General features: G+C 68.7%; 50 protein-coding genes (2 of these 50 cut by a window edge). 23 read left to right on the top strand and 27 right to left on the bottom strand.

Going from position 1 to position 56822, the window contains the following annotated elements; genetic code table 11:
• Together AAID08_RS02630 and glpK are read left to right on the top strand one after the other, a co-directional pair.
• Positions 1-615, top strand: partial view of a DHA2 family efflux MFS transporter permease subunit gene (locus tag AAID08_RS02630; protein ID WP_049071001.1) — the 3' end only. The gene continues 840 nt to the left of window position 1, outside the view; only the last 615 of its 1455 coding nucleotides appear in the window; its start codon lies off the left edge, out of view; the stop codon is at positions 613-615.
• Entirely contained in the window at positions 602-2125 is a 1524-nt protein-coding gene (gene glpK, locus AAID08_RS02625) for a glycerol kinase GlpK (protein WP_064526619.1), read from the top strand. Before AAID08_RS02630 ends, glpK begins: the two co-directional genes overlap by 14 nt.
• Before the next feature lie 117 nt (positions 2126-2242).
• Here the strand turns inward: glpK and AAID08_RS02620 are convergent, their stop codons facing one another.
• Positions 2243-2800, bottom strand: coding sequence for a hypothetical protein (locus tag AAID08_RS02620; RefSeq protein WP_064526622.1), 558 nt, complete (start codon positions 2798-2800; stop codon positions 2243-2245).
• Positions 2800-3735: a LysR family transcriptional regulator gene (locus AAID08_RS02615; RefSeq protein WP_241116325.1), complete on the bottom strand. Its 936-nt coding sequence runs from the start codon at positions 3733-3735 to the stop codon at positions 2800-2802. Before AAID08_RS02615 ends, AAID08_RS02620 begins: the two co-directional genes overlap by 1 nt.
• Before the next feature lie 169 nt (positions 3736-3904).
• On the opposite strand from AAID08_RS02615, the gene gtdA reads away from it, so the two are divergent.
• From gtdA to AAID08_RS02575, 8 genes are all read left to right on the top strand, one after another.
• A complete protein-coding gene (gtdA, locus tag AAID08_RS02610; RefSeq protein WP_054503361.1) occupies positions 3905-4957 on the top strand; it encodes a gentisate 1,2-dioxygenase in 1053 nt (350 codons plus the stop codon).
• 77 nt (positions 4958-5034) lie between these two features.
• Positions 5035-5733 carry a fumarylacetoacetate hydrolase family protein gene (locus AAID08_RS02605; RefSeq protein ID WP_054503360.1) on the top strand — a complete coding sequence of 233 codons (699 nt, stop codon included), beginning with the start codon at positions 5035-5037 and terminating at the stop codon, positions 5731-5733.
• A gap of 12 nt (positions 5734-5745) precedes the next feature.
• On the top strand, positions 5746-6384 hold the full coding sequence (gene maiA, locus AAID08_RS02600) for a maleylacetoacetate isomerase (protein ID WP_395757326.1): 639 nt from the start codon (positions 5746-5748) through the stop codon (positions 6382-6384).
• Positions 6381-6779: a chorismate mutase gene (locus tag AAID08_RS02595; protein WP_054446332.1), complete on the top strand. Its 399-nt coding sequence runs from the start codon at positions 6381-6383 to the stop codon at positions 6777-6779. Before maiA ends, AAID08_RS02595 begins: the two co-directional genes overlap by 4 nt.
• Positions 6772-7776 (top strand): tripartite tricarboxylate transporter substrate binding protein, encoded by a 1005-nt coding sequence (locus AAID08_RS02590; RefSeq protein ID WP_064526630.1) that lies wholly within the window; start codon positions 6772-6774, stop codon positions 7774-7776. The genes AAID08_RS02595 and AAID08_RS02590 overlap by 8 nt, the downstream gene beginning before the upstream one ends.
• An 86-nt stretch (positions 7777-7862) precedes the next feature.
• Positions 7863-9215: an FAD-dependent oxidoreductase gene (locus AAID08_RS02585; protein WP_395757325.1), complete on the top strand. Its 1353-nt coding sequence runs from the start codon at positions 7863-7865 to the stop codon at positions 9213-9215.
• A 19-nt stretch (positions 9216-9234) separates the two neighbouring features.
• Positions 9235-10455: a 3-hydroxybenzoate 6-monooxygenase gene (locus AAID08_RS02580; protein ID WP_395757324.1), complete on the top strand. Its 1221-nt coding sequence runs from the start codon at positions 9235-9237 to the stop codon at positions 10453-10455.
• Between the two features lie 27 nt (positions 10456-10482).
• Positions 10483-11658: an ABC transporter substrate-binding protein gene (locus AAID08_RS02575; RefSeq protein ID WP_395757323.1), complete on the top strand. Its 1176-nt coding sequence runs from the start codon at positions 10483-10485 to the stop codon at positions 11656-11658.
• A 100-nt stretch (positions 11659-11758) separates the two neighbouring features.
• Here the strand turns inward: AAID08_RS02575 and AAID08_RS02570 are convergent, their stop codons facing one another.
• Complete coding sequence (locus AAID08_RS02570; protein ID WP_054503354.1) at positions 11759-12121, bottom strand: glyoxalase superfamily protein; 363 nt, start codon at positions 12119-12121, stop codon at positions 11759-11761.
• A gap of 84 nt (positions 12122-12205) precedes the next feature.
• On the opposite strand from AAID08_RS02570, the gene AAID08_RS02565 reads away from it, so the two are divergent.
• Positions 12206-12565 carry a hypothetical protein gene (locus tag AAID08_RS02565; protein ID WP_175168381.1) on the top strand — a complete coding sequence of 120 codons (360 nt, stop codon included), beginning with the start codon at positions 12206-12208 and terminating at the stop codon, positions 12563-12565.
• A gap of 140 nt (positions 12566-12705) precedes the next feature.
• Here the strand turns inward: AAID08_RS02565 and AAID08_RS02560 are convergent, their stop codons facing one another.
• The 5 genes from AAID08_RS02560 to AAID08_RS02540 form a co-directional block, all read right to left on the bottom strand.
• Positions 12706-13722: a tripartite tricarboxylate transporter substrate binding protein gene (locus AAID08_RS02560; protein ID WP_049070977.1), complete on the bottom strand. Its 1017-nt coding sequence runs from the start codon at positions 13720-13722 to the stop codon at positions 12706-12708.
• Positions 13723-13988: 266 nt separating this feature from the next.
• Positions 13989-14729, bottom strand: coding sequence for an amino acid ABC transporter ATP-binding protein (locus tag AAID08_RS02555; RefSeq protein ID WP_049070976.1), 741 nt, complete (start codon positions 14727-14729; stop codon positions 13989-13991).
• A 60-nt stretch (positions 14730-14789) separates the two neighbouring features.
• Complete coding sequence (locus AAID08_RS02550) at positions 14790-15893, bottom strand: amino acid ABC transporter permease (protein ID WP_175144231.1); 1104 nt, start codon at positions 15891-15893, stop codon at positions 14790-14792.
• A gap of 1 nt (position 15894) precedes the next feature.
• Positions 15895-17085 carry an amino acid ABC transporter permease gene (locus AAID08_RS02545; RefSeq protein ID WP_054419126.1) on the bottom strand — a complete coding sequence of 397 codons (1191 nt, stop codon included), beginning with the start codon at positions 17083-17085 and terminating at the stop codon, positions 15895-15897.
• Between the two features lie 127 nt (positions 17086-17212).
• Positions 17213-18229: an amino acid ABC transporter substrate-binding protein gene (locus tag AAID08_RS02540; RefSeq protein ID WP_006386905.1), complete on the bottom strand. Its 1017-nt coding sequence runs from the start codon at positions 18227-18229 to the stop codon at positions 17213-17215.
• A 315-nt stretch (positions 18230-18544) separates the two neighbouring features.
• On the opposite strand from AAID08_RS02540, the gene AAID08_RS02535 reads away from it, so the two are divergent.
• The 3 genes from AAID08_RS02535 to cheD all read left to right on the top strand — a co-directional run bounded on the left by AAID08_RS02535 (position 18545) and on the right by cheD (position 21344).
• On the top strand, positions 18545-19258 hold the full coding sequence (locus AAID08_RS02535; RefSeq protein WP_006392660.1) for a cell division ATP-binding protein FtsE: 714 nt from the start codon (positions 18545-18547) through the stop codon (positions 19256-19258).
• On the top strand, positions 19255-20163 hold the full coding sequence (locus AAID08_RS02530) for a permease-like cell division protein FtsX (RefSeq protein ID WP_336236314.1): 909 nt from the start codon (positions 19255-19257) through the stop codon (positions 20161-20163). Before AAID08_RS02535 ends, AAID08_RS02530 begins: the two co-directional genes overlap by 4 nt.
• A gap of 404 nt (positions 20164-20567) precedes the next feature.
• Positions 20568-21344 carry a chemoreceptor glutamine deamidase CheD gene (cheD, locus tag AAID08_RS02525; RefSeq protein WP_395757322.1) on the top strand — a complete coding sequence of 259 codons (777 nt, stop codon included), beginning with the start codon at positions 20568-20570 and terminating at the stop codon, positions 21342-21344.
• 14 nt (positions 21345-21358) lie between these two features.
• Here cheD and AAID08_RS02520 read toward each other — a convergent pair whose 3' ends face one another.
• Complete coding sequence (locus AAID08_RS02520) at positions 21359-22315, bottom strand: GlxA family transcriptional regulator (protein WP_054503348.1); 957 nt, start codon at positions 22313-22315, stop codon at positions 21359-21361.
• Between the two features lie 291 nt (positions 22316-22606).
• On the opposite strand from AAID08_RS02520, the gene AAID08_RS02515 reads away from it, so the two are divergent.
• Positions 22607-23296 (top strand): M24 family metallopeptidase, encoded by a 690-nt coding sequence (locus tag AAID08_RS02515; protein ID WP_054503347.1) that lies wholly within the window; start codon positions 22607-22609, stop codon positions 23294-23296.
• Positions 23297-23387: 91 nt separating this feature from the next.
• On the opposite strand, the gene AAID08_RS02510 is transcribed toward AAID08_RS02515, so the two are convergent.
• A complete protein-coding gene (locus AAID08_RS02510) occupies positions 23388-26999 on the bottom strand; it encodes an indolepyruvate ferredoxin oxidoreductase family protein (protein WP_395757321.1) in 3612 nt (1203 codons plus the stop codon).
• 170 nt (positions 27000-27169) lie between these two features.
• Here AAID08_RS02510 and mutY point away from each other — a divergent pair, with 170 nt between their 5' ends.
• Complete coding sequence (gene mutY, locus AAID08_RS02505; protein ID WP_167517683.1) at positions 27170-28246, top strand: A/G-specific adenine glycosylase; 1077 nt, start codon at positions 27170-27172, stop codon at positions 28244-28246.
• Positions 28247-28611: 365 nt separating this feature from the next.
• On the opposite strand, the gene AAID08_RS02500 is transcribed toward mutY, so the two are convergent.
• Complete coding sequence (locus tag AAID08_RS02500) at positions 28612-29430, bottom strand: helix-turn-helix transcriptional regulator (protein WP_054495765.1); 819 nt, start codon at positions 29428-29430, stop codon at positions 28612-28614.
• A 205-nt stretch (positions 29431-29635) separates the two neighbouring features.
• On the opposite strand from AAID08_RS02500, the gene iaaH reads away from it, so the two are divergent.
• Positions 29636-31081 carry an indoleacetamide hydrolase gene (gene iaaH, locus AAID08_RS02495; RefSeq protein WP_343719331.1) on the top strand — a complete coding sequence of 482 codons (1446 nt, stop codon included), beginning with the start codon at positions 29636-29638 and terminating at the stop codon, positions 31079-31081.
• Positions 31082-31112: 31 nt separating this feature from the next.
• Here iaaH and AAID08_RS02490 read toward each other — a convergent pair whose 3' ends face one another.
• The 10 genes from AAID08_RS02490 to metH form a co-directional block, all read right to left on the bottom strand.
• Positions 31113-32675 carry a mannitol dehydrogenase family protein gene (locus AAID08_RS02490; RefSeq protein ID WP_343719332.1) on the bottom strand — a complete coding sequence of 521 codons (1563 nt, stop codon included), beginning with the start codon at positions 32673-32675 and terminating at the stop codon, positions 31113-31115.
• Complete coding sequence (gene manD, locus AAID08_RS02485) at positions 32663-33874, bottom strand: D-mannonate dehydratase ManD (RefSeq protein ID WP_054503341.1); 1212 nt, start codon at positions 33872-33874, stop codon at positions 32663-32665. The genes AAID08_RS02490 and manD overlap by 13 nt, the downstream gene beginning before the upstream one ends.
• A gap of 27 nt (positions 33875-33901) precedes the next feature.
• Positions 33902-34633 (bottom strand): amino acid ABC transporter ATP-binding protein, encoded by a 732-nt coding sequence (locus tag AAID08_RS02480; RefSeq protein ID WP_049077414.1) that lies wholly within the window; start codon positions 34631-34633, stop codon positions 33902-33904.
• 137 nt (positions 34634-34770) lie between these two features.
• The gene (locus tag AAID08_RS02475) at positions 34771-35430 is read right to left on the bottom strand and encodes an amino acid ABC transporter permease (RefSeq protein WP_049070959.1); all 660 of its coding nucleotides are present in this window, start codon (positions 35428-35430) and stop codon (positions 34771-34773) included.
• Positions 35427-36092 carry an amino acid ABC transporter permease gene (locus AAID08_RS02470; protein WP_006392647.1) on the bottom strand — a complete coding sequence of 222 codons (666 nt, stop codon included), beginning with the start codon at positions 36090-36092 and terminating at the stop codon, positions 35427-35429. The genes AAID08_RS02475 and AAID08_RS02470 overlap by 4 nt, the downstream gene beginning before the upstream one ends.
• Before the next feature lie 31 nt (positions 36093-36123).
• The gene (locus tag AAID08_RS02465; RefSeq protein WP_054483548.1) at positions 36124-37161 is read right to left on the bottom strand and encodes an L-idonate 5-dehydrogenase; all 1038 of its coding nucleotides are present in this window, start codon (positions 37159-37161) and stop codon (positions 36124-36126) included.
• Between the two features lie 12 nt (positions 37162-37173).
• Positions 37174-38007 (bottom strand): ABC transporter substrate-binding protein, encoded by an 834-nt coding sequence (locus AAID08_RS02460; protein ID WP_024067608.1) that lies wholly within the window; start codon positions 38005-38007, stop codon positions 37174-37176.
• 131 nt (positions 38008-38138) lie between these two features.
• Positions 38139-39005 (bottom strand): ABC transporter substrate-binding protein, encoded by an 867-nt coding sequence (locus tag AAID08_RS02455; RefSeq protein WP_054503339.1) that lies wholly within the window; start codon positions 39003-39005, stop codon positions 38139-38141.
• Positions 39006-39088: 83 nt separating this feature from the next.
• A complete protein-coding gene (locus AAID08_RS02450) occupies positions 39089-39817 on the bottom strand; it encodes a FadR/GntR family transcriptional regulator (RefSeq protein WP_006386875.1) in 729 nt (242 codons plus the stop codon).
• A gap of 178 nt (positions 39818-39995) precedes the next feature.
• The gene (metH, locus tag AAID08_RS02445; RefSeq protein WP_054503338.1) at positions 39996-43769 is read right to left on the bottom strand and encodes a methionine synthase; all 3774 of its coding nucleotides are present in this window, start codon (positions 43767-43769) and stop codon (positions 39996-39998) included.
• Between the two features lie 447 nt (positions 43770-44216).
• Between metH and AAID08_RS02440 the strand changes: the two genes are divergently transcribed.
• The 6 genes from AAID08_RS02440 (at position 44217) to AAID08_RS02415 (ending at position 51470) form a co-directional block, all read left to right on the top strand.
• Entirely contained in the window at positions 44217-46253 is a 2037-nt protein-coding gene (locus AAID08_RS02440) for a TonB-dependent receptor (RefSeq protein ID WP_020925368.1), read from the top strand.
• 54 nt (positions 46254-46307) lie between these two features.
• On the top strand, positions 46308-47216 hold the full coding sequence (locus AAID08_RS02435) for a cobalamin-binding protein (RefSeq protein WP_054503335.1): 909 nt from the start codon (positions 46308-46310) through the stop codon (positions 47214-47216).
• A gap of 247 nt (positions 47217-47463) precedes the next feature.
• Positions 47464-48273, top strand: coding sequence for a thiazole synthase (locus tag AAID08_RS02430; protein WP_006386872.1), 810 nt, complete (start codon positions 47464-47466; stop codon positions 48271-48273).
• Complete coding sequence (gene thiD, locus AAID08_RS02425; protein WP_054419002.1) at positions 48270-49112, top strand: bifunctional hydroxymethylpyrimidine kinase/phosphomethylpyrimidine kinase; 843 nt, start codon at positions 48270-48272, stop codon at positions 49110-49112. Before AAID08_RS02430 ends, thiD begins: the two co-directional genes overlap by 4 nt.
• Positions 49113-49356: 244 nt before the next feature.
• Positions 49357-50037 carry a protein-L-isoaspartate O-methyltransferase gene (locus tag AAID08_RS02420; RefSeq protein WP_054483542.1) on the top strand — a complete coding sequence of 227 codons (681 nt, stop codon included), beginning with the start codon at positions 49357-49359 and terminating at the stop codon, positions 50035-50037.
• Positions 50038-50138: 101 nt separating this feature from the next.
• Complete coding sequence (locus tag AAID08_RS02415) at positions 50139-51470, top strand: TolC family outer membrane protein (protein WP_064524885.1); 1332 nt, start codon at positions 50139-50141, stop codon at positions 51468-51470.
• A gap of 16 nt (positions 51471-51486) precedes the next feature.
• Here the strand turns inward: AAID08_RS02415 and AAID08_RS02410 are convergent, their stop codons facing one another.
• The 6 genes from AAID08_RS02410 to ubiE all read right to left on the bottom strand — a co-directional run.
• Positions 51487-51975 carry an adenylyltransferase/cytidyltransferase family protein gene (locus AAID08_RS02410; protein ID WP_054503333.1) on the bottom strand — a complete coding sequence of 163 codons (489 nt, stop codon included), beginning with the start codon at positions 51973-51975 and terminating at the stop codon, positions 51487-51489.
• 25 nt (positions 51976-52000) lie between these two features.
• The gene (locus AAID08_RS02405) at positions 52001-52879 is read right to left on the bottom strand and encodes a ferritin (protein WP_006386867.1); all 879 of its coding nucleotides are present in this window, start codon (positions 52877-52879) and stop codon (positions 52001-52003) included.
• A 181-nt stretch (positions 52880-53060) separates the two neighbouring features.
• Complete coding sequence (gene ubiB / locus AAID08_RS02400; RefSeq protein ID WP_054503332.1) at positions 53061-54614, bottom strand: ubiquinone biosynthesis regulatory protein kinase UbiB; 1554 nt, start codon at positions 54612-54614, stop codon at positions 53061-53063.
• Positions 54615-54617: 3 nt separating this feature from the next.
• Positions 54618-55256 (bottom strand): SCP2 domain-containing protein, encoded by a 639-nt coding sequence (locus tag AAID08_RS02395; protein ID WP_054503331.1) that lies wholly within the window; start codon positions 55254-55256, stop codon positions 54618-54620.
• A 195-nt stretch (positions 55257-55451) separates the two neighbouring features.
• Entirely contained in the window at positions 55452-56453 is a 1002-nt protein-coding gene (locus AAID08_RS02390) for a Tim44 domain-containing protein (RefSeq protein ID WP_049070943.1), read from the bottom strand.
• A 179-nt stretch (positions 56454-56632) separates the two neighbouring features.
• Positions 56633-56822, bottom strand: partial view of a bifunctional demethylmenaquinone methyltransferase/2-methoxy-6-polyprenyl-1,4-benzoquinol methylase UbiE gene (gene ubiE / locus AAID08_RS02385; protein WP_049070942.1) — the end only. The gene runs 587 nt beyond the window's last position; the window shows 190 of its 777 coding nt (coding positions 588-777); the start codon falls outside the window, past its right edge; the stop codon is at positions 56633-56635.

Genomic DNA, 56822 nt, shown 5'->3' with positions numbered 1-56822 from the left:
ATCTCGACGCTGGGCGGCAACCTGTGCCGCTTCGCGGTCGGCGCCACGCCCTTCCTGCTGGCCATGCTGCTGCAGGTGGGCTTCGGCCTGTCGCCGTTTTCGGCCGGCCTGATCACCTTCGCCAGCGCCGCCGGCGCGCTGCTGATGAAATTCGTCGCCACGCCCATCGTCAGGCATTTCGGCTTTCGCCGCGTGCTGACCGTGAACGCGGTGCTGACCGGCGCCTTCATCGTGGTCTGCGCCACGTTCACCCCCACCACCCCGGTCTGGCTGATGATCGCCATCCTGCTGGTCGGCGGCTTCTTCCGCTCGCTGCAGTTCACCGGCGTAAATACGCTAACCTATGCCGACATTCCCCCGGCCAAGATGAGCCGCGCCAGCAGCTTCGCCGCCATGGCGCAGCAGCTCGGCATCAGCCTGGGCGTGGGCGTGGCCGCGGTGACCCTGAACATCAGCATGACCCTGCGCGGGGCGGAAAGCCTGGTGGTGGGCGACGTGATCGTCGGCTTCATCGTCATCGGCCTGCTGTGCGCGGCTTCGGTCTTTTCCTTTAGACGCCTCGACCCGCTGGCCGGGGCACACCTGAACGGCGCCAAGAACAGTGACGACGAATGAATTTGTCCTAGCCCTGGACCAGGGCACCACCAGCTCCCGCGCCATCGTGTTCGATCGCGATGGCGTGGTGCGCGGCATCGGCCAACGTGAATTCCGCCAGCACTATCCGCGGCCGGGCTGGGTCGAACATGACCCTGGCGAGATCTGGCACAGCCAGCTGGACGTGGCGCGCGAGGCCCTGCGCAACGCCGCCGCCAGCGCCGCCGACGTGGCCGCCATCGGCATCACCAACCAGCGCGAAACCACCCTGATCTGGGACCGCGCCAGCGGCCGCCCGCTGGCCCGCGCCATCGTCTGGCAGGACCGCCGCACCGCGCCCATGTGCGACCAGTTGCGCCAGGACGGCCACGCCGACTTCCTGCAATCGCGCACCGGGCTGGTGCTGGACGCCTATTTCTCGGGCACCAAGCTGGCCTGGCTGCTGGATCACGTGCCCGGCGCGCGCCAGAAGGCCGAGCGCGGAGAACTGGCCTTCGGCACCGTCGACACCTGGCTGATCTGGCAGCTGACCGGCGGCGCGGTGCACAGCACCGACCCCAGCAACGCCTCGCGCACCATGCTGTTCGACCTGCACACGCAGGACTGGAACGACGAGATCCTGGCGCTGCTCAACATTCCGCGCAGCGTGCTGCCCTCCATCGCGCCCAGCAGCGCGGTGGTGGGCGAGTCCCTGCCCGAATGGCTGGGCGGCTCGATTCCCATCGCCGGCGTGGCCGGCGACCAGCAGGCCGCCACCTTCGGCCAGGCCTGCTTCAAGCCGGGCATGGCCAAGAACACCTACGGCACCGGCTGCTTCATGCTGATGAACGTGGGCGACAAGCCGGTGCAGTCGCGCAACCACCTGCTGTCGACCGTCGGCTGGGGCCTGCCGGCGCAGGGCCAGCCAGGCTGGCGTCCGGCCTACATGCTGGAAGGCGGCGTGTTCGTCGCCGGCGCCGCGGTGCAATGGCTGCGCGACGGCCTGGGCATCATCCAGCGTTCCGAGGAAATCGAATCGCTGGCCGCCAGCGTGGCCGACACCGATGACGTCTTCATGGTGCCGGCCTTCGCCGGCCTGGGCGCGCCGCACTGGGACCCCTACGCCCGCGGCACCCTGGTGGGCCTGACGCGCGGCACCACCCGCGCCCACATCGCCCGCGCCACGCTCGAATCCATCGCGCTGCAGAGCGCCGAACTGCTGACCTGCATGAACGGCGACAGCGGTATCGCGCTGACCGAGCTGCGGGTGGACGGCGGCGCCGCCCGCAACGACCTGCTGATGCAGATGCAGGCCGACCTGCTGGGCGTGCCGGTGGTGCGCCCGCGGGTGCCCGAATCGACCGCGCTGGGCGCGGCCGGCCTTGCCGGCCTGGCGGTCGGCTTCTGGTCGGATCAGGACGAATTCGCCTCCAAGTGGCAGGCCGAACGCACCTTCGAACCGGCCTGGCCGGACTCGGTGCGCGAGGCCCGCATGCGGCGCTGGCGCCAGGCGGTGGAGCTGTCCAAGGGCTGGTCCAACACCGCGAAGTGAACGGATGCCGCCCGGCGCGCCGCTGACACGCGCCGGCTGCCTGCGCGCGGATCGCCGCGAGGCATCGGCGGCCTCGGCCCCTCCCCCGCCACCCATCACGCGCACGCAGCCGGCCGCTTACGGCCGCCGTGCCTGCGCCTGCATCACCCGCAGCGCCACGCGATAGCCGGCGAACACATAGAACGCATTGCTGTTCATCAGCAGCCACGCGCCCGCGCCGCCCAGCAGCGCGACCACCGGTCCGACCGCGCGCATGTCGCCCTGTGACCACGCGATCAGGCCCAGCACGCCGGCAGTGGCCAACGCCAGCGCGGTGCGCTTGAGCAGCACCAGCCCCAGGCTGTAGCCGCCCATGAAGGCCACCACGCCGATCGCCAGCGCCAGGGCCGTGACGGCGCAGGCCAGCACCAGCGCAAAGGCCGCCAGCGCCGGTCCGGCCGGCCGCAGCAGCAGGCTCAGCAGGCCGATGCCGACGCCGATGCCGCCGACCATCGTCAGCACCGCCAGCGCCAGCGGCGACCACAGCCCCGGCGGCGCGGCGCGCGCATCCATCTCGGCAACGAAGCGGTGCATGGCCGCGGACGCGTCCGGCGCGCCCGCCTCGTCGCGCAGCGCCGCCTCCAGGCGGCGGCATTGCGCGATCAGCGCATTCAGCCCGGGGCCGGACGGCGCCATCAGAGCCTCGTCACGCCCGGCGCGTGTTCGGCTACCGTGTTGCGCAGCGCGGCCATCGCCTCCTGCACGGCGGTCGGCCGGAACGCGTCCTCGCGCCAGTACATGGCCACCGAGCCGAAGCCCGACAGCCGCACCGGAATGATGCGCATCGCCTTCATCTGCGTGAAGCGCAGCGCGGCGCGATGCGAGGCCACGCCGATCATGTCGCTGTTGTTGATCAGGGTGAGGTTGATGGTGACCGAATTGGATTCGATGTGATCGGCCGGCGGCGCCTGGCCGGCCGCGGCCAGCGCGGCGTCGACCGCGTTGCGGATCGGCGTGCCCTTGGGCCACAGGATCCAGCGGTATGACAGCAGCTCCGGCCAGCCCGGCTGCTCCCGCGCGAACAGCGGATGGCGCGGCCGCGCCACCAGGTGGATCGGCTCCAGGTACAGGGCCTCGAAGCGGATGGCCGGATCGTGATGCTCGGGCGCCGAGCGGCCCACCACGATGTCCAGGTCGCCCTGCGCCAGTTGCGCCAGCAGGCGGTCGGTGGTGCCTTCCACCAGTTTCACGCGGGCCTGCGGCATGCGTTCGAGCAGCTTCATCACCGCCAGCGGCACGGTATCCGACGCCGAGGCGCCGGACGCGCCGATCACCACCCGCCCGCCGCCCCCTTCGCGCAAGGCGGCCATGTCGGCGCTGGCGCGGTCCAGTTGCGCCTCGACCCGCTGCGCGTGCGCGATCAGCACGTCGCCGTGCGGCGTCGGCCGCAGGCCGCGCGCATGGCGCTCGAACAGCGGCAGGCCGATGTCGTCCTCCAGATCCTTCAACCACTTCGACAACCCCGGCTGGGTCGTGTTGAGCATCGCGGCCGAGTGGCTGATGTTGCGGGTCTGGGCCAGGCTGAGCAGCATTTTCAGATTGCGCAGGCGCAACCGGTGAGTCCAGTCCATGGAGTCCCCTTTGGTCTCTTATCCATATAGTTATTGATATGGATAATAAGATAATTTCATTTCAAAACACATAGCTCGTTACGCATAATCGTCTCCATATCAGGCCCCGCCGCGCCCGCCGCGACGGGCCCACAGAAGCCGGCCCCGACGCCGGCCCCAGGAGACAAGCATGCCCGACGGTCACCCCCCCGGCGCGGATCGCGCCGCCTATTACGCCCGCATCGCCCAGAAGCACATGGCCCCGCTGTGGGAGTCGCTGCACAACCTGGTGCCGCGCCAGCCCGCGCCGCGCTGCGTGCCCGCCATCTGGAAATACGACGAGGTGCGCGACGACGTGCTGGCCTCCGGCTCGCTCATCAGCGCCGAGGAAGCCGTGCGGCGCGTGCTGATCCTGGAGAACCCGGGCCTGCCCGGCCAGGCCAGCATCACGCAGAGCCTGTACGCCGGCCTGCAACTGATCCTGCCCGGCGAGATCGCGCCCAGCCACCGCCACACCCAGTCGGCCCTGCGCTTCATCGTCGAGGGCCGCGGCGCCTACACCGCCGTCAACGGCGAGCGCACCACCATGCATCCGGGCGACTTCATCATCACGCCGTCCTGGACCTGGCACGACCACGGCAACGCCGAGACCGTCGACGGCGGCGAACCGGTGGTCTGGCTGGACGGCCTGGATATTCCGCTGCTGCGCTTCCTGGATGCCGGCTTCGCCGAGAACTATCCGTCCGCCACCCAGCCGGTCACGCGTCCCGAAGGCGACAGCATGGCGCGCTACGGCCACAACATGGCGCCGGTGCGGCATCGCGCCACCGGCGGCACCTCGCCGATCTTCAACTATCCCTACGAGCGCAGCCGCGAGGCGCTGGACGCGCTCTACCGCCACGGCGAGCTCGACCCCTGGGACGGTGTCAAGCTGCGCTACCTGAACCCGGCCACGGGCGGCTACCCCATGCCCACCATGGCCACCTTCATGCAGCTTCTGCCGGCCGGCTTCCAGGGCAAGCCCTATCGCAGCACCGACTCCACCGTCTACAGCGTGGTGGAAGGCCGCGGCATCGCCCGCATCGGCGACGCCGAATTCCATTTCGGCCCGCGCGACGTGTTCGTGGCGCCGTCGTGGCAGCCGGTGCAGTTGGCGGCGCTGGAAGACGCCACCCTGTTCAGCTATTCCGACCGCCCGGTGCAGGACGCGCTGGGCCTGTGGCGCGAAGAACGCACCGCCTGAAGGCGGCTCCCTCCCATCATTTCAATTCCGGCCGGGGCCCGCGCGGGCCCCGGCGCCGCATTCCAGAAAGGTGACCCATGTCTTTTGTGTTTGATCCCGCCGCCCCCGTTGCCGTGCCCGTCGCCGGCAGCCAGGACAGCTTCCCGGTGCGCCGCGTCTATTGCGTCGGCCGCAACTACGCCGCCCACGCCCGCGAAATGGGCTTCGATCCCGACCGCGAACCGCCCTTCTTCTTCTGCAAGCCGGCTGACGCCGTGGTGCCGGTGGCCGAGGGCAGCACGCTGTCGCTGCCCTACCCGCCCGAGACCGCCAACCTGCATTACGAGATCGAGCTGGTCGCGGCCATCGGCAAGGGCGGCGCCAACATAGCCGTCGACCAGGCGCTGCAACACGTCTGGGGCTACGCCGTCGGCCTGGACATGACGCGCCGCGACCTGCAGATGAAAATGCGCGAGGCCGGCCGCCCGTGGGAACTGGGCAAGGCCTTCGACCAGAGCGCGCCGATCGGTCCACTGATGCCCGCCGCACAGGCCCGCGACATCCACCGCGCCGGCATCTGGCTGCAGGTCAACGGCGCCGACAAGCAGCGCAGCGACATCGGCAAGCTGATCTGGTCGGTGGCCGAGACCATCGCCTACCTGTCCCGGTACTTCCGCCTGGAAGCCGGCGATCTGATCTATACCGGCACGCCCGAAGGCGTGGGCCCGGTGGTGCGCGGAGACACGATGGTGGGCGGCGTCGACGGCCTGGGCACGCTGAGCGTGCGGATCGCCTGAGGAAGCCCGCCCATGCAACTGCACAGCTTCTTCAACAGCTCCACCTCGTATCGCGTGCGCATCGCGCTGGCGCTCAAGGGCCTGCCGGTCGACATCACCCCGGTGAACCTGCGCAAGCAGGAACAGCGCGCCGCGGACTATGTGGCGCGGAATCCGTCGGCCGGCGTGCCGCTGCTGACCGACGGCGATTTCCAACTGTCGCAATCGCTCGCCATCATCGACTATCTGGACGCCACGCACCCCAAGCCGCGCCTGATCCCGGCCGCGCCGCGCGAACGCGCCCGCGTGCTGGAGCTTTCCAACGCCATCGCCTGCGACATCCACCCGGTCAACAACATGCGCATCCTGCGCTACCTGCAGGAAGAGCTGGGCGCCACCGACGCGCAGAAGAATGCCTGGTATCACCACTGGATCCGCGAAGGCCTGACCGCGGTCGAGACGCTGCTGGCGCGCCATCGCGGCGGCGCCTATTGCTTCGGCGACGCGCCGACGCTGGCGGACTGCTGCGTCGTGCCGCAGGTCGCCAATGCCCAGCGCATGGGCTGCGACCTGTCGGCCTACCCGCGCCTTGTAGGCGTCTACGAACATTGCCTCGCGCAACCCGCCTTCCAGCAGGCCGCGCCCGCCAACCAACCGGACTACATCAAGTGACCTCGCAAGTTTCCCCGGGCCAGGAGCCCGACACCCAGGGCGCGCCGCTGCGTGAATACACCGACCCGGACTACCGCCCGCTGTGCGCCAACCTGGCCGAAGTGCGCGCCAACATCGACCGCCTGGACGACGAGATCGTGCGCCTGATCGCCGAACGCGCCATGTACGTCAAGGACGCCGCGCGCTTCAAGCGCGACGCCTTCCAGGTCAGCGCGCCGGCGCGCCAGGCCGAGGTGTTCGAAAAAGCGCGGCGCCTGGCCGAGCGCCACAACCAGGGCTTCGAAAACCTGGACCAGGTGGTGGACGCCGCCTACCGCGCCATGGTGGCGGCCTTCATCGCCAATGAGCAGACCTATTTCAACAATATGAAGATCGCGGGAGACAAGCATGCATAAGCCCTCAACCCTGGCGCGGGCGCGCGCTTTGACGGCGCGCGCGCTGGCGCTGGGACTGGTGGCCCTGGCGCCGCTGGGCGCGGCGCAGGCCGCCGACGCCTGGCCGTCGCAGCCGCTCAAGGCGCTGGTGCCGTTCGGTCCGGGCTCCAGCCCCGACCAGGTGGCGCGCATCGTCGGCGAGAAGGCCGGCGCCATCCTCGGCCAGACCGTGGTGGTGGAGAACAAACCGGGCGCCAGCGGCAACATCGGCACCTTCGCCATCGCCAACGCCAAGCCCGACGGCTACACCTTCGGCGTCTCGATCACCGGCCCGCTGGTGAACAACACGCTGCTGTTCGACAAGCTGCCCTACGCGCCGGCCACCGACCTGGCGCCGCTGACGCTGGCGGTGCACCAGCCCAACGTGCTGGTGGTGCCGGCCAACTCCGGCATCGACAACGTCGGCCAGTTGCTGGAAGCGCTCAAGAAGAACCCGGACAAGTACAACTTCCCCTCGCCCGGCGCCGGCACCGTTTCGCACCTGGCGGTGGAACTGCTGCTGCAGCGGATCGGCGCGCGCGCCACGCACGTGCCGTATCCGTCGTCGCCGGCCGCGCTGACCTCGCTGCTGTCGGGCGACACGCAGTTCGCCGCGCTGCCGCCGATCGCGGTCATGAGCATGGTCAAGGACGGCCGCCTGAAGGCGCTGGCCGTGACCTCGTCCAGGCGTTCCACCCTGCTGCCCGAGATCCCCACGCTGGCCGAAGTCGGCGTGCCCGGCATCGAGGGCTCGGCCTGGATCGGTTTCGTGATTTCGTCCAAGGTGCCCGCCGACATCCAGAAGAAGCTGTCGGACGCGCTGATCCAGGCGATCCGCGACCCCGAGGTGGTCAAGCGCCTGCAGGCGCAGTTCATGGATCCGGTGGGCAGCACCCCGGCCGAGTTCCGCGCCTACATGGACGATGAGCTCAAGCGCTGGGAACCGCTCATCACCAAGCTCGGCATCAAGGGCCAATAAGAAGGCCTGTGAACGGGCGGCCTCGCCGTCCAGCATTTCGCATTTCGCACCACCAGACAGTCAAGCAGGACAGCAAGGAGACAAGCATGACCCTCACCGAACCCGCCCGCCAGGTGCCGCTCTATGGCGAATACGACGTTGTCGTGCTGGGCGGCGGCCCCGCCGGCATCCTGGCGGCTGCCAGCGCCGCCCGCAACGGCGCCAGCGTGCTGCTGGTGGAACGCTATGGCTTTCTCGGCGGCATGGGCACGGCGGCGGGCGTCTCCAACTTCTGCGGCCTGCACGCCAACGTGCGCGGCGCCATCCGCCAGGTGGTGCACGGCATGACGGACGAGCTGCTGGACCGCATGCGCGCGCTGGACGGCCTGAACGACCCGCACCTGATCCTGGGCAAGATCCACGCCCAGGCCTACGACATCTCGGCCTTCAAGTGCGCCGCCGACGGCATGGTGCAGGACAGCGGCGCAAAAATACTGTTCCACGCATTGGCCACCGGCCTGACGCGCGACGCCGCAGGCAATGTCGACGCGCTGTTCCTGGAGACCAAGTCCGGTCGCTGCGCGGTGCGCGGCAAGGTCTTCATCGACTGCTCGGGCGACGCCGACATCGCGCAATGGGGCGGCCTGCCGTTCGAAAAGGGCGACGCGCACGGCCACATGCTCTACCCCACGCTGATGTTCAAGGTCGGCAACGTCGACGGCGCCCGCGCCCAGGAGGCCTGGAAGACCATTCCCCAACTGATGGACCAGGCCGCCGCCAGCGGCGAATTCACCTTCCCGCGGCGCGGCGCCATCGTGCGGCCGCAAAAGCATGACTACGAGTGGCGCGTCAACGTCACGCAACTGGCCAACGCCGACGGCAGCGCGGCCGACGGCACCGACGCCGCCTCGCTCTCGGCCGGCGAGCTGGAAGGCCGCCGCCAGATCACCGAATACCTGAAGTTCCTGCGCGCCAAGGTGCCGGGCTTCGAAAACGCCTATGTGCTCGACATCGCGCCGCAGCTCGGCATCCGCGAAACCCGCCGCATCGTCGGCGAGGCCATGCTGACCAAGGAAGACGTGCTGGGCTGCGCCGACTTCGAGGACAGCATCGGCGTGAACGGCTGGCCGCTGGAAATGCACACCGCCGGCGACGTGCAATGGCTGTGGCCGCCGATTCCGGAATCGCGCGGCTACAACCAGCTCCCTTTCCGCATGATGGTGCCGCGCCGCGGTCCCGGCGTCGCCGGCAACGTGCTGGTGGCCGGACGCTGCGCCTCGATGACGCACGAAGGCCAGTCGGCCGCCCGCGTCAGCGGCAGTTGCTTCGTCATGGGCGAGGCCGCCGGCACCGCAGCCGCCATGGCGCTGCGCGACGGCCATGCGCCCGCCGACGTGCCGGTGGCGGCGCTGCAGGCGCAACTGCAACGGCAAGGCGCCTTCCTCGGCCGACAAGAATGAATACGCAAGGAACCTGGCAATGAATGCAACTCCCGCAAAGAACCCGCCCCAATCCGTCATCGTCGTGGGCGGCGGCATCGGCGGCCTGGCCGCGGCGCTGGCGCTGACGCGCCAGGGCATCGCGGTGCAACTGCTGGAACAGGCCGCGCACATCGGCGAGATCGGCGCCGGCATCCAGCTCGGCCCCAACGCCTTCGCCGCGCTCGACGCGCTGGGCGTGGGCGCCACGGCGCGCCAGCGCTCCGTCTTCACCGACCACATCATCATGATGGACGCGGTCGACGCACGCGAAGTGGTGCGCATCGACACCGGCGAGGCCTTCCGCGAACGCTTCGGCGGCCCCTACGCCGTGATCCATCGCGCCGATATCCATCTGTCGATCCTGGAAGCGGTGCAGCAGAATCCGTTGATCCGCTTTCGCACCTCGACGCAGATCGCCGGCGTGGCGCAGGACGGCAAGCGCGTGGAGGTCACCGACACCGAAGGCAACCGCTACCAGGCCGACGCCGTGGTGGGCGCCGACGGCGTCAAGTCCGTGATCCGCGGACACCTGATCGGCGATCCGCCGCGCGTGACCGGCCACGTGGTCTACCGCGCCGTGGTCGAGCGCGACAACATGCCCGAGGAACTGCGCATCAACGCGCCGGTGCTGTGGGCCGGCCCGCACTGCCACCTGGTGCACTACCCGCTGCGCGGCGGCCAGCAATACAACCTGGTGGTGACCTTCCACAGCCGCGAGCAGGAACAATGGGGCGTACGCGAAGGCAGCAAGGAGGAAGTGCTGTCGTATTTCCAGGGCATCCACCCGCGCCCGCACCAGATGCTGGACCGCCCCACGTCGTGGAAGCGCTGGGCCACCGCCGACCGCGAGCCGGTCGAACAGTGGGGCCAGGGCCGAATGACGATCCTGGGCGACGCCGCCCACCCCATGACCCAATACATGGCCCAGGGCGCCTGCATGGCGCTGGAAGACGCGGTGACCTTGGGCGAGGCCGTCAAGCGTTGCGACCACGATCTGGAGGCCGCCTTCCGGCTGTACGAATCGGTGCGCATTCCGCGCAGCGCGCGCGTGGTCTGGTCGACCCGCGAGATGGGCAGGCTCTATCACGCGCGCGGTGTCGAACGCACCGTGCGCAACATGCTGTGGACCGGCCGCGGCCAGTCGCAGTTCTACGACGCGTTGCAGTGGCTCTACGGCTGGAAGGTGGAGAACTGTCTCGCGGGACCCATCCAGCCATAAAAAAAGCAGGCACAGGAGGAGACAACCATGACGACACGCATCACCCGCGGCGGCGCCGCGCTGCTGCTGGCGCTGGCCGCCGGCGGCGTCCAGGCCCAGCAGAAACCCGTGGACATCGGCTTCATCGGCACGCTGTCCACGCCCGCCGGCTACATCGGCGAGGACGAGCGCGACGCCTTCATGCTGGCGGTCAAGGAAGGCGGCGGCAAGCTCGGCGGCGTGCCGGTCAACGTGCGCGTGGAGGACGACGCGCTCAAGCCGGCCAACGCCAAGCAGATCGCCGACAAGATGGTGCAGGGCGGCGTGCGCCTGTTCACCGGCGTGAACTTCTCCAACGTCATGGCGGCGGTCGGGCCGACGGTGCTCAACGCCGGCGGCTTCTACGTCAGCCTGAACGCCGGCCCCTCCAACTACGCCGGCAAGGCCTGCAATCCCAACTACTTCGCCGTCGCCTTCCAGAACGACTCGTACGCCGACACCGCCGGCATCGCCGCCAACGAGCTGGGCGCCAAGCGCGTCGTCGTCATGGCGCCGAACTACCAGGCCGGCCGCGACGCCGTCGCCGGTTTCAAGCGCACCTACAAGGGCGAGATCGCCGAGGAGATCTACACCAAGCTGGAACAGGCCGACTTCTCGGTCGAGCTGGCGCGCATCCGCGCGCTCAACCCGGACGCCATCTTCCAGTTCCACCCGGGCGGCGCCGGCATCAACCTGACCAAGCAATACGCCAACTCCGGCCTGGCCGACAAGGTCAAGATGATCACGCCCATCTACTCGATGGACGAACGCATGCTGGCCGCCACCGGCACCGCCGGCAAGGGCTTCTACCTGAGTTCGCTGTGGAGCGCGGACCTGGACAACCCGCAGAACAGGCACTTCGTCGAAGCCTTCACCAAGGCCTACAACCGCGCGCCCACCGCCTATGCGGCGCAGGCCTACGACACCGCCAACCTGATCGCCTCGGGCCTGAAGGCCGTGGACGGCGACATCACCGGCAAGGCCGACGCGTTCCGCCACGCGCTGCGCCGTGCTGACTTCCCCAGCGTGCGCGGCAAGTTCAAGTTCGGCCCCAACCAGCACCCCGTGCAGGACTGGTATCTGCTGCACATCGAGGCCGGCGCGGACGGCAAGCTGGTCTACAGGAATCTCAAGGTCATCGCCCGCGACCACACCGACGTGCACGCGGCCGACTGCAAGATGTAGCCGCCGAGGACCTGGCGTCGCGGATCCGCCGGGAACGTTGGAGCGCGCGCGGCGCTACCTGGGCGTGCGCGCGCGCGCCCGGGTAGCGCGGCTCATGGACTCAGTCTTGCGATTCGCAGAACGTCAGGCGGTTGCCGAACGGGTCGGTCACCCGCAGCAGCCGGCCCCAGGGCGCGTCCTCGACGCCGGGCCGCGCGTAGCCGTACTGCTTGCCGATCAGTTCGGCCTGGTAATCGTCGACGCCGGTGGTGCGCACGAAGATGGCCGCGCCCGGCGTGGCATCGCCGTAGTGCTCGCTCAGGTGCAGCACCAGCTCGCCGCGATGCACCTGCGCGTACAGCGGCAGGCCCGGTTCGAAGCGATGTTCCCAGTCCCACTCGAAGCCGAGGAAATCCAGGTAGAACTCGCGCGCCTTCTCGACCGAAAAGATGCGCAGGATGGGAATGGCGGGGGACAAATGCATGATCAGGCCTTAGTATTCGAGGGATCGCGCCTGCCCACTACCGAGCGTGCGCGCATCTCGCCAGCATAAATCAAACCGGTTGCCATGCCCGACGCCCAAGCCGCATCCTGGAAACACCTGCCCGCGCCGAAGAAGCGCGCGGCGCTGCCCTTTGACGCCACCTACACGGCCGACCAGTACGCCCGCCTGCGGCAAGGCCGCATCCCGCGCGAAATGGAAGACAAGTGGTTCATCTATCTCGACGAGGGCGTGTTGCGCTTTCATCGCAGTTGGACCGGCATCTGGATCTACGCGCTGCGGCTGGAGGCCGCGGGCGACCAGTGGCGCGCGCATGAGGCGTGGGTGAACCGCGAGGCCGACCAGTACGGCTGCACCGACCTGGACACCGACCGCAGGCTGCTGACGCGGTTGGTCGACGGCCTGCTGGCCGCGCCGCGCGAATGATCGAACGGCGGGGATGACCGAAGCGTGGGGATGAAGCGCGGGCGCCGCGATCGCGGCGCCCGGCGGATACGCCGCCCCGACGGACAGGGGCGGCGTCAGGCCCGGCGCGTTCCCGACGAAACGCGCCAGGCGCGCCGGCCTCAGTTCAGGCTGGCGCCGGAAATCTTCACGATCTCCTGGTACTTGGCCTTCTCGTTCTTGACGAACTCGGCGAAGGCTTCGGGCGTCATGGGCGGCGCTTCCGAACCCATCGTCAGCAGGCGCTGCTTGACGTCGGGCTGCTGCATCGCTTCGGCGTAGGCCTTGTTCAGCTTGGCCACCACCGGCGCCGGCGTGCCGCCGGTCGTGAAGACGCCGAACCAGGTGCCCAGGTCGAAGCCCTTGATGCCCGACTCTTCCACCGTCGGCACGTCGGCCAGCAGCGACGAGCGCTTGGCCGTGGTCACGGCCAGCGCCTTGACCTTGCCGTCCTTGATCAGCGGAGCCGAAGCCGCCAGGTTGTCGAACATGAAGTCCGACTGGCCGGACAGCAGCGCCAGTTGCGCCGGGGCCGCGCCCTGGTAGGGAATGTGCTCGACGTTGATGCCGGCGCGCGCCTTGAGCAGTTCGCCCGACAGGTGGCCGGCGCTGCCGTTGCCGCCCGAACCGTAGTTCAGCTTGCCCGGGTTCTTCTTGGCGTACTCGATCAGGTCCGACAGCTTCTCGATCTTGTTCTTGGCGGCGAACTCGACGTTCATCACCAGCACGTTCGGCACCGACGCCACGATGGTGACCGGGGCGAAATCCTTCACCGGGTCATAGGGCAGGTTGGCGAACAGCCAGGGGTTGATGGCGTGGGTCGCGACGGCGCCCATCACCAGGGTGTAGCCGTCGGCCGGGGCCTTGGCCACCAGGTCGGCGCCGATGTTGCCGCCGGCGCCCGAGCGGTTTTCCACCACGACGGGTTGGCCGAGCGAGCCGCGCACCTTCTCGGCCAGCATGCGGGCCATGGTGTCGAGCGGGCCGCCGGGCGGGTAAGGCACCACGAAGCGCAGCGGCTTGGTGGGGAAATCGGTGTTCTGCGCCAGCGCGGGCGCGCCCAGGGCCAGCGTGGCGGCCAGGGCCGCGGCGCCGCCCAGCAGGACACGGCGCATGGCGCCGCGGGGGGTCTGTTTCATTTGGTTTGCTCCTCTCATTGCATCGATGGCGGTCGGTAGCATACCGCAGCGGGGTGAACGGCGTAACAAAGGGATACCGGGAGAACCACGCGCTTTTCCCGTGAACGGCACGCCCCGGCCGACTGGAAACAACGTGCGCCGGCCACCCCGGCGTGCTCGGCGCCTTTCCTTTCGCGCCGCTTCGCCAACGGCCGGCGCCCAAAGAAAAGCCGCCTTCCAGGGAAGGCGGCTTCGGTTCGGGTCGCGGCGCCCGGCGGCGCCCGGCCTCAATGCAGGATCTGGCTCAGGAACAGCTTGGTGCGCTCGTTCTGCGGGTGGTCGAAGAACTCGTCCGGGCTGTTCTGCTCGATGATCTCGCCGCGGTCCATGAAGATGACGCGGTTGGCGACCTTGCGCGCGAAGCCCATTTCGTGGGTCACGCACAGCATCGTCATACCGCTTTCCTGGGCCAGGTTGACCATCACGTCCAGCACTTCCTTGACCATTTCCGGGTCCAGCGCCGAGGTCGGCTCATCGAACAGCATGATCTTGGGGCTCATGCACAGCGAACGGGCGATGGCCACGCGCTGCTGCTGGCCGCCCGAGAGCTGGCCGGGGAATTTCTTGGCCTGGTCCGGGATGCGCACGCGCTCCAGGTATTTCATGGCCGTGGCCTCGGCTTCGGCGCGCGGCTTCTTCAAGACCCACATCGGGCCCAGCGTCAGGTTCTCCAGCACCGTCAGGTGCGGGAACAGGTTGAAGTGCTGGAACACCATGCCGACGTCCTTGCGGATGGTCTCGATGTGCTTGAGGTCGTTGGTGAGCTCCGTGCCGTCCACGATGATGTGGCCTTTCTGGTGCTCCTCGAGCCGGTTGATGCAGCGGATCATGGTGGACTTGCCCGAGCCGGACGGCCCGCACACCACGATGCGCTCGCCCGGCGCCACGTCCAGGTTGATGTTGCGCAGCACGTGGAACTGGCCGTACCACTTGTTCACGTCCTGCAGTCGAATGATGGCATCAGACATGCCTGTACTCCCGTAAATATCGCATTGCGGGTCCGCCGGTGGCGGACCCGCGGCAAGGTTCTAGCGTGCGTGGCCCGTGGCCAGGCGTTTTTCCAGCGCCTGGCTGTATTTGGACATGGAGAAGCAGAAGACGAAGTAGATCAGCGAGATGAACAGATACGCCTCCACCCCGAATCCGCGCCATGCCGCGTCGGACAGGGCCGCCTTGGCCGCCAGCGTCAGGTCGAAGATGCCGATGATCACCACCAGCGACGTGTCCTTGAACAGCGCGATGAAGATGCTGACCAGCGGCGGGATCACGATCTTGAGCGCCTGCGGCAGGATGATCTTGCGCATCTGCTGCCAGTAGTTCAGGCCGAGCGAATCGGCGCCTTCGTACTGGCCCTTGGGGATCGCCTGCAACCCGCCGCGCACCGTTTCGGCGATGTACGCGGCCGCGAACATGATGATCGCGATCTGCGCGCGCAGCAGCTTGTCGATGGAGAAGCCTTCGGGCAGGAACAGCGGCAGCATCACCGACGACATGAACAGCAGGCTGATCAGCGGCACGCCGCGGATCAGCTCGATGTACACGACGCACAGCGCCTTGATGGCCGGCATCTTCGAGCGCCGGCCCAGGGCCAGCAGCACGCCGATGGGGAAGGCGAAGGCGATGCCGAACGTCGACAGGATCAGCGTCAGCGGCAGGCCGCCCCAGCGCGCGTTCTCGACGTAGGTCAGGCCCAGCACGCCGCCCCACATCAGGATCGCCACGGCGGTCAGGCCGACGGTCCAGATGATGGCGAGCTTCCAGTTCCAGAAACGGCGGATGCCGCTGCACACGATCACCGCGACCAGGATGATGGTCGCGATCAGCGGCCGCCATTGTTCGTCGTAGGGATAGGTGCCGAACAGGATCAGCCGGTGCTTCTCGATGATGAAGGCCCAGCAGGCCCCGCCCACCGAGGCGCGGCATTCCTGCGCGTTGGCGGCGGTGAAGTTGGCGCGGATAACCGCCCACTCGACCAGCGCCGGCACCGACATCAACAGGAACCACGCCAGCAGCACCGTGATCAGGATGTTCAGCGGCGAGGAAAACAGGCGCGAGCGCAGCCACGCCCACGCGCCGACATGGGTCTTGGGCGGCGGCAGCCCTTCGCTGGGGGTATGCGTAGTGCTGCTCATATCAACGCTCCACCAGCGCGATGCGCTTGTTGTACCAGTTCATGAAGATCGAGATCGACAGGCTGACCGTGAGGTACGCGCCCATGATGATGAGAATGCCCTCGATGGCCTGCCCGGTCTGGTTCAGCGTGGTGTTGACCACCGACACGATGTCCGGGTAGCCGATGGCCACGGCCAGCGAGCTGTTCTTGGTGAGGTTGAGGAACTGGCTGGTCATCGGCGGGATGATCACGCGCAGCGCCTGCGGCAGCACCACCAGGCGCAGCACCTGCTTGCGGCGCAGGCCCAGGGCCCCGGCCGCTTCCCATTGGCCATTGTTGACCGCCTGGATGCCCGAGCGCACCACTTCGGCGATGAAGGCCGAGGTGTAGATCACCAGGCCCGCCAGCAGCGCGGCGAACTCCGGCGACAGCGTCAGGCCGCCGCTGAAGTTGAAGCCCTTCAGTTCCGGCATGTCCAGCGTCAGCGAAGCGCCGCTGACCAGCCAGCCGATCACCGGCAGGCCGATCAACAGGCCGATGGCGGCGCGGCCCAGCGGGAACACGTGGCCGGTGGCTTCCTGGCGCTTCTTGCCCCAGTGGCCCAGGAACAGGATGGCGACGATGGCCAGGCCCAGGCCGGCCAGCATCCAGTCGAGCGAGTTGCCTTCCAGCGCCGGCACCTTGAGGCCGCGGTTGGAGATGAACACGCCCGGCAGCGGGTTGTGCGCCTGGCGCGGACCCGGCATGTTCTCGGTGATCAGCGCATACCAGAAGAACAACTGCAGCAGCAGCGGCACGTTGCGCATCACTTCGACGTAGACCGAGGTGATCTTGGCCACGAGCCAGTTCTTGGACAGCCGGCCGACGCCGATCAGCGTGCCGAGGATGGTCGCCAGCACGATGCCGAGCACGGCCACGCGCAGCGTGTTGAGCAGACCCACCCAGATGGCGCGGCCATAAGTGTCGGCGGGGGTGTAGGCGATGGGCGTTTCACCGATGGCAAAACCGGCCTCGCGTTGCAGGAAACCGAAGCCCGTGGCGATGTTGCGCACGGACAGGTTGTGAAGCGTGTTTGAAACCAGGAACCACACCGCCAGCGCGACGGCGGCCAGTGCGATCACTTGATAGACCACGGCGCGCACGCCGGGATCGTTCCAGTTCAGACGCCGGGGGGGTGCCGAAATCGGGGCGTTTTTATTTGAAGTCGTCATGAATGAATCTACAGAAGTCGGACACCGGGCAGCGGGGGCCTTGCGGCCCGCGCCGTCCACTCCTGCCGCCCGCTCGAAGGCGGGCTAGGCATGGCGCCATACTGGCGCCATGCCGGGCAGCCGTGTGTTAGCGCACCGGCCAGCCGTACATCAAGCCACCTTGCTTGTAGCTGGCGTTCAGGCCGCGCTCCAGCTTCATCGCGCTGCTCTTGCCGAGCGTGGCTTCGAAGCTTTCACCGTAGTTGCCGACCTGCTTGATGATGTTGTAGGCCCACTTGTCGTCCACGCCCAGGTTCTTGCCCATGCCCGGGGTCACGCCCAGGATGCGCTGGATGTTGGGATTGGTGCTCTTGGTCATTTCATCGACGTTCTTGGACGTGATGCCGTATTCCTCGGCTTCCAGCATCGCGTTCAGCGACCAGCGGATCACGTTGAACCATTGCTCGTCGCCCTGGCGCACCATGGGGCCCAGCGGCTCCTTGGAGAAGTCTTCCGGCAGGATGATGTACTTGTCCGGATTCTCCAGCGTGGTGCGGGTCGAGGCCAACTGCGACTTGTCGGTCGTGAAGGCATCGCAACGGCCGGCCGAGAAGGCGCGGATGATTTCGTCGTACTTGTCGATCACGACGGGCTTGAATTCGATCTTCTGGCCACGGAACCAGTCGGCCAGGTTCAGCTCGGTGGTGGTGCCCGGCTGCACGCAGATGGTGGCGCCGTTCAGTTCCTTGGCGCTCTTGACGTTCAGGTCCTTCGAGACCATGACGCCCTGGCTGTCGTAGTAGTTCACGCCCACGCCGATCAGGCCCAGGGTGGTGTCGCGCGTCAGCGTGACGGTGGTGTTGCGGGTCAGCACGTCCACTTCGCCCGATTGCAGGGCGGTGAAACGCTGCTGCGTGTTCAGCGGCGTGACCTTGAACTTGCTGGCGTCGCCGAACATGGTAGCGGCGACGGCGCGGCACAGATCCACGTCCAGGCCCTTGTACTCACCCTTGCTGTCCGCGATCGAGAATCCCGGAATGCCGGTCGAAACGCCGCATTGGACAAACCCTTTCTTCTTGACGTTATCGAAGGTCGCACCCGCATTGGCAGCCGCGGACGCAGCGAACAGGGCGGTGCCAATGGCAGCGAGTTTCAGTACTTTCATCTTGATCTCCGTAGGGGTGTTGCGAAGCCGAACGCAAGGCCGGGTTGGGCTTTACGCATGGGGCGGATGGTAGCGTCCGCAAAGCGGCCTCCGCATCCGGGAATTCCCTTGAAATATAGGGACACTGGACGAAATCAAATGGGGTTTTGCGATAAAAACGGGGACACATTTTCGTTCGAAAAAACGTGTCCAACCGGTCACTTTTATGCAGCGTCCGCGGTCACATCAGGACACTTTTTCCCGCGCGGCCCTCGCGCGGTTTTAGGCCAGCTTACTGTCCCCGAGTTAATATTGCGGCTTCATCCGACAGCCGCCATGATCGAATTCCAGCACGTATTCAAATCGTATGGCCGCGGCCGCAATATCCTGGCCGACATCAACTTCCGCGTGAGCGCGGGCGAGTTCGTTTTCGTGTCGGGGCCTTCCGGCGCCGGCAAGTCGACCCTGCTCAAGCTGATCGGCGGGCTCGAGCCCGCCAGCCGGGGCTCCATCCAGGTCAACGGCCAGCGGCTCGACAAGCTGCCTGCCCGCGCCCGGCCCTACCTGCGCCGCGCCGTGGGCGTGATCCTGCAGGACACGCACCTGCTGTTCGATCGCAGCGCGTTTGAAAACGTGATGCTGCCGCTGGCCGTCACCGGCCATCCCGGCGATTCGGCCGCCGCCCGCGCCCGCGCCGCGCTGGACAAGGTCGGCCTGTCGGGCAAGGAAGATCTCAACCCCATCGAACTGTCGGGCGGCGAGCAGCAGCGCCTGGCGATCGCGCGCGCCATCGTCAACCGACCCGCCATCCTGATCGCCGACGAACCCACCGCCAACCTCGACCACGACAACGCGCAGCGCATCATGAATGTGTTCCGCGACTTCAACCGCGTCGGCGTCACCACGCTGATCGCCTCGCACGACCAGGAACTCATGGCGCGCTACGCCACCCGCACCCTGCGCATCGACCCGGGCAAGTTCGCCGACTCGCACGGCGCCGCCACGCCCCCGGCCGACGCCGGCCACGGCATCGCGGGAGAACCGGCATGAACGCCTGGCTGCGGCAGCATCGCTATGCGCTCATGGTCACCCTGCGCCGGCTGGTCAAGCAGCCGTTCTCGTCGCTCGCCAACCTGCTGGTGATGGCGCTGGCGCTGGCCCTGCCGTTGCTGGGCAGCGCCATCCTGGTGTCGGTGCAGCCGGTGGCGCGGCAGATGTCGGTCACCCCCGAAGTCACCGTCTTCATGCGGGTCGACGCGCCCGCCGGCGCCGCCGCCGACGTGGCCAGGCGCATCCAGGGCGAATACGCCAACGACGTGCGCGCGGTGCGCGTGGTCGGCCGCGACGACGCCCTGGCCGACCTGCGCGCCAACCCCGCCTGGCAGCAGGCGCTGGCCGTGTTGCCCGGCAACCCCCTGCCCGATGCGGTGGTGGTGACGCTGGCCGACGGCGAAGACCTGGCCGGCCGCGCCGATAAGCTGGCGCGCGCCTGGAAGCAATGGGACCAGGTGGATCTGGTGCAACTGGACAGCGCCTGGGTCCAGCGGCTGGAGGCCATCCTGCGCTTTGCCCGCATCGGCCTGGGCTTCCTGGCCGCCTGCGTGGCGGTGGTGGTGCTGGCCACGGTGTTCAACACCGTGCGCATGCAGGCCCTGTCGCAGCGCGAGGAGATCGCCGTGGCGCGGCTGGTGGGCGCCACCGAGTCGTTCGTGCGGCGGCCGTTCCTGTACCTGGGCGCGCTGTCCGGCGCCCTGGCCTCGCTGCTGGCCATCGGCGTGGCGGCGGTGGCGCTGTCGCCGCTGAACAACGCCCTGCTCGGCCTGGCCCGCAGTTATGGGGCTGAATTCGCCCTGCATCTGCCGGGCACTCCCGTGCTGCTGGCCGCCATCGTCGCCTCCGCCGCCCTGGGCGCGCTGTCGGCGCGCTGGTCCGTCACACGCAGCACGCGATTCTGAAGGGCATCGGGCTTCGTCTGATTTCCCTCAAGATCGAGCCGCCTAAAGCCACGTATAGCCCCCGTTCTTCCCCGTGATCCGGGGAACGGCCCTACCCCGCCGTGGGTAGGATGGCAGCACCTGCCTGCCACGGCCCCGCGCGACCCGGCGCCAGGCGGACGGCCAACTCGTGTCGCGGCCGCCCGAGCATTGCCCCCGGGCGCCAGAATGACACCCGGTCGACGGCCAAACTGCCATATTTTTCAGGGACATAACAAAGTTGCGGTTACACAGGTTTTCCCCCTATTTCAGGCTAAATGTGTAAGAATAAAGCGACATTTTTTTACATATTTTGAAACGTTTTCCGTCCTACCGAGCGCCGCCCTTCGTGTTCAAACCGTTGTCCTTGCCCTTGATTCCGCCCCATGGTCGCCCGTCTTGACGCCCGCGCGACGCGCCACTATTTCGACAGCGCGTTCCAATCCCAGGCGGTGAAGGTACTCCCCAACGAGTACTACGTCACCGACGAAGACATCATGATCTCGACCGTGCTCGGTTCGTGTGTGGCCGCCTGCATCCACGACCCGGTCACTGGCGTCGGCGGCATGAACCACTTCATGCTGCCCGAGGGCGACATGCAGTCGCCCGCCTCGGCCACCATGCGCTATGGCGCCTTCGCCATGGAAGTGCTGATCAACGAACTGCTCAAGGCCGGCGCGGTGCGCGACCGCCTCGAGGCCAAGGTGTTCGGCGGCGGCGCGGTGCTGTCGGCCATGCAGCAGATGAACATCGGCGAACGCAATGGCCAGTTCGTGCTGAACTACCTGCGCACGGAAGGCATCCCCGTCAAGGCCCAGGACCTGGGCGACGTGCACGCCCGCCGCATCAACTATTTCCCGCGCGACGGCCGCGTGATGGTGCGCAAGATGGCGCCGCACCACCAGCGCGCCGAAGAAATCATCGCCAAGCGCGAACAGGCCGCCGCCGAAAGCGTGCAGGCCAAGACCCACAGCCCGCCGCGCGTCGAGCGTTTCACACGGCCCGGCGTGGAACGCTTCGACCGCCCGGCCGCCCGGCCGGGCGTGGAACGTTTCGATCGCCCCAGCGTCGAGCGTTTCGACCGCCCCGCCACGCGCCCCGGCGTGGAACGCTTCGACACCGGCGTCACCCGCCGCCGCAAGCCGGAAACCGCGGGCGGTTGAATCCGCCCGGCGCGTCAGCAGCCGAAACTGGCGCGATACTGGCTGGGCGACACGCCCAGCCGCCGCTGGAATACCTCGCGCAGGTGCCGCGCATCCCGGAAGCCGCAATCGAAGGCCACGGTCTTGAGCGGCGCCGAGGCGCGCTCCAGCCGCGCGCGGGCCGCATCCACCCGGGCGCTTTCCACGAAATCCGCCGGGGTGACGCCCGCATCGCGCAGGAACACCCGCGAGAAGTTGCGGCGGCTCATGTTGGCCACTGCCGCCAGCGCGTCCACGCCGAGATCCTCGGCCAGATGCCCCAGCACGTACTGCTGTACCTGCGCCACCGCCGAGGTCTCCTCGACGAAGGGCGTGAGGAACGGGCTGAACTGCGATTGCCCGCCAGCGCGATGCATGAACACCACCAGCCGTTTGGCCACGTTCAGCGCCACCTCCGGCCCATGGTCCTGCGCCACCAGGTACAGGGCCAGGTCGATGCCGGCGGTCACCCCCGCAGACGTATGCAGCCGGCCGTCCCGCGCGTACAGCCGATCGGTCTCGACGCGCAGATCCGGATAGCGCGCCGCCAGCGCCGGCGCGTCGTTCCAGTGGGTGGTGACGGTGGCGCCCGCCGGCAGGCCGGCGCGCGCCAGCAGGAAGACGCCGTTGCAGATCGAGCCGTAGCGTTCGGCCCGCGCGCAGGCCGCGCGCAGCCAGGTCCGTGCCTCGTCCGACTCCTGCGCCGCCGGCAGGCCGGGCCCGCCGGCGGCCAACAGCAGGTCGGGCGCGTCGGCGACATCGGCGTAATAGCGCTGCGGCGCCAGCAGCATGCCGTTGGAACAGGGGACCACGCCGCGCGTCAGGCCGATCAACTCCATTCGGTACTGCCGGGCAGGCAGCAAAAAGCGGTTGGCCTCGGCAAAGACGTCCAGCGGACCGCTGACGTCCAGCGACTGCACGCCGGGAAACACGAGAATGGCGACGGATTTCATGGGATCGGAGGGCGGGAGGCTCGGGCCCCGCGCGACACGGCGCGGGCACCAAGGCGGCAACGACGCCGCCAGACGCTACCTTAGCCCAAGGTCTGCGGCGCAAGGGGTCCCTGCCGTCCGGCCTGGCCGCAAACCGTGCCACGGCGGCCGCAATCCGCCGCCGTCCACGGCCATGGCCGCCGGACGCGCCAGGCTGGCCGGAATCCGTGCCGCGCGGCGCTGGTCGATGACCCGGCGCGCGCCCAGACTGCTTGCATCGCCCTCCGGGCTTGCCAAGCAAGGAACCCCCTCATGCAAACGCCCTCTTCCGACCCCAGCGAACGCGTCGGTCCCGCCTTCTCCGTGGACGGCATGCTGCTGGCCCGCAACAAGACACGCCAGGCCATCGAGGACATCGCCGCGCGCATCCGCCCCGGCATGATCGAGGAAGACGCGGTCGCCCTGGCCAAGCAGACGCTGATCGATGCCGGCATGGCGCTGAGCTGGCATCCCACGCGGGTGCGCTTCGGCGCCAACACCCTGAAAGCCATGCGCCAGGCGTCCACGCCCGGCGCGGTGCTGGGCGAACACGACATCTTCTTTCTCGACATCGCGCCGCGCCTGGACGCCTGGGAAGGCGATGGCGGCAAGAGCTACGTGGTGGGCGACGACCCCGGCCAGGCGCGTTGCGCCCGCGACGCCGAGGCGCTGTTCCATGACGTGCGCGGCGTCTGGCTGCGCGAGCGGCTGAGCGGACAGGCGCTCTACGCCTACGCCGACCGCCAGGCGCGCGCCATGGGTTGGGAGCTGAACTTCGACCTGCCCGGCCACCGCGTATCCGACTTCCCGCACGCGGCAATCCATACCGGCTCGCTCGCCGAGCTGGCGATCAGCCCATCGGAGATGCGCTGGATCCTGGAGATCCACTTGCGCGACCCGCAGGGCCGCTACGGCGCGTTCTTCGAGGACATGCTGCTGGACGACGCGCACTATCCGGCGTAGGGCTGGCCAGCCCCAGTCGCGCGGCTGCCGCGAGGGCGCATGGGCCGGCGGCAGGCATATGCCCGTCGCCGGCCATCGCCGCGCAGGCGGATCAGGCCGCCCGCGCGCCGCCGATCGACACCACGCTGGCGCTGAAGTCCTTGAGCAGCGCCTCGCGCCGCGCGGCGGCCTTCTCCATCGCCGCCTCCTTCACGTGGCCGTAGCCGCGGATCTCCTCCGGCACGCTGGCCAGGGCGACCGCGCGATCCAGGTTGCCGCGATTGAGCTTGGACAGGATCGCGCTCAGCGTCTCGCGATACTCGCGCGCCAGCTCGCGCTCGGCGCGGCGCTCGCGGGTGTAGCCGAATGGGTCGAAGCGCGTGCCGCGCAGGCGCTTCATGCGGGCCAGCAGGCGGAACACCCGCAGCATGCCGGGGCCATAGGCCTTCTTGACCAGATGGCCGTCCGCGCCGCGGCGCGCGAACAGCGGCGGCGCCAGGTGGAAGCGCAGCTTCCAGTCGCCCTCGAACTGCTCGCCGATGCGCTTGAGGAACTCCCCGTCCGTGTACAGCCGCGCCACCTCGTACTCGTCCTTGTAGGCCAGCAGCTTGAAGTAGTAGCGCGCCACCGCCAGCGCCAGGCGCTGGGTGCCGGTGGCCTCGCGCTCGGCGTGCGCCACTTTGTCCACCAGGTCGGTGTACTGCCTGGCGTAAGCCGCGTCCTGGTACTGCGTCAGGAACGCGCGGCGCGTTTCGACGACGCGCGCCAGCTCGCCGGCCGGCTTCTTCAGCTCCACCACCGGTTGGACCGCGCGCGGCCGGCGGATCTCGATGATGCCCTCCGGATGCGCGGGCGCGCCGCCGCTTGCCAGCAGGCGCGTCACGCCGGCCAGGTCATGCGCCGCGCGGCGGCCCCAGGCGAACGCCGCCTGGTTGTTGGGCACCTGCTGGCCGTTCAGCTCGATGGCGCGCAGCAAGGACTCGCGCGACAGCGGCAGCCAGCCCTTCTGGTAGGCGTAGCCCATCATCAGCGGGTTGGAGTAGATGACGTCGCCCAGCAGGCCCACGGCCAGCGCCGACGCGTCCACCGTGTGCAGGTTGTCCTTGCCGCAGGCGGCCTGCAGGTCGGCCGTCAGGTTGGCGCCCGGCAGCGTCCAGTCGGGGTTGGTGACGAACGCGGCGGTGGGCGCGGTGTCGCTGTTGAGCAGCGCGCGCGAGCGGCCCGGCCGCAGCCGCGCCATGGCGTCGGCGCTGGTGGCCACCACCAGGTCGCCGGCCAGCATCAGGTCGGCCTCGCCCATCGCCACGCGCGTGTTCATCAAGTGGTCCGGCGTCTGCGCCAGCACCACGTGCGAATACACCGCGCCGCCCTTCTGCGCCAGGCCGGCCATGTCCAGCACCGAACAGCCCTTGCCTTCCAGGTGCGCGGCCATGCCCAGCAGTTGCCCGATGGTGACCACGCCGGTGCCGCCGACGCCGGCGATGAACACGCCATAGGCCTGCGCCAGCGCCGGCAGCGCCGGTTGCGGCACGTCGTCGTCGACTGCGCCTTCCGGCGCCAGCGCGCGCGGCTTGCGCAACTTGCCGCCTTCCACCGTGACGAAGCTGGGGCAGAAGCCCTTCAGACAGGAGAAGTCCTTGTTGCAACTGGACTGGTTGATGGCGCGCTTGCGGCCGAACTCGGTCTCCAGCGGTTCCACCGACAGGCAGTGCGATTTCTGCGAACAGTCGCCGCAGCCTTCGCACACGCGCTCGTTGATGACCACGCGCCGCGCCGGATCGGGATAGGCGCCGCGCTTGCGGCGGCGGCGCTTCTCGGTGGCACAGGTCTGGTCATAGATCAGGACCGACACGCCGGGGTGCTCGCGCAACTCGCGCATCACCGCGTCCAGCTCGTCGCGGTGTTGCACCGGCACGCCCGGCGCCATGCCGGCCATGCCCTGGTATTTCTCCGGCTCGTCGGTCACCACCACGATCTTGTCGATGCCCTCTGCGGCCACCTGGCGGCTGATCATCGGCACGCTGATAGGGCCGTCCACCGGCTGCCCGCCAGTCATGGCCACCGCGTCGTTGAACAGGATCTTGTAGGTGATCGGCGCCTTGGCCGCCACCGCCGCGCGGATCGCCAGCAGGCCGGAATGGAAGTAGGTGCCGTCCCCAAGGTTGGCGAACACGTGCTTCTCTTCGGTGAACGGCGCCTGCCCCAGCCACGGCACGCCCTCGCCGCCCATCTGCGTGTACACCTGCGTGTTGCGGCCCATCCAGGTCACCATGTAGTGGCAGCCGATGCCGGCCATGCCGCGCGAGCCTTCCGGCACCCGCGTCGAGGTATTGTGCGGACAGCCCGAACAGAACCACGGCTTGCGGTCTTCCACCACGCGCGGCCGCGCCAGCGCCTGCTCACGCTCGGCGATGAAGGCCAGGCGCGCCTCGATGCCGGCGCGCACGTCGGCCGGCAATTCGAAGCGCAGCAGGCGCGCGGCGATGGCCTTGGCCACCATCGCCGGCGAGAACTCGTAGTGCGCCGGCAGCAGCCAGTTGCCCTGCGGCACCGCCCATTCGCCGCCATCCTTGTCGTCGAACTTGCCGACCACGCGCGGGATCTTCTTGCCGCTGCCGATCCAGCTAAACAGTTCCTCCTTCAACTGGTATTCGAGCACCTGGCGCTTTTCCTCGACCACCAGAATCTCGTCCAGGCCATCGGCGAAGCGCGCCATGCCGGTGGACTCCAGCGGCCACACCATGCCCACCTTGAACAGCCGCAGGCCGATGCGCTGGCACACCGCCTCGCTCAACCCGAGGTCGGACAGCGCCTGGCGCGTGTCCAGGTAGGCCTTGCCCGAGGTCATGATGCCAAAGCGCGCGTCGCGCGCCGGCACCTGCCACAGTTCGCGGTTCAGGTTGTTGGCGCGCGCGTAGGCCAGCGCCGCGTACAGCTTGTAGTCCAGCAGCCGCGCTTCCTGTTGCAGCGGCGTGTCCGGGATGCGGATGTTCAGGCCGTCCGGCGGCAGTTGGAAATCCCCGGGCAGCACGATCTGCACGCGGTACGGATCCACGTCCACCGAGGCCGACACCTCGACGATGTCGGTGATGCACTTCATGCCGACCCAGACGCCGGCATAACGGCTCATGGCCCAGCCGTGCAGGCCGTAGTCCAGCACCTCCTGCACGCTGGAGGGGAACAGCGCCGGGATCATGCAGGCCTTGAGGATGTGGTCGCTCTGGTGCGGCAGCGTCGACGACTTGGCCGGATGGTCGTCGCCGGCCACCACCAGCACGCCGCCGTGCGGCGACGTGCCGGCGGCGTTGGCGTGCTTGAACACGTCGCCGCAGCGGTCCACGCCCGGCCCCTTGCCGTACCACATGCCGAACACGCCGTCGTACTTGGCGCCTGGGAACAGGTTGACCTGCTGGGTGCCCCACACCGCGGTGGCCGCCAGGTCCTCGTTGATGCCCGGCTGGAACTCGACGTGGTGCGCCTTCAGGTACTTGGCCGCCTTCCACATGTTCTGGTCGACCCCGCCCAGCGGCGAGCCCCGGTAGCCCGACACGAACCCGGCCGTGTTCAGCCCCGCGCGCAGGTCGCGCAGCCGCTGCATCATCGGCAGGCGCACCAGGGCGTGGATGCCGCTCATCCAGGCGCGGCCGCTTTCGAGGGTGTATTTGTCGTCCAACTGGACGGATTCGAGCGCCGCGCGCAGCGCGGGCGTGAGGGGGGCATTCATGTCTACTCCGAGGGTCGTGGAACGCCCGCGGCAGCCAACGCACCACGCCCTCTTGAAGCGCATGCAGGCAAGCGGCGGGAGGTGAATTCCGGGCGCTCGATGCGCCTCTGTCCTACGGTTGTAACCGCTCGCCCCACCCCCGGCAATAGGGCGATGCGATAATTGCAGGCATGGACTTCGCCCCTCGCATCGTCGCCTGGCAACGCCAGCACGGCCGCCACGATCTCCCCTGGCAAAACACCCGGGATCCCTACCGCATCTGGCTCTCCGAGATCATGCTGCAGCAGACGCAGGTGGCCACGGTGATCCCCTACTACGAGCGCTTCCTGCAGCGCTTCCCCGACGTGGCCGCGCTGGCCGCCGCCGCTCAGGAAGACGTGATGCCCTACTGGGCCGGCCTGGGCTACTACGCCCGCGCCCGCAACCTGCACCGCTGCGCCCAGGAGATCGCGCGCGACTGGAATGGCCACTTCCCGCCCAGCGCCGAAGCCATCGCCACCCTGCCCGGCATCGGCCGCTCGACCGCCGCCGCCATCGCCGCCTTCGCCTACGGCGAGCGCTCGCCCATCCTCGACGGCAACGTCAAGCGCGTCTTCACCCGTCACTTCGGCATCGCCGGCGACCCCGCCAGGCGCGAGATCGAACAGCGCCTGTGGGCCCTGGCCGACGCCCAGGTCGAGGCCGCGCCCGGCCTGGACATGGCCGCCTACACGCAGGGCCTGATGGATCTGGGCGCCACCCTCTGTACGCGCGGCAAGCCCGCCTGTGAACGCTGCCCGGTCGCCGACACCTGTGTCGCCAAGCGAGAAGGCCGCCAGGCCGAACTGCCCACGCCCAAGGCGCGCAAGGCGATCCCGGAACGCGAGACCGCGATGCTGGTGCTGCAGCACCAGGGCGCCTTCCTGCTGCAGCAACGCCCCGAACCCGGTATCTGGGGCGGCCTCTGGAGCCTGCCCGAATTCGACGCCGCCGGCGACCCCCTGGCCGCCTCCCGCGCCCTAGGCCTGGACCCCGAACAGCGCTTCGAACTCGCCGCCTTCGCCCACACCTTCACCCACTACCGCCTGCACATCCGCCCCTGGTACGTGCCCGTGCGCAGCGCCTCGCTACGCCAGCCCACGCAACCCGAGCGCTGGATCACCCAGGCCGAACTCGCCGACACCGCCCTGCCCGCCCCCGTCAAGAAACTCCTGCTGGGCCTGATCGAAGCCGGCCTCCCGGGCGACCTGCTGGCCAACAGCAAGTAGCGCCCTCCGACCGCCCCCCGCGCGCAGCGTCACCGCCCCGACGCCAGACACCCAAACGCCAAAGAAGGCCGCCCGCGCGGCCGCCTTTGGCGACCCCGCAAACCCTTTCCGCCTCAAAGATTGCTGGCAAGAACGCCAAGCACAAGACCCGCCCCAACAGCCGCCGTTAAGTCACGACGCGAGCGAGTGGCGGGGCAGGCGGGGGATGGCGGGGCGTGTAGATGCGCCCGGCGGAAACCGAAGGCAGCCGCCCTAGGCGGCAACGAGGTTGAGCCCGGGGCAGTCCGGAGCGAACGCTCCGGACCGCAATCGTAGCCCCGCCATCCCCCGCCTGCCCCGTCACTCGCGCCTCAAGAACCCACCCGTCACTCATCCCCCAGCAACATCACCAGCTTCAGGTCCAGGTGAGTCGCCAGGCGAAACGTGATCTGCTGGAACGCCATCCGCCCGCGCCGCGGATGCGCGAATTCACGCAGGCCGCCCTCGCGCTCGACCACCGCGTGCCGGTTCCACCAATGCGCGAACACCGCGCTCTGCCGGTTCAGGGCATCGATCAGCGCCAGCACCGCCGGCTCATCCAGATGCGCGCCCGCGTCGGCCCGAAACTCCGCCACCACGCGCCGCGCGCGCTGCTCCCAATCCACCACCAGCTCGCGCGCCGCCGGGTCCAGGAAGATGTAGCGCAGCAGGTTGGGCTCCGGATCCCGGGTCGGCCAGTCGTCGAACAGTTCCCGCAGGGGTTCATTACAGGCCAGCACGTTCCAGGCCCGGTCCAGCACGTAGGCCGGCGCGGTGATGGCGTCCACGCACTCGCGCAACGACCCGGGCGCCCCCATCGCGTCGTCGCGCGCATGCTGCGGATCGGCGCAATCGGCCAGGTCGAACAGATAGGCCCGCTCGGCCCGCGCCAGTTGCAGCACCCCCGCGATGCGCGACCAGACCGACGGCGATACCGACACCTCGCGCCCCTGCTCGATCCAGGTGTACCAGGTGACGCTGATGCCGCACAGTTGCGCCACCTCTTCGCGCCGCAGCCCCGGCGTGCGGCGGCGCATGCCTTCGGGCAGGCCTGCCATCTGCGGCGTGATGCGCGATCGGGCGCTGCGCACGAATTCGCCCAGCGCCTGGCGGCGCAGGCGGGAGCCTTCGTGGCCGGCGGCGCCGGCCTGGGGGGAAGTGTTCATACCAGGATAAGAGAGGGACTTGTACGTGTATAAGCTCCACCTATCTTAGCGCCTGACCGTCCCCGCGGTACCGCGCCCCGCCCGCGGGCGACCACGGGCCGGACCGGCATATCGACGAACGGCGCCCGGCCGCGCTACGGTCAACCCTGCACAGAACGGTATCGACCCGACGCAACCGCCCCAAAACCAAGGAGACAACCCCGCCATGACCGCCCACCAGACATCCTCGAGCTGCCCCACCGTGACCGAGGCCGCGGCGCTGTTCCGCGACGGCCAGATCACCAGCGAGGCCCTCACCCGGGCCTGTCTGGACCGCATCGCGTCCCGCCAGGACCTCAATGCCTTCATCACCGTCGACGCCGAGGGCGCGCTGGCCCAGGCAAGGGCCGCCGACGCCGGGCGCGCCGCCGGCCGCGCGCCCCGGCCGCTGGAGGGCGTGCCCTTGGCGATCAAGGACAACATCCATGTGGCGGGGCTGCCCAACACCGCCGGCACCCCGGCCCTGCATGGCTTCATCCCCAAGGAAGACGCGCCGGTGGTGCGCCGGTTGCGCGAGGCGGGCGCCGTCATCGTCGGCAAGGCGCACATGCATGAACTGGCCTTCGGCGTGTCCGGCTACAACACCGCCTACCCCGGCCCGCGCGGCGCGGGCACGCGCAACGCCTATGACCCCGAACGCATCGCCGGCGGCTCGTCCTCGGGCAGCGGCGCGGCGGTGGGCGCGCGCCTGGTGCCGGCCGCGCTAGGCACCGACACGGGCGCTTCCGTGCGCCTGCCCGCCGCCCTCAATGGCGCCGTCGGCTTCCGGCCTTCCGTGGGTCGCTATGACGGTTCGGGCATTACGCCGATTTCGCATACCCGCGATACGCCCGGACCCATCGCCAACGGCATGGCCGACATCGCGCTGCTGGATGCCGTCCTGACCGGCGATGACACGCCACTGCCGGCGCTGCGCGCCGCCGACCTGCGCCTGGGCCTGCCCGGCTATTTCTGGCAGGACCTGGACCCGCGGGTAGAGGCCACGGCGCAGGCCGCCCTGGAGCGTCTGCGCGCGGCCGGCGTGACCCTGGTCCCGCTGGACCTGCCCGGCCTGGAAGCCAGCAACGCCGCGACCGGCATGCCACTGTGCCTGTACGAGCAGAAGCACGATCTGATCGCCTATCTGCAACGCCACGACGCGGGCGTGTCATTCGAGGAACTGGTGGCTCGGATTTCCAGCCCTGACGTGAAAGCCATCTTCGACGACCTGGTCGTGCCGGGCGTGCTGCCCACGCCATCGGGCGAGCTGCTGCCGCTGCAACCGCTTTACGACAGCGCCATCGCGGAACATCGCAACGCGCTCATCGATGTCTACCGCCGTGCGTTCGCGCGGCACGCGCTGCACGGGCTGCTGTTCCCCACGGTGCCGGTGCTGGCGCCGCTCGCCGCGCCCGAGGCCAGCAGCCTGGAGTCGTTCCTGCGGCTGGCGCGCAACGTCGACCCGGGCAGCAACGCGGGCCTGCCCGGCCTGAGCCTGCCCGCCGGCCTGTCGGAGGGCGGCCTGCCGATCGGATTGGAAGTGGATGGGCTGCCGGGCGAGGACCGCCAGACCCTCGCGGTCGGCGTGGCGCTCGAACCGCTGCTGGGCCGACTGGCGCCGCCGCCAGCCTGACGCGCCTTTCCGCCCGGACGGCGGGCGAATATCAGTCCTGGTCCGCGCGCATCGCGGCCAGGGTCACCTCCAGCGCGCCCGCCACGCCCAGCGTGCGCAACGACTGCGCCGCCTGCGCCACCTCGCGCACGAAACGCTCGTCGCGGCCCAGGTCGCCGAACACGGCGGCCAGGGCCGTCATCTCGCGCGCCCAGGCCAGCGCGGCGGCCGGTCCCGGCGAAGCATCGCGCGCCGCCTGCTCGGCCTGCGCCAGTCGCTGCGCCAGCGGCTCGGCCAGCGGATCGTCGATGGGATAACGCCGTCCTGCCTGATCCACCCCGCGCAGGAAATGCAGCCAGCCGGCCAGCGCCAGCGCCAGCCCCGTGATTGGCCGGTCCGCCGCCAGCCGCGCCCGCACCGTGCCCAGCAGGCGCTGCGGCATCTTCTGCGACCCGTCCATGGCGATCTGCCGCGTCTGGTGCCTTAGCGCCGGATTGGCGTAGCGTTGCAACAGCCGCTCCTGGTAAGCCGCCAGGTCCAGGCCCGGCAGCACCGGCAGGGTCGGCGCGATTTCCATGCGCATCAGGTCCGCCAGATAGCGCCGCAGCGCCGGCTGCGCCACGGCCTGATCCACCGTGCCCCACCCCGCCATCACCGACAGGTAGGCCAGCGCCGAATGCGCGCCGTTCACCATGCGCAGCTTGAGGGTCTCGAACGGCGCCGCCTCGTCGACAAAGCGCGCGCCGCCCACGGCCCAGTCCGGCCGACCGGCGGCAAAGCGATCTTCCACCACCCATTCCAGGAACGGCTCGGCCTGCACCGGCCAGGCGTCCGTCATGCCCAGCGCCTGCGCCACGGCCGCGCGATCCTCATCGGTGGTGCGCGGCACGATGCGGTCCACCATGGAGCACGGAAACGTGCAGGCCTGGCCGATCCATTCGGCCAGGCGGGCGTCGACCTGCGCGGCGAACGCCAGCACCAGGCCGCGCAGCAGATGGCCGTTGCCGGGCAGGTTGTCCAGCGACAGCAGCGTCACCGGGCCCAGGCCCGAGGCGCGGCGCCGTTGCAGCCCCCACACCAGGAAGCCGATGGTGCTGCGCGGCGCCAGCGGCTGGCCCAGGTCGTGCACGATGTCGGGATGCGCCAGGTTCAACGCCCCGCTGGCCGGATCGTGGCAATAGCCCTTCTCGGTCACGGTCAGGCTCACGATGCGCGTGTACGGGCTGGCGATGCGCGCCAGCACCGCCTGCGGATCCTCCGGCGCCACCAGCGTTTCCAGCAGGCAGCCGATCACGGCCAGTTGCTGTCGCGGCCGGCCCTCGGCGTCGGCGCTGCGCAGCGCCAGCGTGTACAGCCCGTCCTGCGGCGCCAGCGCATCGCGGGTGTCGGCCTGGCGCAGCGACACGCCGCAGATGCCCCAGCGCGGGTCGCCGCTGGCGTGGATGGCCGCCTCATTCACCGCCGCCAGATGGCCGCGCGCGAACGCGCCCAGTCCCAGATGCACGATGCCGGCGCGCAACGCGCCCCTATCGTAGGCCGGTCGCGCCAGGCCGGGCGCCAGCGCCTGCAGGCGCGCCGGATGCAGCCGGACGGCCGCGGGGGCTACCAATTCCATAGCGTGCCGTCCTGCTGCAAGCGGTTCACCGGCAGGTAGGCGCGCTTGTACGGATACTTGGCGGCCAGCTTCTCGTCGATGTCCACGCCGTGACCCGGCACATCGCCCGGATACAGCATGCCCTGCGAGAAGGTGTAGGCGTGGGGGAACACCGCGTCCGTCTCCTCGGTGTGGCGCATGTATTCCTGGATGCCGAAGTTCGGCACCCACAGGTCGAAGTGCAGTGCCGCGCCCATGCACACCGGCGACAGGTCGGTGGCGCCATGGCAGCCGGTGCGCACCTGGTACAGCGAGGCCAGGTCGGCGATGCGGCGCAGGTGCGTGATGCCGCCGGCGTGCACCACGGTGGTCCGGATGTAGTCGATCAACTGGTTCTGCACCAGGTCCTTGCAGTCCCAGATCGAATTGAAGATCTCGCCCACCGCCAGCGGCGTGGTGGTGTGCTGGCGGATCAGGCGGAAAGCCTCCTGGTTCTCGGCCGGCGTGGCGTCCTCCATCCAGAACAGGTTGTACGGCTCCAGCGACTTGCCCAGGCGGCCGGCCTCGATCGGCGTCAGGCGGTGGTGCACGTCGTGCAGCAGGTGGTGCTCGAAGCCGAGCTTTTCGCGGATGCGATCGAACAGCCTGGGCGTGTGCCGCAGGTACTTCTCGGTGGACCAGTCGTGCTCGCTGGGCAGGTCGGCGTCGGCGGGTTCGTAGAACAGGTTGCCGCGGCCGACGCCGTAGACCTTGTCCAGCCCCGGCACGCCGCTCTGCGCGCGGATCGCGCGGTAGCCCATGTCGGCATAGCGCAGCACCTCGTCGACGGTGTGCTCGATGTCGCTGCCATTGGCGTGGCCGTAGACCATGACGCCGGTGCGGCTCTTGCCGCCCAGCAGTTGGTACAGCGGCAGGCCGGCGGCCTTGGCCTTCAGGTCCCACAGCGCGGTGTCGACCGCGGCAATGGCGGTCATGGTGACCGGACCCCGGCGCCAGTAGGCGCCCTTGTACAGGTATTGCCAGATGTCCTCGATCTGGTGCGCGTCGCGGCCGATCAGGCAAGGCACCACGTGTTCGGTCAGGTAGGCCGCCACGGCCAGCTCGCGCCCGTTCAGGGTGGCATCGCCGATGCCGGTCAGGCCCTGGTCGGTCTCGATCTTCAGGGTCACGAAATTGCGGCCCGGCGAACAAACAATGACGCGTGCGTTCGTAATTTTCATCATGGATTCCGTGAAACGGGAGGGTGTTCAGCCTTCCCAGCCCAGGTGGCTGAGGAAGTCGCGGGTACGGGCGACCTGCGGGTTGTCGAAAATCTGCGCGGGCGGGCCCTGTTCCAGGATGGCGCCGTTCTCGAACACCACCACCCAGTTGGCCACTCGCCGCGCGAAACTCATTTCATGGGTGACCACGATCATGGTCATGCCTTCCTGCGCCAGCTTCTTCATGACATTCAGCACCTCGCCCACGGTCTCGGGGTCGAGCGCCGAGGTCGGCTCGTCGAACAGCATCACTTCCGGCTCCATCGCCAGCGCGCGGGCGATGGCCACGCGCTGCTGCTGGCCGCCGGACAGGTTGGCGGGGAAGTTGCCGGCCTTGTTGGCCAGGCCGACCTTCTCCAGCAGCGCCATGGCGCGGGCCCGCGCCAGCTCCGGCGCCATGCCGAGCACGGTGATGGGCCCCATGGCGACGTTGTCCAGCGCCGACTTGTGCGGGAACAGCTCGAAGCTCTGGAACACCATGCCCATGCGCTGGCGCACCTTGCGCACTTCCGATTCGGCCTCCGGCACCGCCACGCCGTCCAGCAGCACGCGGCCGCCGTCGATCTTCTCCAATGCGTTGGTGCAGCGCAGGAGCGTGGACTTGCCCGAGCCGGACGGGCCGATCAGGCACATCACCTCGCCCTTGTTGACCTGCAGCGAAACGTCGTTCAACGCCACGAAGTCGCCAAAGACCTTGCGCACGTGCTCGTACACCAGCACCGGCGGCTGATCGGCGCCCTTGCGTGCGGCGGCCGTTGCCGCGGCAGCCGTCGCTGCGGCGGCCGTTGCCGCGCGGGTCGTTGCTGCGGCCGCCGCCGCGCCGGTCGTGCCGGCCACTTGTTCCAGGATCATCTCGTTCACTCCTTGACTCCGTATTTGCGGTGGATCCAGTCGACCAGCTTGGCCTGCGGATAGCCCATCAGCCAATAGATCACCGCCATCGCGGTCAGCATTTCCAGCACGCGGAAGCTCTGCGCGCGCACCTGCATCGAGGCATAGGCCAGCTCGCTGACGGCGATCACCGACACCAGCGAGGTGTCCTTGAACAGCGAGATCCAGGTGCTGGCCAGCACCGGCAGGATGCGCCGCGCTGCCTGCGGCACCAGCACCTTGAACATGGCCTGGCGGCGCGACATGCCCATCGCCAGCGCCGCCTCCATCTGGCCCTTGCGGATCGAATTGATGCCGGCGCGGAAGGTCTCGGAGTTGTAGGCCGACACGTTCAGCACCAGCGCCACCAGCGCCGTGGTCACCGCCGAGAACTGCACGTCCAGCGCCATCGGCATCACGTAGAACGCCCAATAGATCACCAGGATCAGCGGCAGGTTGCGGAAGAACTCGACGATCGCCACCGCGATGCCATTGGCCACGCGGTTCGACGACAGCCGCATCAGCGCCAGCACCATGCCGCCGGGCACCGCCAGCGCCATCGTCACCACCGTCAACATCACGGTCATGGCCGCGCCCTGCAGCAGCACCTGGCGCGAGTCCCAGATAATTCCCCAGTCCAGATTCATGAGCGCCCCAGGTGTGCGTAACGTTGGTACAGCCGGTCCACGCCGCGCGTCACCGGGAACAGGATCACGAAATACGCCACGATCACCGCGGTGAACACCTCGATCGGCCGGTAGCTCTGCCCGGCGATGGTCTCGGCCTTGTGCATCAGTTCGGGCACCGCGATCACCGTGGCGATGGCGGTGTCCTTGATCGCCACCGTCAGCACCGAGCCGAAGGCCGGCAGCATGCGGATGGTGGCCTGCGGCAGGATGATCTTGCGCAGCGCCTGGGCCCGCGACATGCCGAGCGCCAGGCCGGCGCGCATCTGTCCCGGGCGCACCGACTCGATGCCGGCGCGGATCACCTCGGCCGAATAGGCCGCGATGTGCAGCGTCAACGCCACCAGCGCCGCCCAAAACGGCGCGAAGGTCACCCCGGCCAGCAGCGGGAAGGCGAAGTAGATCCACACCAGCACCACCAGCACAGGAATGGCGCGCATGCTGTCGATGTAGAACACCAGCAGCACCCGCAGCCAGCGCGGCCCGTACAGGCGCAGCAGCGCGATCACCAGGCCCAGCAGGATGCTGGACACCGCCGTGACGGCGCTCAGCGCCACCGTGATGCCCAGGCCGCTGGCGAAGAAGCGCCAGTTATCGACGATGGGGGAAAAATCGAAGTCCATGGAATCTCCGTGCGATTCGCGAGCGCCGGGCTCAGAACGTCACCATCACCTTCATGGCCTGGCGCCGGTCGGCCGCCAGCGCGAAGGCCTCGTGCGCCTGGCGCGCCGGCACCGCCGCCGTCAGCAGCGGCGCCACGTCCACCAGGCCGCGGCCCAGGTAGTCGACCGCCCAGGCGTATTCATCGACGAAGCGGAAGCTGCCGATGACGTTCAGGCTCTTGACCATGATCTGGTTGAACGGGCACTGCTCGCTGCTGCCGCCCAGCGTGCCCACCGTGACGATGGTGCCGCGCGGCCGCGTGGCGCGGATGCAGTTCGCCAGCCCGGCGTAGTTGCCGGAGGCCTCGAAGCACACATCGACCGTGCCCTTGCCCGCCGCCAGCTCGTCCAGCGCGCCCGGCTCGGCGGCGGCGTTGATGGTGCGCGTGGCGCCGACCTTGGCGCAGGTTGCCAGGGTCTGGTCGACGATGTCGACCACGATGACCTGGCTGGCGCCGGCCAGGCGCGCCGCCATCAGCACCAGCGCGCCGATCGGCCCGGCGCCCACCACCATCACCGTCTTGCCCAGCAGCGTGCCGGCGCTGCGCACCGCGTGCAGCGCCACCGCCAGCGGCTCGCCGAAGGCGGCCAGCTCGAACGACAGGCTGTCCGGGACTGGCACGCACTGCTTTTCCTGCACCACCACCTGCTCGCGCATCGCGCCCTGCATGTGCGGATAGCGGCTGGCGCTGCCGAAGAAGAACACCGCCTCGCAGTGGTTGGAATCGCCCTGGCGGCAATAGCGGCACACGCCGCAGGTGCGCGCCGGATCCAGCGCCACGCGGTCGCCGGGCTTGACGGCGGTGACCGCCGAGCCGACCTCCAGCACCTGGCCCGAGGCCTCGTGGCCCGGCGTCAGCGGTTCGCGGATGACGAAGTCGCCGACCCGGCCGTGACGGTAGTAATGCAGGTCCGAACCGCAGATGCCGACCGCCTTGACGCCGACGCGCACCTGCGTCGGGCCCAGCGGCTCGGGCGCCTGTTCCACCAGCCGCAGGTCCTCGGCCCCATGAATCGCGCAATTGAGCATGGTGTGTCCGCCTTACTTCAGGTTCTGCGTCATGCGGCGTTCTTCGGCCACCAGTTCGGGATGCATGCGCGCTTCCACCTTGCGCAGCCACTCCAGGTACACCGGCTGGTTCTTGGCCACGCCCATGCCCGCGTCGATCGCGAAGATCTTGCTGTCCTGGCAATCGTTTTCCTTGGGGAACACGGCCAGGCCCTTGACCTTCCTGCTGATGTTGGGCCACAGCATGCGGTTCAGCGGCGCCACGTCGGAGCGGCCCGCCAGCACTTCCTCGATCGGCGCCACCGAACCCGAGTTGGTGACGCCGCGCAGCTTGGCCTTGGGAAAGTTCTCCAGCACCAGCGGCTCTTCGCCCGCGCCCGAGAAGTACGCCATGGTGATGCCGGGCTGGTTGAAGTCCTCGACCTTGGTGGCGCTGGTGAACTTGGGGTTGGACGCCAGGCCGAACATGCAGACGCTGGTGTTCGAGAACGTGACGAAGTCGATGATCTTGGCGCGCTCGGCGTTCTGGTTCAGCGGCCCGATCATGATGTCCATCTGATTGGCGATCAGCGCCGGCACCTTGGTTTCGTGGCTGACCTGCACCGGCACGATCTTCACGTCCAGCAGGCGCGCGAATTCCTTGCCCAGCAGCCACGACGAGCCCATCCAGGGCTCGCCCGAGCCGGTGGTGTTCTGCACCAGCCACGGCGGGTTGTTGACCACGCCCACGCGCAGCACGCCGGCCTTACGAATGGCGTCGATGCGCGGGCTCTCGCCGGGCGCGGGCGGCGTCTGCGCCTGGGCGGTGGCGGCGCCGGCCAGCAGCAGAGCGGTGGCGGCGAAACGGGTGAGGAAGGACGGTTGCATTGCGGTCTCCTTGGAGGCAAGCCCGGCGGCGGACGCCGGATGCGGGCGCGCGAGGCCGCGGGCAGTCGCCCGGGCCGCGCGCCTTGCGCGGGGTCGGTGAATCCAGTGGGGTGGGGAAAGGCCGGAGCGGCCTACGGGGTCTGTTCGATGATGCGCATTTCGTCGGCGTCCAGGCGCGTCTTCATGCCGGCGGCCACCTGCCGCAGCCAGGCCAGGTATTCGGGCTGGTTCTTGTCGATCGCCAGGCCCACCGGCGAGGCCTTTTCGGTGCTCTGCTGGCAGTTGGCCTCGGCGGGCAGCGCGGTCAGGCCGCGCACCTTGCGGCTCAGGCCGACCCAGGGCACGCGGTTGATCGGCGCCGCGTCGGCGCGCTTGGCCATGATTTCCTCGATCGGCGCGGTGGCGCCCGAGTTGGCCACGGCGCGCAGCGTGGCGTTGGGAAAGCGCTGCTTGACCCAGGCTTCCTCGGCGCCGCCGGTGAAGTATGCGATGGTGACGCCGGGCCGGTTCAGGTCATCGACCGACTTGGCCGCGGCCATTTTGGGATTGGACGCCAGGCCAAACAGGCAGACGCTGGTGGACGAATACAGCACGAAGTCGACCACTTTCAGGCGCTCCGGCGTCTCGGCCAGCGGGCTGATGGTCATGTCGACCTGGTTGGCCGCCAGCACCGGCACCTTGGTCTCGTGCGAGACCTGCACCGGCGTCAGCTTCACGCCCAGCAGGCGGGCGTATTCCTTGGCCAGCAGCCAGGCCGGGCCGCTCCAGCCCTCGCCGCCCTTGCCGGACACGTCCTGCAGCAGCCAGGGCGCATTCTGCAGCACGCCGACGCGCAGCTCGCCCGCCTTGCGGATCGCATCGATGCGCGCGCTCTGGCCCGCCGCGGGCGCTTCCTGCGCCATCGCCGGCGCCGCCAGCGCATAAGCCGTCAGCGCGCACGCCGACAACATCGCCGCCGCCCTGTGCCAGGCGCGGCTCCCCTTGTTCCTTTGCTGCATCCTGTTGTCTCCTGATGTGTGTCGCCCGGTTCCGGGGCGCGGTATCTTCCGCGCTCTGCCGGGGGCCGCCTGCCGGTATTACGTCAACGCCACCCCTGCGCGAACTCGCCGATCACGCGTTCGAGGTGATTGCGCATTGCCTGCCGCGCGCCATCCGCATCGCGCGCCACCAGCGCGCTGAAGATGCGCTGATGGTCTTCCTGCGAGGCCTGGCGCAATTCCTGCGTGTGGAAATGCTGTTCGATCTTTTCCCAGATGGGGCCTTGCGCCTGGTCCCACATCGCCGTCACCGTGCCCAGCAGCACGCTGTTGCCGGTGGACTGCGCGATGTACAGGTGGAAACGGCGGTCGGCCTCCTGGTTCTCTTCCTTGTGCATCATCTGTTCGCGCATGGTGGTCAGCGCCTCGAAGATGCGGTCCAGGTCGGCGTCGTTGCGCGTCGTGGCCGCCAGCGCCGCGATCTCGGATTCCACCAGGCAGCGCGCGCGCAGCAGTTCGAACGGACCGGCGCCCGGCTCCTGCGCGGCCGGCAGGCGCGCCACGCCCGGCTTGGGCTCACAGACGTAGATGCCCGAGCCGCCGCGCACTTCCACCACGCCCTGCAGTTCCAGCGCGATGATGGCCTCGCGCAGCGAGGTGCGGCTGACGTCGAAGCGCTCGGCCAGCGCGCGCTCGGCCGGCAGGCGCTTGCCCACCGCGAACTCGCCCTGCGCGACCAGCGCCTGGATCTGCGCGGCCAGCCGCAGGTAGGCGCGGTCGGCCACCGGCTTGCTGGCGGGTTCCTCGGGCTTGGGGATCAGTTGTAGTGTCATGGCGTTGAAAGTGGTTGGACCAAATATTATGTGGTTTACCAATTTGGCACATCATGGTTTACCACTATCCATTTGGTAAACCGTCCGAGTAAAACAAAGCGCCGCGCCGGACGAGCCGGGGCGGCGCTGGGGTGGCGCTGGGATACCGGGCGGGCCCGGCGCGGCGGCGGAACCCGCCTCAGCCCAGGTTCGGCGCCAGCGTGCGCTTCAGATCCTCGATGCTGCGGCCGCTGCGCGCGGCGTAGTCCTGCAACTGGTCTTCGCCGATGATGCCGACGTTGAAATACTGCGACTGCGGATGGCTGAAGTAGAAGCCCGACACGCTCGAGGCCGGGAACATGGCGTAGCTGTCGGTCAGCATCATGCCGATGTCGGCGCCGTCCAGCACGCGGAACATGTCGGTCTTGACCACGTGCTCCGGGCAGGCCGGATAGCCCGGCGCCGGGCGGATGCCGACGTACTTCTCGGCGATCATGTCGTCGTTGGACAGCGCCTCGTCCGGCGCGTAGCCCCACAGGTCCTGGCGCACGCGGGCGTGCAGGCATTCGGCGAAGGCTTCGGCCAGGCGGTCGGCCAGCGACTTGAGCATGATGCCGGAATAGTCGTCCAGCGCCTTCTCGAACTCGGCTTCCTTCTTCTCGATGCCGATGCCGGCCGTCACCGCGAACATGCCGATGTAGTCGAGCTTGCCGCTGGATTTGGGCGCGATGAAGTCCGACAGCGACTTGTTGCTGACGCCCTCGCGCTTGGCGCCCTGCTGGCGCAGGTTGCGGTAGGTGAACAGCACCTCGCTGCGGCTCTCGTCCTTGTAGACCTCGATGTCCTCGTCGTTGACGCTGTTGGCCGGATAGAAGCCGACCACGCCGTTGGCGGTCAGCCAGCGGCCCTCGACGATGCGTTTCATCATGGCCTGGCCGTCGGCGTAGACCTTGCGCGCCTGCTCGCCCACCACCTTGTCGTCCAGGATCGCCGGGAACGGCCCGAACAGGCTCCAGGTCTGGAAGAACGGGCCCCAGTCCACGTACTTCGCGATCTCGGCCAGGTCATAGCTCTTGAAGGTGCGGCGGCCGATGAACTTGGGGCGCGGCGGCGTGTAGCTGTCCCAGTCGATCCGCGGGCGCGAGGCGCGCGCCTCGGCCAGCGGCAGGATCGGCGCGGCCTTGCGGTTGGCGTGGCGGCGGCGCACGTCCTCGTATTCCTCGGCCAGCTCCGCCAGGTAGGCGTCCGCCTGGTCGGACATCAGGCTGGTGGCCACGCCCACCGAACGGCTGGCGTCTGGCACGTAGATCACCGGGCCTTCGTAGTTGGGCGCGATCTTCACGGCCGTGTGCACGCGGCTGGTGGTGGCGCCGCCGATCATCAGCGGCACCTTGCGGCTGCGGAAATACTCGTCGCGCTGCATTTCCGAGGCGACGTAGGCCATCTCTTCCAGGCTGGGCGTGATCAGGCCGGACAGGCCGACGATGTCGGCCTTCTCTTCCTTGGCCTTCTCCAGGATCTGGGCGCAGGGCACCATCACGCCCATGTTCACCACTTCGAAGTTGTTGCACTGCAGGACCACCGAGACGATGTTCTTGCCGATGTCGTGCACGTCGCCCTTGACGGTGGCGATGACGATCTTGCCCTTGGCGCGCACGTCGCCGCCGGCGGCCGCGATCTGGCGCTTTTCCTCTTCGATGAAGGGGATCAGGTGGGCCACGGCCTGCTTCATCACGCGCGCCGACTTCACCACCTGCGGCAGGAACATCTTGCCGGCGCCGAACAGGTCGCCCACCACGTTCATGCCGTCCATCAGCGGGCCTTCGATCACCTCGATCGGACGGCCGCCGCGCGCGGCGATCTTCTGGCGCACCTCTTCGGTGTCCTCGACGATGAAGGCGGTAATGCCGTGCACCAGCGCGTGCGACAGGCGCGCCTCGACCTCCGCATTGCGCCAGGCCAGGTCTTCTTCCTTCTTCGCGCCCGAGCCCTTCACCGTGTCGGCGAACTGCACCAGGCGCTCGGTCGGCGTGCGTTCGTCGGCCGGGTCGGTCTTGCCGACCGGCTCGGCGCGGTCCAGCACCACGTCCTCGACCAGGTCGCGCAGCTTGGGATCGAGGTCCGCATACACGCCCAACTGGCCGGCGTTGACGATGCCCATCGTCATGCCTTCCTTGACCGCGTAATACAGGAACACGGTGTGGATGGCCTCGCGCATCGGCTCGTTGCCGCGGAACGAGAAGCTCACGTTCGAGACCCCGCCCGAGATGCGGGCGTGGGGCAGGTTCTCGCGGATCCAGCGGGTGCCCTCGATGAAGTCGACGGCGTAATGGTTGTGCTCGTCGATGCCGGTGGCGACCGCGAACACGTTGGGATCGAAAATGATGTCTTCCGGCGGGAAACCCTCTTCCTCGACCAGGATCTTGTAGGCGCGGCCGCAGATTTCCTTGCGGCGCTCCAGCGTGTCGGCCTGGCCCAGTTCGTCGAACGCCATCACCACCACCGCCGCGCCGTAGCGGCGGCAAAGGCGCGCATGGTGGCGGAACGGCTCCAGTCCTTCCTTCATCGAGATCGAGTTGACCACCGGCTTGCCCTGCACGCACTTCAGGCCGGTCTCGATGACGTCCCACTTGGAGCTGTCGATCATCACCGGCACGCGGGCGATGTCGGGCTCGGACGCGATCAGGTTCAGGAAGCGGTGCATGCACGCCACCGAATCCAGCATGGCCTCGTCCATGTTGATGTCGATGATCTGCGCGCCGTTCTCGACCTGCTGGCGGGCCACCGCCAGCGCCTCGTCGTATTTCTCTTCGCGGATCAGGCGCGCGAACATCTTGCTGCCGGTGACGTTGGTGCGTTCGCCCACGTTCACGAACAGCGTGTCCTCGTCGATGTTGAGCGGCTCCAGGCCCGACAGGCGGGTCTTGACCGGAATCTCCGGCACCACCCGCGGCGTCAGGGCCGCGACCTTGTCGGCGATGGCACGGATGTGGTCGGGCGTGGTGCCGCAGCAGCCGCCCGACATGTTCACCAGCCCGGCGCGGGCGAATTCCTCCAGCAGCGCGGAAGTATCGGCCGGGGTCTCGTCGAAGCCGGTCTCGGCCATCGGGTTGGGCAGGCCGGCGTTGGGGTAGACACAGACGTAGGTGTCGCAGATCTTGGACAGCTCGGCCACGTACGGGCGCATCAGCGCCGCGCCCAGCGCGCAGTTCAGGCCGATGGTGACCGGTCGCGCATGGCGCACCGAGTTCCAGAAGGCCTCCACGGTCTGGCCCGACAGGATGCGGCCGGAGGCGTCGGTGACGGTGCCCGAGATCATCACCGGCAGGCGGATGCCGCGCTGCTCGAACACTTCCTCGGTGGCGAAGATCGCCGCCTTGGCGTTGAGCGTGTCGAAGATGGTCTCGATCAGGACGATGTCGATGCCGCCGTCCAGCAGGCCGTTGAGCTGTTCAATGTAGGCGACGCGCAGCTCGTCGAAGGTGACGTTGCGGGCGCCCGGGTCGTTCACGTCGGGCGAGATCGACGCCGTCTTGGGCTGCGGGCCGAGCGCGCCGGCCACGAAGCGCGGCTTGTCCGGCGTGCTGTACTGGTCACAGGCCTGGCGCGCCAGTTGCGCGGACACCAGGTTCAATTCATAGGCCAGTTCCGGCAGGTCGTAGTCGCCCTGCGCGATCGAGGTGGCGCCGAAGGTGTTGGTCTCGATGACGTCGGCGCCGGCTTCCAGGTACTGGCGGTGGATCTCCGAGATCACGTCCGGCCGCACCAGCGACAGCAGCTCGTTGTCGCCCTTCAGGTCCTTGCCATGGCCGGCGAAGCGCTCGCCGCGGAAATCGGCCTCGCCCAGCTTGTAGCGCTGGATCATCGTGCCCATGGCGCCGTCCAGGATCAGGATGCGCTGGCCCAGCAGGCGGGCGAAATCGCCGCCACGGGTGAAACTCTCGGGCGGGTAAGGCAGGCGGGGATACGACACGTTCAGGTCCGAAAGGAGGGTTGGGCAACGAAAGCGGCCGCGCAAATGTCGCTAAAAAACGATAAAGGCCGAAAAATCAACCCCTGATCGTAACAAAACAGGCCCTGTTTCGCCCTCCGGTGATACAGTTTCGGCCCCGAACCGGTGCTTTCGGCGCACAGGGACAGGCAAGAGCGCAACACTTGCCGGTCCGCGCGCGAAAGGTAAACGGGAAACAGGAAGACATCCGCCCCGCCGCCCACAAGGCCGGCCGGCCCGGACATCCAGCCTGTGCTGCCCCCGCAACGGTCCCCATGCGCGCGATGCGCCCATGGCAGCCCGATACCGGCCTGTTCGATCGCCAGGACGCCCGTCCGGCGCCCGCTCCCCAGGGATCGCGGCGTGGCCCGGGTTTCCTCCCCATCGTGATTGACCTGCGGGGTCGCGGGTCGCATCGAGGTCTTGTAGATGAAATCCCGCTCCATCCGGCGCTACGCTGGCGCCCTGCTCTGTTCCGCCCCGGCCCTCTCGGCCGCCCAGCAAGCCGCCACCCCCGCTCCCGAACTCGACACCGTCACCGTCACCGCCCAGCGCGTGCCCAGCGACGGCCGCACCTTGCCGGTGTCGATCTCCGTCATCACCGCGGAAGACATCGCCGCCAGCAGCGCCCGCACCATGCAGGACCTGCTGTCGACGCAAGCCGGCATCCACCTGATCAACAGCTCCGGCTCGGCGGACGGCGCCATGGTCGACCTGCGCGGCTTCGGCGTGACCGGCGCCAGCAACACGCTGATCATGATCGACGGCGTCAAGCAGAACCCCAACGACCTGTCCGCCCCCAACCTGGGCGTGGTGCCGCTGGACCAGGTCGAGCGCGTCGAGATCGTGCGCGGCAGCGGTTCGGTGCAATACGGCGGCGGCACCACCGGCGGCGTGATCAACATCATCACCCGCAAGGACTTCGCCAAGGAGCCGGTCACGGCCCGCGCCACCGCCACCTTCGGCAGCTACGGCCTGCGCCAGTACGACGCCGCCGTGGCCCTGAACAACCAGAAGGTCGGCGTCGACGCCTACATGCAATCGCTGCACAGCGATGGCTACCGCGACAACAACGCCGAAACCCGCGAGGGCGGCGGCGGCGGCATCACCTTCCGCCATGCCGACGGTTCGATCCGCTTGTACGGCAACACCACCACGCAGCGCCTGGAACTGCCCGGCCCGCGCCAGATCAATCCGCTCACCGGCCTGAACCAGTACCAGGACGACCGCCGCGGCTCCAAGAACGACGCCGACTTCATCAAGTCCACGTCCACCACCATCGGTCTGCAACTCGAACAGGCGCTGGGCGTCGGCACGCTCTACGCCGACCTGGCCAGCCGCAACAAAAAGCTGCACGGCCTGACCTATGCCTCGCCGAGCATGTTCGACAGCGGCGGCGACACGCTGCGCGACCAGAAGCTGGTGGAAAACAGCGCCAGCCTGCGCTACCGCCTGCCGATCAGCGGCGGCCACAGCGTCGTCTTCGGCGCCGACGCGCTGGAGTCCCGGACCACGGTCACGCAGGACGCGTACTACGACCCGGTCCAATCCAGGATGCAGTCGCGCCAGCATCAGTACGGACTGTTCGCCGAAGGCCAGATCCGCGCCACCGAGAGCACCAACGTCACCATGGGCGTGCGGCGCCAGTATGCCTCGGACAAGCTGGAAATCCTGGCCGGCTCGGGCGGCAACCCCTCGGACAGCGGCCACCACCTGACTGCCTGGCAGTTGGGCGTGCGCCAGGATCTGAGCAACGGCTTCGGCGTGTACGGCAAGGTCGGCCGCAGCTTCCGCCTGGCCAACAGCGACGAATTGCTGTGGGTGCAGAACCCGCTGGCGCCGCAGACCTCCACCGACAAGGAACTGGGCGTGACCTGGCAATCGGAGCGCAGCAGCGCCCGCCTGTCGTGGTTCCGCTATGACCTGACCAACGAAATCCAGTACAACCCGCTGGCCGACATGTTCGGCGCCAACGTCAACCTGGACCCGACCCGGCGCCAGGGCATCGAACTGGAAGGCCATCACGAAATCGTCCGCGGCGTGACGCTGGACGCCAACGTGACCTGGATGGAGGCGCAATTCCGCTCGGGCACCTACAACGGCGTCGACCTGGCCGGCAAGACCGTGCCGATGGCGCCGAAGTGGCTGGCCAATGCCGGCGTGACCTGGCGTCCCACCGATGCGTTCCTGTGGAACGTGGCCGCGCAATACGTCGGCAAGTCGCGCCTGGACAACGACCAGGCCAACGAGTTCGACAAACAGCTGGACGCCTACGTGCTGTTCAACACCAAGGTCGCGTACAAATTCACCCGCAATATCGAAGGCGCGGTGGGCGTGAACAACATCCTGGACCGCAAGTACGCCACCTACGGCATCCGCAGCGGCAGCATGGGCGAAACGGGTCCGTACAACCTGTACCCCGCGCCCGGCCGCAACTTCTACGCCTCCCTCACGCTGCGCTACTGAGCGGCGATCCGATATAGTCGGCGTTGTTCCACGCCGACCGTATCGATCCCTCGCATGACCTTCGTCCGCGCCCTTCCGTTCGCCGTCCTGGGGCTGCTGTCCGGCCCCGGTCCGGCGGCGGCCGACACCCCTGCCGGCCCCACTGCGGCGATCCACGCGCGCGACGATCGCGGCCGCGACCTGACCCTGGCGGCCCCGGCGCGGCGTGCGGTGACCCTCGCGCCGCACGCCACCGAGCTGGTCTACGCGGCCGGCGCCGGCGCCTACCTGGTCGCCACCATCCGGGGCAGCGACTATCCGCCCGCGGCTCGCGCCCTGCCGGTCATCGGCGACGGCACCCAGCCCGATCCCGAGCGCGTGGCCGCCGCCCGTCCCGACCTGGTCATCGCCTGGCAACCATCGGCCGCCGCGCCGCTGGCGCGCGTGATGGACAAGCTGGGCGTGCCGCTCTACTACAGCGACCCGCAGACGCTGGCGGCCATCCCCGACGCGGTCGAACGCCTGGGCGTGCTGTTCGGCACCGAGGCCCAGGCGGCGCCCGCCGCCCACGCCCTGCGCGCGCGGCTCGACGCGCTGGCCGCGCGCTACGCCGGCCGCGCGCCGGTGCGCGTCTTCGTGCAGGCGGGCCTGGACCCGATCTACACCCTGAACCACGCCAGCATCGTCAGCGACGCGCTGCGCCTGTGCGGTGGCGTCAACGTCTTCGAGCAGGCGCCGGTCGTGGCCCCGCAGGTCGGCCTGGAAAGCGTGTTGGCGGCGCGGCCCGACGCGGTGCTGGCCGGCGTCTCCGCGCCCGCGGACACCGCCCGCAACCTGGCGGCCTGGCGCGCCATGGGCCTGCCGGCGGCACTGGCCGGCCACGTCTACGGCATCGACGCCGACGCGCTGTACCGCCCCGGCCCGCGCCTGATCGACGCGGCCGAGCAGTTGTGCGCGGACCTGGACGGCCTGCGGGCGCGCTAGGGCCGGCGGCTCGAAAGCCCCCGCCCGGCGCGGGGCCGGCGGCATACCCCTGTCCGCGACCCGGTCATTCGCGCCCGCCCGTCGTGCGCGGCAAGCGCGATTTGTGGAACGCGCCAGCGTGGCCTTGGTCGCAGCCGCGCCGCGCCGTGCTTTATGATTCGCCTAACCGTGATCAACCCGTTGATCCCCGATGATCAGCCAGCCCCCGCGGGTCCCGCTGCGCGCGCCCGCTCTTTGAAGCACCGCCATGACCACTCAAGACACTCTCACCATCGCCGGCCGCGCCTATTCGTCGCGCCTGCTCGTCGGCACCGGCAAGTACAAGGATTTCGAACAGACCCGCGCGGCGCTGGACGCCAGCGGCACCGAGATCGTCACGGTCGCCATCCGCCGCACCAACATCGGCCAGAACCCGGGCGAGCCCAACCTGCTCGACTACGTGCCGATGTCCAAGTTCACGCTGCTGCCCAACACCGCCGGCTGCTATTCGGCCGACGACGCCGTGCGCACGCTGCGCCTGGCGCGCGAGCTGCTGGACGGCCACGCCCTGGTCAAGCTGGAAGTGCTGGGCGATCCGCACACGCTGTTCCCCAACATGCCGGAAACGCTCAAGGCCACCAAGACGCTGGTGGATGAGGGCTTCCAGGTCATGGTCTATTGCACCGACGATCCCATCCAGTGCCGCATGCTCGAAGACATGGGCGCCGTGGCGGTGATGCCGCTGGCCTCGCTGATCGGCTCCGGCATGGGCATCCTGAATCCCTGGAACCTGCGCCTGATCATCGACCAGGCGCGCGTGCCGGTGGTGGTGGACGCCGGCGTGGGCACCGCCTCGGACGCCGCCATCGCCATGGAACTGGGTTGCGACGCCGTGCTGATGAACACCGCCATCGCCGCCGCGCGCGACCCGGTGCTGATGGCCAGCGCCATGAAGAAGGGCGTCGAGTCCGGCCGCGAGGCCTTCCTGGCCGGCCGCATGCCGAAAAAGCTCTACAGCGGCGCGCCCAGCTCGCCCACCGAAGGCCTGATCACCGCCGCCCCCGGCGCCGCCAAATGAGCAGCCGCCAGCCGGCCGCCACTGGCCGCCCGATCCCCAACGCGCTGACCATCGCCGGCGTCGACCCGTCCGGCGGCGCCGGCATCCTGGCCGACGTCAAGGCCATGAGCGCCCTGGGCGCCTATGGCTGCGCCGTCATCGCCGCGCTCACCGCGCAGAACACCCAGGGCGTCAGCGGCATCTCACCGGTGCCGCCGGCCTTCGTCGGCCAGCAGATCGACACCCTGTTCGCCGACGTGCGCATCGACGCGGTCAAGATCGGCATGCTGGGCCAGCAGCCGGTGATCCAGGTGGTGGCCGAAAAGCTGGCCAAGTGGACCCCGGCGCACGTGGTGCTGGACCCGGTCATGGTCGCCAAGAGCGGCGACCTGCTGCTGGAACGCGATGCCGTCGGCGCCATGCGCGAAGCGCTGCTGCCGCAGGCCACGCTGCTGACCCCCAACCTGCCCGAGGCCGGCGTGCTGCTGGAAGAGCGCCCGGTGGAAACGGTCAAGGAAATGCGGCGCGTGGCCGAACGCCTGCGCAACAAGCTGGCGCATTCGGGCCAGCGCTGGGTCATGGTCAAGGGCGGCCACCTGCCCGGCAACGACACCATCGACCTGCTGCACGACGGCGACCGCATGATCGAGCTGCCCGGCCACCGCATCGAGACCGCCAACACCCACGGCACCGGCTGCACCCTGTCGGCCGCCCTGGCCGCCCTGCTGCCGCAGGTCGAGGACGTGCCCGAGGCGGCGCGCCGCGCCAAGGCGTACCTGACCGAGGCCATCCGCCACGCCGAGCGCCTGTCGGTCGGCTCCGGCCATGGCCCGGTGCACCACTTCCACGCCTGGTGGTGAGACCGGCGGGGCGGTATCGGACTTCGTATCAGGTCCCCCCGCCCCGGCCGGCCGCCAGGGCCGATGTAACCCGGCTCCCCGCGCTCTCCTCCCGTCCGCCCGGCTGGCCGTGATTGCGTCCGAAAGCGCCGCGACCGCCGGCCCGTTTCCGGGCGTGTAACCAGGCGGCCCGCTCCCCGGCGTCACAGGACGCTACGAATCGGTACAATGGTCGGCTGATTCCTCCGCTTTTTTCCTGACCGTCATGAACGCTTCGACCCTGCCCGACGTAGAACAAGCCCGCTTCAACATGGTGGAACAGCAGATCCGCCCGTGGGACGTCCTGGACGCCAACGTGCTGCAAGCACTGTTCGATGTGCGCCGCGAACAGTTCGTTCCGCCGGCCCTGCGCGCCCTGGCGTTTTCCGACCTGGAACTGCCGCTGGAAATCAACGCGGTCAATACCCGCCAGACCATGCTCGCCCCCAAGGTCGAAGCCCGCCTGGCCCAGGAACTGCAACTGAGCAAGTCCGACTGCGTGCTGGAAATCGGCACCGGCTCCGGCTACCAGGCCGCGCTGCTGGGCTACCTGGCGCAGCAGGTCACCTCGGTCGAGATCGACAGCCGCCTGGTCACGTTCGCGCAGCAGAACCTGCAGATGAACAACGTCACCAACGTCAAGGTCGAAACCGGCGACGGCCGCAACGGCTGGGGTTCCACCGAATACGACGCGATCCTGGTGACGGGTTCCGTGCCGGTCGTGCCCGACGCGCTCAAGTACCAGTTGCGCGTGGGCGGCCGCCTGGTCGTCGTCGTCGGCCAGGCCCCCATCATGACGGCCTGTCGCATCACCCGCACCACCGCCGCCAGCTTCGAGACCGTCAATCTGTTCGAAACGGTCATCAAGCCCCTGCGCGGCGCCACGGTGTCGCAGTTCAAGTTCTGAGTTCCCAGGCGGGGCCGTGCGGCCCCGCCACGCCGGCCCGCCCGGCCACACGGGCCCCCGCCCTGGATTCCCTGGAGCAGCACCCCTCCCCCTGACAGATCATGCGCGTCCGACTGCTTACGGCTTTACTGGTTTTTACCTCCGCCGCAAGTGTCGGCCCGTCTGTCGCGTGCGCGCAGAATCTGCTGCAGGTGTGGCAATCCGCCCTGGGCAATGACCCCATCTATGCGGCGGCCCGCGCCAACTACCGCGCCGGGCTGGAAAAGGAACCGCAGGCGCGCGCCCTGCTGCTGCCCGAGGTCTCGGCCGGGGTCGGCGGCGCCTACCAGGAAACCCGCAGCACCCGCGGCCTGAGCATGGCCTACAGCGGCGGCCGGGGCGTCTGGGACCTGGCGCTGAGCCAGCCGCTGTTCGACTGGGGCCGCTGGCAGAACTACGAGCAGTCCAAGCTCATCGTCGCCGATGTCGAGGTGCAATTGCAGCAGGCCTACCAGGACCTGCTGCTGCGCGTGGCCGACGCCTATTTCAACGTGCTGTACGCCCAGGACGCCCTGACCGCGACCGAGGCGGAGAAAGCCGCCGTGTCCGGCCAGTTGGAGTCGGCCAAGCGCAACTTCGAGCTGGGCAACGCCACCATCACCGACACCTACGAAGCGCAGGCGCGCTACGACCTGGTGGTGGCGCAGGAACTGCGCCTGCAGAACGACCTGGACGTGCGCCGCGACGAACTGGCCAGGATCATCGGCGCGGCCCCCGGCGCGCTGGCCGAACTGCCGCCGGGTGTGCAGTTGCCCGCGCCGCAGCCGGCCCGCGTGGCCGACTGGAGCAACCAGGCCGAATCCTCCAGCCTGGAGGTGCTGCGCGCCCAGTTGCTGACGCGCATCGCCGGCCGCGAGATCCAGATCGCCAAGAGCGGCCACTACCCTACCCTGAACCTGCGCGCCACCAGCGGCAGCGCCAGCGACGCGGTGATGCGCAATGCCACCCCCGGCAAGCCGATCGACAGCACCATCGGCGTGGTGCTGTCGATTCCCTTGTATTCGGGCGGCGGGGTGTCCTCGCAGGTCACGGAAAAGGTGCAGCTCGAACAGAAAGCCCGCCACGATTTCGAGGCCGCGCGGCGCCAGGCGGTGCAGGCCGCGCGCCAGTACTACACCGGCGTCACCAGCGGCCTGGCGCGCATCCAGGCGCTGGAAGCCGGCGAGAAGTCCAGCCGCGCCGCGGTCGAGGCCAACCGCACCGGCTACGAGGTGGGCGTGCGCATCAACCTGGACGTGCTCAACGCCCAGCAGCAGCTCTACGCCACCCAGCGCGACCTGGCGCTGGCGCGCTACAGCACGGTGCTGTCGGGGCTGCGCCTGAAGGCCACCAGCGGCATCCTGGCCGAGTCCGACCTGGAAGCCATCAACCGGTTGCTGCGCGAACCGCGCTGAGCGTGTGGCGCCGGGCTCAGGCGCCCTGGATCTTCTTGACCAGCGCCGTGGTGGAGCGCTCGAACTCGAACGGAATGGCCACCGCGCGGCCGCCCCAGGTCTTGACCAGGGCGGTCTCGGGCAGCTTTTCCATGTCGTAGTCGCCGCCCTTGACGATCAGGTCCGGCTTGAGCTGGCCGATCAGGGCCTCGGGCGTGTCCTCGTGGAACGAGGTGACCACCGTGACAAAACCCAGCGCCGCCAGCAGCGCGGCGCGGTCTTCCATGCGGTTCAGCGGGCGCTCGGCGCCCTTGCCCAGGCGGCGCACCGATTCATCGGTGTTGACCGCCACGACCAGCGTGGCGCCCAGTTGGGCGGCCTGGTCCAGGTAGGTGGCGTGGCCCCGGTGCAGGATGTCGAAGACGCCATTGGTGAACACCAGCGGCCGCGGCAGGCGGCCGGCGGCAACGGCCGCGACGCAGTCGTCGCGGGACAGGACTTTGGATTCGAAACGGGCGGCTGGCATGCCGCGATTGTACGACGGCGCCCGGTCAGGCGCCGGCCAGCACGATTTCCTTTTCCTTGGGCACCACCAGCGCCGTCATTTCCTTGCGATAGCGGTTCAGGTCCTTGACCGTCTCGAAGCTGCGGTCCATCAGCTTGGACAGGATGTGCAGGATACGGGTGGCGACCTTCTGTTCCCAGATGCCGTCGAAGCGGATCTGGCTGTCCAGCCAATGCTCCAGCCAGCCCGGCTCGGGCAGGCGCGACTGCACCGTGTCGTTGGGGAACAGGTCCTTGTTGACGTGCAGGTTGGTCGGGTGCAGCGCCTGCTGGGTGCGGCCGGCCGAGGCCATCAGCACGCCGATCTTGGAGAACGCCAGGCGCGCCTGGACGCTGGTGTCCTCGCCGCGGTTGTGCAGCGCGCGGCGCATGTACTGCAGGTAGGCGCCGGCATGGCGGGCCTCGTCCTGCGCCACGGTCTTGTAGATGGCCTTGATGACCGGCTCGGTGTGCCATTCGGCGGCGCGGCGATACCAGTGGTTCAGGCGCACTTCGCCGCAGAAGTGCAGCATCAGCGTTTCCAGCTCGGGCGCGACGTCGAATTCGAAGCGCACGTTGTGCAGCTCTTCTTCCGTGGGCACCAGATCGGGACGGAAGCGGCGCAGGTATTCGATCAGCACCAGGGAATGCTTCTGTTCTTCGAAGAACCACACCGACATGAAGGCGCAGAAATCGCTGTCGCCGCGATTGTCGCGCAGGAACATCTCGGTGGCCGGCAGCGCGGCCCACTCGGTGATGGCGTTCATCTTGATCGTGTGCGCCTGCTCGTCCGAGAGCTTGCTGCGATCGAAGTCGCCCCAGGGAATATCGTGCGCCATGTTCCAGCGCACCGCTTCCATGGTCTTGAAGAGTTCAGGATAAAGCATGTTCTGCCCTTGTTTTCGTCCCGCCAGTGGGGCTATAGAAATTGATGAATGGCGCACGCACTTGCCGGCGTGACGCTGCACAAGTCTGCCCAGCGCTATTTTTCGCCGTCTCCCGCGAAGCTATGATGACCGTTTCATGAATGAAACATGACAGGGGATCGCACTTACACCATCGCGCCGCCTATCGGGTCAATGCCCACAACGCCACCCCGATCGCCAGGGCCAGCACGCCAACCAGCGCCGCGACCAGCCGGTTGTTCTGCTCCTGGGCCCGCCGCAACTGCGCCATCTCGGCCAGCAGGGCCGGCGAGAGATTCGGGCGGTTCAGGTGGTCGTGGACCAGCCTGGGAAGCGCCGGCAGCATCTGCGACCACTGCGCGGCTTCTTTTTCCAGGCTCTGCCGCAAGCCCTTGATTCCGACACGCTGGCGCATCCAGCGTTCCAGATAGGGCTTGGCGGTCTTCCAGAGATCCAGGTTGGGGTCGAGCTGCCGCCCCAGCCCTTCGACGTTCAGCAACGTCTTCTGCAGCAGCACGAGCTGCGGCTGGATCTCCACATTGAACCGGCGCGAGGTCTGGAACAGGCGCAACAGCACCTGGCCCAGCGAAATCTCGGACAACGGCCGGTCAAAATAGGGTTCGCAGACGGCGCGCACCGCGCCCTCCAGTTCTTCCTCGCGCGTATCGGGCGGCACCCAGCCCGACTCGATGTGCAACTGCGCCACGCGGCGGTAGTCGCGATGGAAGAAGGCCAGGAAGTTCTGCGCCAGGTAGTTCTTGTCGAATTCCGACAGCGAGCCGACGATGCCGAAGTCCAGGGCAATGTAGCTGCCCAGCGTCTCGGGCCGGTCGGACACGTAGATGTTGCCCGGGTGCATGTCGGCATGGAAGAAGCCGTCGGTGAACACCTGGGTGAAGAAGATCTCGACGCCGGTGCGCGCCAGGGTCGGAATGTCGATGCCGGCGGCGCGCATGCGCTCGACCTGGCCCACCGGCACGCCATACATGCGCTGCATGGTGAACACGGTGGACGCGGTGTATTCCCAGATCACCTCGGGCACCATCAGCATGTCGCCGCGGCCGGATTCCGGGCCGAAGTTGCGGCGCAACTGGCTGCAGTTGGAGGCCTCGCGCACCAGGTCGAGCTCATCGTGCAGGTACTTGTCGAACTCGGCCACCACCTCGCGCGGCTTGAGCCGGCGGCCATCGGCGCCCAGGCGCTCGATGATGCGGGCCACGATCTTGAGCAGCGACAGGTCTTTCTCGATGATGCCGAGCATGCCGGGGCGCAGCACCTTGACCGCCACCTCGCGGCCGTCGTGCAGCACCGCGAAGTGCACCTGGGCGATGGAGGCCGACGCCACCGGGTCCACCTCGAACTGCGCGAACAGCTTTTCGGGCGGCGCGCCCAGCGCGGCCTCGATGCAGGCCGCGGCCTGGGCCGACGGGAACGGCGGCACGCGATCCTGCAGCAGCGCCAGCTCGTTGGCGATGTCGGCGGGAATCAGGTCGCGGCGGGTGGACAGCACCTGGCCGAACTTCACGAAGATCGGGCCCAGCGATTCCAGCGCCAGGCGCAGCCGCAGGCCGCGCGGCTGGCGTGGCCGGGTCCCCAGGCGGATGACACGCAGCAGGCAGGTGGCCAGCGGATGGTTCAGGCTGGACAGCACCAGCTCGTCCAGACCGTAGCGCAGCGAAACCAGGATGATACGAAGCAGGCGAAGCAAGGGAAACATGGGTCAGGCGCCTCGCTTGGCGGCGACCGTGGCCAGTCGCGATTGCAGGGCGGCGGCCGAGCGCGTCAGGGCGTCGGCGCGGGCGTTCAGCTCGGCCAGGTCCAGGCGCCATTGCTCCAGCGCCGGGCGGCCCAGCAGCATGCCGCTTTCCTCGGCCAGGTACTCGGACACGTTCTCGGCCATGCGCTGGCCGGCCTCGCGCGCGCCGCCGGCGGCCGCGCGCAGCCCGCCGGCGATGCGCAGCGCGGGAATGTCGCCCACCAGCCGGGCCAGGCTGTCTTCCGGGTCCCAGCGCAACTGCTTGGACAGGTCCGCCACCACCTGGGCCAGGGCGGCGTCGCCGGAAATATGCGTGGCTTCGGCGAAATCGGGCGCCGCGCCGCCCGCGCCCAGGCGCGGCAGCGGCAGCTTCTCGGGCGCCACCGTCAGGGTCACGTCGGGCACCACGGCGGCATCGGCCTGGGCCGCCAGCCCCTCGCTGTCGATGGTCAGGCCCAGCGTGAAGCCGCCCAGCGCAAAGCGCACGGTCTTGCCGGCGTGACGGGCCAGGCGTTCGCGCGCCCAGTCCTCACGCTTCAACAGGGCGTTGAGCGCGCCGACGGCCAGCCGTGCAGGAGTGGGCAGAAACGAAAAGGGCAACATGACGGTCCGCGACCCCGCGCAACGGGGCTGACGAAGTTGATGGGTAAATCGGGAGTGTAACGGGTTGGATGGGGGTGTGTTCCGGACAGTCGGGACGCGGTTTGCGCCCGCGCATGGAAAAACCGGCCCTGAGGGGCCGGTTGTGGCGGACGGCCGCGAGGCCGCCGCGATAGCAGGAGATTGGCGCCAGCCGGATCAGCTGGCGTATTCCACCGGGATCTGCTGGATGCCGGCCAGCAGCCAGCCGCCGTTGGCGGGCTTGAACAGGTTCCAGACTTCCTCGAAGCGGAAGGCTTCGGCGCCCGGGGTTTCGCGCAGCATGCCCGAGAAACGCACGCTGGCCAGGTGACCGTCGGACACGGTTTCGATGCCCAGCAGCTCGGCGTTCAACAGCACCACTTCGGTCTTGTTGGGGGCCGCGCCACGCTCGGCCAGTTGCGGCTTGAGCTCGGTGATCAGGTCGTCGGTCAGGTAGTCGCGCAGGCGGTCGGTGCTGCCGCTGTCCCACACGGCCTGGATGCGCACGAACTGTTCCTTGGCCTGCTTCAGGAAGTTGGGCGTATCGAAGTCGCCGGGCACGAACCAGTTGTTGTCGTCACCCGCCTTGGGCAGCACGGCGGCCGGGGCGGCAGCGGCGGCTGCGACCGGCGCCGCGGCCGGAGCGGCCGGCTTCAGCGCCTCACGCCACATGGGCTGCTGCTGCGGCTGGCCAGGCGCGTTGTTGGCGCCGCCGAAGGCGCCCTGCGTGGCCGGACGCGGCGCCGCGCCGCGCAGGCGGCGGATGATGAACATCACGGCGAACACGACCACGGCGATCAGCAGCGCGGACGACAGGAACTCGGCGAAGGCGCCCGACAGGCCCATGCTCGAGAGCAGCGCGGCGATGCCCAGGCCGGCGGCGATGCCGGCGATGGGGCCGAGCCAGCGCGAGGCGCCGCTCTTGGCGGCGGCGCCCGCGGCGCCGGCCGTGGCGGCGCCGGCGGCCGCCGGGGCCGCGGTGGCGCCCGCGGTGTTGCTAGCGGCGGTCGGCGGCGTGGTCGCCTGGCGCTGCTGGGTCACATTGGAGGATTGGCGGCCGACGCTGCTGCCGCCGCCGGCGCGGCGGGCTTCGGCGTCAAACGACGCCGTCACCAGCGCAGCGCCGGAGATGGCGATGAGCGCCGCGGCGACAAACCGCGAGAAACAGAATTTGGTCATGGATTTGCTCCCTCGTACCCGCGCTTCCCGCTGCCCCGAGCAGCGGAAAGCCGCACGGATCGTGCGGCCGTTCAGCGCGACTTTCTTACAATAATCTGAATGACGTAAGAATAACGGACAAGCCGTCGCCCCACAAGTTCCCCCGGGGCAAAGAAAAGCCGTATCGGACCCAGGGCAGGTCAGCCCAGGCGCACGCCCTCATGCAGGGCGGCGATGCCGGCCGTCAGGTTGAAGTACTGCACCCGCTCCAGGCCGGCGGTGCGCAGCATGTCCGCCAGGGTTTCCTGGTCGGGGTGCATGCGGATCGATTCCGCCAGGTAGCGGTAGCTGGCCTCGTCCTTGGCCACGGTCTTGCCCAGCCAGGGCAGC

The organism is Achromobacter sp. EB05 (genome assembly GCF_044232075.1).
Classification (GTDB): Bacteria; Pseudomonadota; Gammaproteobacteria; order Burkholderiales; family Burkholderiaceae_B; genus Achromobacter; species Achromobacter dolens.
The sequence above is the reverse complement of the archived record's forward strand: the minus strand, read 5'-3'. Positions and strand labels throughout refer to the sequence as shown.

Excerpts from the sequence above, each read along its gene's own strand:
- AAID08_RS02620 (WP_064526622.1), bottom strand. The coding sequence starts at position 2,800 with ATGGCGCCGTCCGGCCCCGGGCTGAATGCGCTGATCGCGCAATGCCGC.
- AAID08_RS02615 (WP_241116325.1), bottom strand. The coding sequence starts at position 3,735 with ATGGACTGGACTCACCGGTTGCGCCTGCGCAATCTGAAAATGCTGCTC.
- gtdA (WP_054503361.1), top strand. The coding sequence starts at position 3,905 with ATGCCCGACGGTCACCCCCCCGGCGCGGATCGCGCCGCCTATTACGCC.
- AAID08_RS02605 (WP_054503360.1), top strand. The coding sequence starts at position 5,035 with ATGTCTTTTGTGTTTGATCCCGCCGCCCCCGTTGCCGTGCCCGTCGCC.
- maiA (WP_395757326.1), top strand. The coding sequence starts at position 5,746 with ATGCAACTGCACAGCTTCTTCAACAGCTCCACCTCGTATCGCGTGCGC.
- AAID08_RS02590 (WP_064526630.1), top strand. The coding sequence starts at position 6,772 with ATGCATAAGCCCTCAACCCTGGCGCGGGCGCGCGCTTTGACGGCGCGC.
- AAID08_RS02585 (WP_395757325.1), top strand. The coding sequence starts at position 7,863 with ATGACCCTCACCGAACCCGCCCGCCAGGTGCCGCTCTATGGCGAATAC.
- AAID08_RS02580 (WP_395757324.1), top strand. The coding sequence starts at position 9,235 with ATGAATGCAACTCCCGCAAAGAACCCGCCCCAATCCGTCATCGTCGTG.
- AAID08_RS02575 (WP_395757323.1), top strand. The coding sequence starts at position 10,483 with ATGACGACACGCATCACCCGCGGCGGCGCCGCGCTGCTGCTGGCGCTG.
- AAID08_RS02570 (WP_054503354.1), bottom strand. The coding sequence starts at position 12,121 with ATGCATTTGTCCCCCGCCATTCCCATCCTGCGCATCTTTTCGGTCGAG.
- AAID08_RS02565 (WP_175168381.1), top strand. The coding sequence starts at position 12,206 with ATGCCCGACGCCCAAGCCGCATCCTGGAAACACCTGCCCGCGCCGAAG.
- AAID08_RS02560 (WP_049070977.1), bottom strand. The coding sequence starts at position 13,722 with ATGAAACAGACCCCCCGCGGCGCCATGCGCCGTGTCCTGCTGGGCGGC.
- AAID08_RS02555 (WP_049070976.1), bottom strand. The coding sequence starts at position 14,729 with ATGTCTGATGCCATCATTCGACTGCAGGACGTGAACAAGTGGTACGGC.
- AAID08_RS02550 (WP_175144231.1), bottom strand. The coding sequence starts at position 15,893 with ATGAGCAGCACTACGCATACCCCCAGCGAAGGGCTGCCGCCGCCCAAG.
- AAID08_RS02545 (WP_054419126.1), bottom strand. The coding sequence starts at position 17,085 with ATGACGACTTCAAATAAAAACGCCCCGATTTCGGCACCCCCCCGGCGT.
- AAID08_RS02540 (WP_006386905.1), bottom strand. The coding sequence starts at position 18,229 with ATGAAAGTACTGAAACTCGCTGCCATTGGCACCGCCCTGTTCGCTGCG.
- AAID08_RS02535 (WP_006392660.1), top strand. The coding sequence starts at position 18,545 with ATGATCGAATTCCAGCACGTATTCAAATCGTATGGCCGCGGCCGCAAT.
- AAID08_RS02530 (WP_336236314.1), top strand. The coding sequence starts at position 19,255 with ATGAACGCCTGGCTGCGGCAGCATCGCTATGCGCTCATGGTCACCCTG.
- cheD (WP_395757322.1), top strand. The coding sequence starts at position 20,568 with ATGGTCGCCCGTCTTGACGCCCGCGCGACGCGCCACTATTTCGACAGC.
- AAID08_RS02520 (WP_054503348.1), bottom strand. The coding sequence starts at position 22,315 with ATGAAATCCGTCGCCATTCTCGTGTTTCCCGGCGTGCAGTCGCTGGAC.
- AAID08_RS02515 (WP_054503347.1), top strand. The coding sequence starts at position 22,607 with ATGCAAACGCCCTCTTCCGACCCCAGCGAACGCGTCGGTCCCGCCTTC.
- AAID08_RS02510 (WP_395757321.1), bottom strand. The coding sequence starts at position 26,999 with ATGAATGCCCCCCTCACGCCCGCGCTGCGCGCGGCGCTCGAATCCGTC.
- mutY (WP_167517683.1), top strand. The coding sequence starts at position 27,170 with ATGGACTTCGCCCCTCGCATCGTCGCCTGGCAACGCCAGCACGGCCGC.
- AAID08_RS02500 (WP_054495765.1), bottom strand. The coding sequence starts at position 29,430 with ATGAACACTTCCCCCCAGGCCGGCGCCGCCGGCCACGAAGGCTCCCGC.
- iaaH (WP_343719331.1), top strand. The coding sequence starts at position 29,636 with ATGACCGCCCACCAGACATCCTCGAGCTGCCCCACCGTGACCGAGGCC.
- AAID08_RS02490 (WP_343719332.1), bottom strand. The coding sequence starts at position 32,675 with ATGGAATTGGTAGCCCCCGCGGCCGTCCGGCTGCATCCGGCGCGCCTG.
- manD (WP_054503341.1), bottom strand. The coding sequence starts at position 33,874 with ATGAAAATTACGAACGCACGCGTCATTGTTTGTTCGCCGGGCCGCAAT.
- AAID08_RS02475 (WP_049070959.1), bottom strand. The coding sequence starts at position 35,430 with ATGAATCTGGACTGGGGAATTATCTGGGACTCGCGCCAGGTGCTGCTG.
- AAID08_RS02470 (WP_006392647.1), bottom strand. The coding sequence starts at position 36,092 with ATGGACTTCGATTTTTCCCCCATCGTCGATAACTGGCGCTTCTTCGCC.
- AAID08_RS02465 (WP_054483548.1), bottom strand. The coding sequence starts at position 37,161 with ATGCTCAATTGCGCGATTCATGGGGCCGAGGACCTGCGGCTGGTGGAA.
- AAID08_RS02460 (WP_024067608.1), bottom strand. The coding sequence starts at position 38,007 with ATGCAACCGTCCTTCCTCACCCGTTTCGCCGCCACCGCTCTGCTGCTG.
- AAID08_RS02455 (WP_054503339.1), bottom strand. The coding sequence starts at position 39,005 with ATGCAGCAAAGGAACAAGGGGAGCCGCGCCTGGCACAGGGCGGCGGCG.
- AAID08_RS02450 (WP_006386875.1), bottom strand. The coding sequence starts at position 39,817 with ATGACACTACAACTGATCCCCAAGCCCGAGGAACCCGCCAGCAAGCCG.
- AAID08_RS02440 (WP_020925368.1), top strand. The coding sequence starts at position 44,217 with ATGAAATCCCGCTCCATCCGGCGCTACGCTGGCGCCCTGCTCTGTTCC.
- AAID08_RS02435 (WP_054503335.1), top strand. The coding sequence starts at position 46,308 with ATGACCTTCGTCCGCGCCCTTCCGTTCGCCGTCCTGGGGCTGCTGTCC.
- AAID08_RS02430 (WP_006386872.1), top strand. The coding sequence starts at position 47,464 with ATGACCACTCAAGACACTCTCACCATCGCCGGCCGCGCCTATTCGTCG.
- thiD (WP_054419002.1), top strand. The coding sequence starts at position 48,270 with ATGAGCAGCCGCCAGCCGGCCGCCACTGGCCGCCCGATCCCCAACGCG.
- AAID08_RS02420 (WP_054483542.1), top strand. The coding sequence starts at position 49,357 with ATGAACGCTTCGACCCTGCCCGACGTAGAACAAGCCCGCTTCAACATG.
- AAID08_RS02415 (WP_064524885.1), top strand. The coding sequence starts at position 50,139 with ATGCGCGTCCGACTGCTTACGGCTTTACTGGTTTTTACCTCCGCCGCA.
- AAID08_RS02410 (WP_054503333.1), bottom strand. The coding sequence starts at position 51,975 with ATGCCAGCCGCCCGTTTCGAATCCAAAGTCCTGTCCCGCGACGACTGC.
- AAID08_RS02405 (WP_006386867.1), bottom strand. The coding sequence starts at position 52,879 with ATGCTTTATCCTGAACTCTTCAAGACCATGGAAGCGGTGCGCTGGAAC.
- ubiB (WP_054503332.1), bottom strand. The coding sequence starts at position 54,614 with ATGTTTCCCTTGCTTCGCCTGCTTCGTATCATCCTGGTTTCGCTGCGC.
- AAID08_RS02395 (WP_054503331.1), bottom strand. The coding sequence starts at position 55,256 with ATGTTGCCCTTTTCGTTTCTGCCCACTCCTGCACGGCTGGCCGTCGGC.
- AAID08_RS02390 (WP_049070943.1), bottom strand. The coding sequence starts at position 56,453 with ATGACCAAATTCTGTTTCTCGCGGTTTGTCGCCGCGGCGCTCATCGCC.